The following is a 50182-nucleotide window of genomic DNA, read 5'->3' as shown; positions in this document are numbered from 1 at the left end:
TCGTTGACCGATGGCGCCCGATTAATTGAGCAATGCGATTAATTTTATAGCCTTCTTGATAGAGTATTTCTATTTTTGAACGTTCCTCTATGGTAAGATGTGTGTAGCTCATAACAGACCTCCGTGTTTATGTTTTTGTCATTACTAACATTTTACACGAACCTGTTATGGGTTTCTTTATTTGTCGCACTTAATTTTACAATTCATCTTTACAAAAAAACACGAGTGAACCGTAGACCACTCGCATTGTGTATATTATTCAAAATAATAAACAATTAAATCATTCGTTTGATGCAATACTTTGTAATCAGTTAACTGATACTTCTCTAAGACTGATTGGATTAACTCTTCTTGCTTAAGTTGCGTACTATTAGTATAAATCGCTAAAGGCTCACCTAGGTCATGCGCCTCCATCACAGGCATGTAACTAGCGTCTGTCGACTCCAGTATCATAGGATAGACCTCATCATGTAAGGCGAGTTGGGGTGAGTATTCTGCGATTTGCCAGCGTGAAGCACTGAAGACCATCGCCGAATTGGTGGGATTTTCAAGAATACTTTGTGTTAAAGCCCCTTGATCTGAATATTGAAAGTAAACTGTCTCACGCTTGAAACCAAGTAAGACGATTAAACTTAAACCAAGAATGGTCATGGCAGTACTCCAAGGCTTACTTAAAATCGCCCGCAGGGAAAAGTAAATCACTAACACAACCGCCACAGCGACGACTGAATAAATTGGGTAAATGTAGCGGGCGGTATGATAATGAGATAAATCTTGAACGAGAAAGATATATAAGCCCATAGGCAGAATAATCATTGCAATTTGTAAGAAAGTCACTCGATTAATTAAGGTCTTGCTTTGCACACAAAGTAGAATAATACAGCCAATTAACACACCGATAAAGATTGGTAGCGACACATCAGCAAGTAAATCCTTTTGCACAAAACTTAAATATAATTTCAAATTCTCTGTGAAATTCGCATTATTGGCATTATTTAATACTTCAACACCTTGATTCGAAGCGAAAATATGTGAAAAGACCGCTGGGAAAATACCCCAAGCAACCCCAATTGCGCCTACTTCTATAACGCCCAGTATAATTGCTTTTTTAAATTCCTTAATCATTAGAAGGCCAATACATGCGACCGCCACAATAAAGAAGGCATACAAATAGAAATAATAATGAGTCAAAGCGCCCAATAAAGTAGCGATAAATATAGGTATCAAAAGAATTGTCGTATATGATTTATTAGAACGGCTATACCGTAAAAGTAGATATAACAAACTAATGACGAAAAAGCCCATCAGATGATACATCCGAATAAATAACATCGAACTTAACCCACCGATACTCAACCCCCAGAACAAGCCAGCAAAGATACTTAAATAAAAATTCTTCGTTAAGTAATAGATTGAGAAAAATAATACAATCATTGTCGCTATATGCGCCCCTAGATTAAGCGTTAAGCCCACCATCGGTGAAAAGCCACCTTGCCAAAAAGAGGCAATCGTGTGGAATAATAAATAATATAGCGGTGGATGCACGTCATTGACTTGATTAGACATTACCGACCCATATTCGAACGCTGTTGCGTGGTTAGGCATCAAGTAGTTTTGATAATACGTACTTGGCGTCCATTCATTGATTGCAGTTGGAAAGGGATTGTAGTAACTGTTGCTGAGACCATAAGAGTATATTTCATCAATATGAAAGCCTTGTTTAGCAAAAGCAAAGTGAAGCATTACGTAGACTAAAAGACCTAAAGATACGAGGACAGTCCCCCAGCGGAATAAATAATGTGTTCGTTTAATAGGTTGACCCTCCTTTCAAGCGTGTTTTCAAATGCAGTCATTATAAAATATTTAAAAACCTTATGCAATAAAATATTTTATCCAACAAAAAAGCGTAGAACAAAGGGGCTATCCCTTATATTCTACGCTCAATGTTTATTCAGAAACTAATTCAACAATCACACCTAAACCAGAGGCATCATTAAAGCTCAGTGAATTATCCTCTAGAGTATAATCAGCTCCTAAAGAATCTAAGTTACTGATCACTTCATTAAAGAAATCTTCGGATTGAGTTTCCCAAATCGTTGCACGAAGTCCTTGTTGGCCTTCTTCTGGTTGTGTAATCCCTTGATCGGCGAACCAATTATTATTTGCGATATGGTGGTGATATCTTCCAGAAGCTTGGAAGAATGAGTCACCTTCAACATAACTTTGCGTATTTAAACCAAAGACATCACTGTAAAACTCACCTGCAGCGTCAAAGTCATCAGAGACTAAATGGAAGTGACCAATTTTAGTACGTTCATCTAATTGAGTGAATTCCTCAGTCGCCGATTCCATTACTTCAACATAATCAAGTGGCTCGTTTAACATGTCAACAGAGTTGTCGCCTTCGCCTTGAGGCCATTCTTCTTCAGGATAGTCCCAATATAATTCAATCCCGTTACCTTCAATATCAGCGGCATAAATCGCATCACTGACACCGTGATAAGTAAAGCCTTCAATGGGTGACTGAGTTTCCATGAGATGGTTTAATGCACTTCCCAAATATTTGCGGTCATTGAATAGGAAAGCAGTGTGGTATAGCCCTGTTGATAAGCTTTCCCCACGAGGGATATCTGTCGGGAATATCTCAAGTAACGTACGTTCATCCGAAGTTCCTAAACGGTAATACCCATCTGCTTCTTCTAGAATCGTCATCCCCATGTTATATTCATAAAATTCAGCTAAGTTAACAGAATCGATTGAGTTAAGTTGGTAACGAGCTGGATAAATAACAGCGTCAGAAGTGGCACCTTCTTGCGCCATGGCTGTGAGTGGACTAGCGATAAGGGCAAGTAGGAATAGAGCGATAATTGTTTTCAGTGTGTTCTTTTTCAAAGTAGTCATCCTTTCGATTATATGTAAATTAATAAACATCTATAATAGGCGTACAAGCCATAGCAAGTACACCTTTCAATGTTTTACTATTTTATGACTTTTAGGATAATACCTGTTCCGGCCGGATCTTTAAAGTAAAGAGTCTCGCCATCTTTAGTAAATTCATGTCCAATGTCAGTTAATTTTGCTTGAATCGCTTTTAAATCTTCCGCAGAACCTGACCAAACAGAGTTACGTAAACCTTGTGTTGCGTCTTGAGCAGCAGGGATATTATGACCATTCCAAAGGTTGGCACCTAAATGATGGTGGTAGTCTTGTGTAGCCATAAATAAAGCTGCTTCATTCATAATGAATTTAAGACCTAAGCCCATCACTTCATGATAGAAACTTAAAGTTGATTCAATATCATTTACGTGTAAATGAATATGCCCCATCGTTGTTCCATTTGGTATACCGGTGAAAGGCACCTCTTGTGATGAAAGTACGCCTTCAGCGTCCAATGCGATAACGATACCACCAATTAGGCCATTATCTTTAATGTCCCATTCACTTCTATCTTTATCAGCGTATATTTCAATACCGTTTCCTTCTGGGTCAGGTAAGTATAATGCCTCACTGTACCCGTGATCTGATGCACCTTCAACATTGACTTGGTTTTCTAGTAAGTGACGTAACATACCACCTAAGTCACCGCGTGTTGGTAATAATAAAGCTAAGTGATATAAACCAGTCGTTCTTTGTGATTTTTCAGTTGTCGCTGGGTAAATTGAGATAAGTACAGTTCCGTCTGGTGTTCCTAAGTGATAGATTTTCCCAGCGTCATCTTTGCTTAGTAAAGTTAAGCCGATTTTTTCCTCATAAAAACTTGCTAATTCAGTTGGTTTTAACGCGTTTAATTCAATTCCAGTTGTTTGGATGGTTGTTGCTGATTGTGTAATTGCTTCGGTTGTCATATATGTATCTTCCTTTCAGTTGTTGCTTTTCTTTAATATCATTCAAACGTCAACTTGATGATATCATGATAAAAAGCAGACATCAATACGAATTCGAGATAAACAACACTTAAGAACACATTGACGATTAAGTCTATTTTTTAAGAGGGAAAACGAGCTATAGGGGATAATTTTCGACAATGAATCAATTATTTAATATAATGTATAGTAGAAACTATTAAATGTCTTGGAAGGAGAATATATATATGAATATCATGTGGATAATTATCGCCGTTATCGTGGTCATCGCGATTATCTGGGTACTTATTTATAATAATTTAATTAAACGTCGTAACTGGGTAGATGAATCATTTAGCCAAATCGATGTACAGCTACAACGTCGTAACGATTTAATTCCAAACTTAGTGAACACGGTAAAAGGTTATGCGAGTCACGAAAGAGAAACTTTAGAATCAGTCACTCAAGCAAGACAACAATTGATTAACTTGCCAAGTGATGCGGATCCAGCTGAAATTAATGCTAAGTCTAATGAATTATCAGGAGCTCTATCAAGACTATTAGTTGTCGCAGAGCAATATCCAGATTTAAAAGCGAATACGAACTTTACACAATTGCAATCAACCCTTGAGAAAACGGAGCAACAAATTGCGACGGCACGTCAACTGTACAACTCAACTGCAACCCAATATAACACAACCGTTGAAACAGTGCCGACGAATATTGTGGCAAATGTTCATGGCTTTAATCGCCGAAGCTTACTAGAAACTCCAGAGGAAGCACGCCAAGTACCAGAAGTTCAATTTTAATAATCATTATAAATGATGCGACTTACCTAATAAGGTAGGTCGTTTCTTTGTTATTAAATAATTCATACAAACATGCTAAGATGGATATACGAAGGTCAGTAGGCGTATCTCTAGCAATTGCTTGTTAACTATTATAGAATATTTTTATGGAGAGATGTCAATGAGATACTCATTTGATACTATTAAATTCGGATAGTAAATAAATAATTGCATAATAATGCTTAGTTATTATTGTGCTGATTCATATAACTGCCATGGAATATAAGGGGAGTTTAATAAAGGAAATATGTAACATAAATGTCACATAAACTCGTGTTTTAACACTATTAATTTATGAATAAAATGGGTAGAATGTAGTATATTATGTTAAGAAATTAAATTGGAAGAAAGGAGGATGCGAGTGTGAGTCGTGTAAATTTATATGTTCATTATGATTCTGTTACTAACCATATTATGACTCGAGGTATTGATCTAGTCCTTGAGGATTTTGAATTCCAGTATATGCCGAATAATATAATACTTGCTCAAGCACCTCCTGAAGTTGGACGTTTTGACGCGCAAACAAATTTCAAAGTTTTACGAAATAAAACAGAAGTAGCGAACTACTTCGAAGCTAGCAGCAACGCAGAGTTGCGAATGTCAAATTGGATTGATTTTGAAAATATGGAATCCATGCACCAATTAACAGCCAATGAGATAGCTGAGATTTTATATTTGTTCCACGCAAATAAAGGCTTAAAGTCAGCATTTTTCTATAAACTTCAAAACAACTACGTATTTTTAAGGTTACCTAATGGCCTACTGAAAGTCTTTTACCGCTTTGTTTCACACTTCTATTCACGTTTTCAAAGAGTTATCCAAGCTAGAATGGTTGCGTTAGTGAATGAATCCCGTTCACTCTTTTTTATGCGAAAAGAAAAAGTAAATCCTTTACCCTTGAATGTTGTGGAGCAAATCGCTCCGCTATTCTCTCGTGGATTAAAAATTAACTTTGTTCAAGCAATTCAAACGGGTACGTATTGGAAAGTGCCATTAAATATTATCGAAGACGAATTGACCTTATTAACGCAAGATCAAGTACCAAAAGAACACATTGGCTTTCTAGTTTATGATACGAACGCACAGCGCTGGACGTTAGAATTAGAAGTTATTGAAGACATCGATGATTTTGAATTACGAAGTCAAGGGGTTCCATCAAGCAGTGTGGATGCTTAGTAAGCTTAGATAGTAACTTGCTTTATTCCATTATATAAATTAATATATAGTATTATGAATTGAATAGAAAAAAATATTATTTTTACAGTGGAAATATGGTATATTTACTATTGTTAAAATTAAAAAAATTTTATCTATTAGACGAGTTTACTATTGGAGGTTTAGACAATGAAAATCACAATGCTTTATGGCGGACAAAGCGCAGAGCATGATATTTCGATATTATCAGCACATAATATCGTGCAACAAATTATGTTCGATGTATATACAGTTCAACCTATCTATATTACCCGCCAAGGGAAGTGGATTAAGGGACCTTTATTGGAAGAGCCAAGCGCGTTCTCGGAACAGTTACGCTTAAGTTCCGCACAAGTAGAATCCTGGTGTGATAATGAAAAAGGTTCTTCGACCGGTATTAACATTAATCCTGGTGATATTGCGGAAGAGGATACAGTTGTCTTCCCAATTCTTCATGGACCAAATGGAGAAGATGGAACAATTCAAGGATTCTTAGAAATTCTAAATCTTCCATATGTAGGAGCAGGCGTAGCTGCAAGTGCTGCTGGAATGGATAAAATTATCAGTAAAAACTTATTTGAACGTGCAGGACTACCGCAAGTTCCTTACATCGCTTTCGATCAAAGAGAATGGCAATCAGATAAAGAAGACTTAATTGCGCGTTCAGAAGGTAGCTTGTTATATCCATTATTTGTTAAACCAGCGAATTTAGGTTCTAGTGTCGGGATATCAAGAGTGACTGACAGCAGTGAATTAGTTGAAGCTGTGGAATTGGCTTTACAATTTGATCGTCGTATCGTTGTTGAGCAAGGAATTCGCGCAGAAGAGTGTGAAGTGGCTGTCTTAGGGAATGATGATGCGCACGTCAGTGTGATTGGACAATTGGTGAAGCAATCTGATTTTTACAATTATGATGAGAAATACCTCAATAATACCGTTGAGATGCAAATTCCAGCTGAAATTCCTAACCACATCGCTAGCCAAGTTCAAGAATACGCGCTTGCAGCCTATCGTGCGATTGATTGTTCGGGCTTAGCTCGAGTAGATTTCTTCTTAACAAACAATGGAGACATCTATATTAATGAAATCAATACTATGCCAGGCTTTACCCAATACAGTATGTATCCGAACTTATGGTTAGGTACTGGCTTAAGTCAACGTGATTTAATTGATGAATTAATCCAGTTAGCCTTACGTCGCCATGAAAGAAATAGCCAATTAAAAGTCGATTTTTAGTCGAATACGAATCATTATTTTGCTTTGCAATAGTGATTCGTATTTTATTTTGGACAAAATATGATATATTTAACTAGATATGATAAATAACGAGAAATGTGTGGTAGGTGAAACATGAAGAGTATTAAATTAATGGATGTAGTTAAAGCAGTACATGCGATTGACTACACCGCAGAAAATAGAGACATTGAAATTAATAACGTAGAATTCGATTCCCGCCAAATAACTTCAGGAAGCTTATTCGTTCCGCTAACTAGTGGAAAGACAGACGGCCATGACTATATCCAAAAAGCGATTGAGAATGGTGCTATCGCAACTTTTTGGTCTAAAGACCAAGCTGAGGCTCCTTCGGAACAGATTACCTGCATCTTTGTAGACGATACTTTAGAAGCGATGCAAGCCTTAGCGAAATACTACCGTGACATTCTAGACCCAATCGTGATTGGAATTACAGGAAGTAACGGAAAGACAACGACCAAAGATATGACAGCCAACGCGCTCATGGCAAAATACCAAGTGCATAAAACTCAAGGGAACTATAATAATGAGATTGGTTTACCTTATACGTTACTGCAAATGCCAGAAACAACTGAAGTTGTAGTGTGTGAAATGGGTATGAGTGGTTTCGGAGAAATTAAAGCTTTGAGTGAAATTGCCCAACCGGATATTGCAGTCATCACGTTGATTGGCGAAAGTCATTTAGAGTTCTTAGGATCACGTGCAGGAATTGCTCAAGCCAAATTAGAAATTTTATCTGGCTTAAAAGAATCTGGTCTATTTATTTATCCAGGTGACGAGCCTTTAATACAAAGTGAGATGCCAGAATTAAATAAATCCATTGATACGCTAAGTATCGGCTTTGACGAGACCAGTGATGTTTATGCGAAAGAATTAATTGAAGAACAAAGTAAAACTTACTTTAAAACAAACTTAGACGAAAATGTTCTATGTATGATTCCGGTTATGGGAGCGTATAACGTATCAAACGCCTTAATTGCTTTAAGTATTGCTAAAAGCATTAATGTTCCAATTGAGCAAGCGATCTTCCAATTGTCTCAGTTTAAATTAACGGCGAACCGTTTAGAATGGCTAGAGATGAAGAATGGCGCTCAACTATTAAATGACGCCTATAATGCGAGCCCAACATCGATGCGAGCAGTATTACAAGCTTATTCAACACTTCAAACAAAACAGAACGGTCGTAAAATTGCTGTCCTAGGAGATATTCGCGAATTAGGTCCTCACAGTGAACAATTCCACCGTGAGATTGCGAAAGATATTGACCTGCAAAATATCGATGTCGTTTACTTGTTTGGTGAGCAAATGCAATATTTATACGAAGAATTAAAAGAAGTTTATGATGACACACATCTCATCTATGAACCAGAAAGCCATCAAATACTCATTGAACAACTTGAAAATACGGTTACTTCAGAGGATATGGTCTTAGTTAAATCAAGTTTCGGCGTTGATTTATTAAAAATCGTGACACACTTAACAAGTAAGGAAACGCAATCATAAACAAAATAGTTGTGACGTAAGGATTAACATGTTACACTAACAAAGGTTAAAGTGAAAATTTACATAGCATCGCCTAATGACACATGCCCATTGCTTGATACTGAGTTGTGTCTAGGCGTTTTTTCTTTTTAAACAAACATATAACAAACAGGCAAAACAGAAAGAGGTAATACCTTAGTGAAATTTAATGAATTTAATTTAAAACCCGAACTAATCCATACTTTAGATGATATGGGGTTCGAGGAACCAACACCTATTCAACAACAAGCAATCCCACATGCACTAGAAGGACGCGACGTTATTGGTCAAGCTCAAACTGGTACTGGTAAAACAGCTGCATTTGGTCTTCCAATGTTGAATAAAATCCACAATAATAATAAAGGAATTCAAGGAATTGTTATTGCACCAACTCGTGAACTTGCAATCCAAGTTCAAGAAGAAATTTTCCGCTTAGGAAAAGATGTTCGCGCACGCGTATTCACTGTATACGGTGGAACATCCATTCAAAAACAAATCGAACGTATCAAACGTAATCACCCACAAATCATCGTTGGGACACCAGGACGTGTTCTAGATTTAATTAACCGTCGTGTCTTAAACTTAAAAGACATCGAGACAGTCATCTTAGACGAAGCAGATGAGATGTTAAATATGGGATTCATCGATGATATTAAATCGATTATCGAAAAAACTCCTGCAACACGTCAAACATTATTATTCTCAGCAACAATGCCAGCTGCAATTAAAAAATTAGGAGAGCAATTCTTAACTGACGCAATTCACGTGAAGATTGAAGCGAAAGAAATGACAGCTGATTTAATTGAACAATACTTTGTTAAATTAAAAGACAACGAAAAATTCGATGTCTTAACACGCTTCATGGACGTACAAAATCCAGAGCAAGCCATCATCTTCTGTCGTACAAAAAAACGTGTTGATGAAGTAGGACGCGGTTTAACATTACGTGGTTACAACTCAGAATTAATTCACGGTGACGTAACACAACAAAAACGTTCAAGCGTAATTAACGAATTCCGTCAAGGACGCATTGAAATCTTAGTGGCAACTGACGTTGCAGCTCGTGGTTTAGATATCTCAGGTGTGACACACGTTTATAACTATGATATTCCACAAGACCCAGAAAGTTACGTTCACCGTATCGGACGTACAGGACGAGCTGGTAAAGATGGCATGTCATTATCATTCGTTACACACAACGAAATGTCTTACTTAAAAACAATCGAGAACTTAACTCGTAAACAAATGAAACCATTAAGCCCGCCAACATCAGAAGAAGTAGAGCACGGACAAGTTCAACAATTAGTTGACCAAATTAATGAGATTTTAGAATCGAGTGAAGCAAACAAACACCGCAACACTGCGAAAATGTTATTAGCGCACTACGAAGCAAATGATTTAGTTTCGGCTTTATTAAAAGAAGTTTTATCAGAAAATAACGATGTTGAGGTTGTTATTTCTCCACAAAGACCATTACCAAATGCTGGTGGAAAGAAATCTAAAAACAACAAAAAATACAACAGACGCCGTAGTAACAACCGTAATGACCGTGGTGGAAACAACCGTGGAAAACAAGGTTACAAAGGCAAACAAGGTAACAAAGGGAAACAACAAGGAAATAATTCTGATCGTAAAAGCAAAAACTTTAAAATCAAGTCCAAAAACGACTAATTAGCACATTCTATGAAATGTTTGTTAAAAAAGCACCAAATTCATTTTAACGGAATAAACTAAACACAGTTTATCCTTTTATTCAGCTTTTCTAATATAGTAAAAGCTGACTTTTAACCAAAAAATACATATATAAATAATATAAGTAAAGCAATGGCGGAAGCTAACGCATTTTGCTGCAGAAGCCGTATGACACTATGTTCATACGGCTTTTAATGTATAATGAGATAAATATATAAATTCCAAAGGGAGAACTAGAATGCAATTAGGGACAGATATAATAGAAATAGAACGCATTGTAGAAGCTTCGGTGCGACAGCCTCGTTTTGCGGCAAAGATTCTGACGGAACTTGAGTTGGAAATCTACAATAATTACTCGCAAGTCAGGCAAGCCAGCTTTTTAGCGGGACGATTTAGTGCTAAAGAAGCCTATGGAAAAGCGTTAGGAACGGGTGTAGGGAGTAAATTAAAGTTCACTGATATTACCATATTGCCTGACGAACGCGGTGTGCCGGTGATTACGAACGCACCCTTTACTCACCCAGAAGCGAAAGTTTCCATCAGTCATTCACGCTTTCATGCGACAGCAACCGTGATTGTTGAATTGGATGAACATACATTAAGAGACAGATTAAAAGAGTATTTTTCTAATAAGAAGGAGATAAATTAATGATAGATTATAGCGACCATAGACCCACACAAGCAATCGTCGATTTAACTGCGATTCGCCACAATATTCAATTAGTTGAAAGTCAGTTAAAAGACAATCAACAAATTTATGCCACTGTCAAAGCTAATGGTTACGGACACGGAGCTGTGCCAATAGCTCGAGCAGCACTTCAGGCTGGAGCAACTGGATTAGCTGTTGCGACAGTTGATGAAGGTATTGAATTACGTAGCCAAGGATTCTCACAAGTGCCCATTCTTATATTAGGCCTAACAGATCCGCGTGGTATCGCAGAAATTTTACATTATAATTTGACCATTACTGTGAGTCATTTAGATTTCTTCAAACTGGCTTATGAGCAATTAGAAGAGACAAACCAACTTGGTTTATTAAATCTATCTAAATTAACGTTCCATCTGGCTTTAGATACAGGTATGGGACGGATTGGATTGCGCTCTGTTGAGGAAATTGAAGCATTTAAAGCTGGCATTAAAGCCTATCCTTGGACAAATTGGGAAGGTGTCTTTACCCACTTCTCAACAGCCGGTGGTGGACCAGAAGAATATATTGAAGAGCAATATAATAAGTGGGTGGAATTAACTGAGGCCATTCCCGAAGAAGTTAAAGTGCGTCATATAGCGAACTCTGGTATGGGTATGTGGCATTTGAATTATCCAACCGATATTGTGCGTTTAGGGATTGCGATGTACGGTATTGATCCTAAAGATGATTTAGATAATCCAATCACTAAAGAATTGCGCCCAGCTTTACAATTAGTGTCAGAATTAATCTATGTGAAGAAAGTAGAGAAAGGCTCTAAAGTAAGCTATGGCGCTACGTATGAAGCAAGTGAAGATGAGTGGATTGGAACAATTCCAATTGGTTATGCGGATGGTTGGTTACGTCACTATAAAGGGATTTCTTTAAATGTTGACGGCCATGCTTGCCCAATTGTTGGGACAATTAATATGGATCAATTAATGATTCGCTTACCACGTGAATATCCTATTGGAACAAACGTTACTTTGATCGGAACGGATTATAAAGGGACAAACCATGCGTCAACAATCGCAAAAGAAGTTGGAACGATTGGTTATGAAATCCTAACGTCTATCGGTCCTCGAGTGACAAGAGTTTATTTAGACGATTCTTATTAAAATTTTCTAGGAGGCAAAATTATGTTAAAAGTAGCAAAATTAGTTGTCGGTCAAATTCAGGAAAATACGTATGTCGTCTATAATGAAGTCAACAAAGCATTGGTTATTGATCCAGGTGATGATGCAGACCGTATTATCGCTTGGATAAAGGAAAATGGTTGGGAGCCCGAAGCGATTCTGATTACTCATACACATTTTGACCATGTCTTAGCAGTGGATTCAGTGCGAGACGAATTCGGTATTGAAGTATATGTCCACGAAATTGAATCGGAGACATTCCAAACTCCGAACCGTAATATGCAACCAAGTACAGTTGTAGTGAACCGTCCAGCGGATCATCTATGGTCAGAACTTGGAGAATATACAGTCGGATCATTTACCTTTGACATTGCGTTGATTCCAGGTCATAGTCCCGGACATGTCGTGTACACATTCAAAGAAGATGGCTTTGTGATTTGTGGCGACACTGTATTTAACGGCTCGATTGGTCGAACAGATACACCTGGTGGCGATTTACAAACGTTATTAGTTGGAATTGCCCGTGATATCTTAACTTTACCTGGAGACTTTGTCTTGTTCCCAGGGCATGGTGGACCAACGACTGTGTCACAAGAAATCCAATCGAATCCTTTCTTACAAGGCTTTAAAGCTTAGAACAATTAAATATGCGTAAGCAAAAAGTGTCCAAAAATCTGAGAAGATTTTTGGACACTTTTTAATTTGTGATGAGTGAATGAGTTGGGGTGGAACTAGAGCCAAATGGGGGATCCATTTGACTTGAGTTCGTGCAACTAGAGTCGAACGGAAAACTCATTTGTCTTGAGTTGGTGCAATTAGAATCGAACGGCTAATCCATTTGTCTTGAGTTGCCGAAAATCGTGCCAAACAGCACAGCCACCTAACTCAAGTGCTCTCTCAAATTTTCACTATCCTACAACGTAACCACATTGACATCGTATTTGCGGCGAGTCAAGTCATTAACTAGTGCACGGACTGACGATACATCCAAGTACTCTGGTAGCGTTACCATTAAGTAAGTGGACGTATCATAGGTCGTTTTCTCAAAGGTAACGGCAGATTGAATATCTGCCTTACGATTCACAAGTCGAGCTAACTTTTTCAGCTCGCCTTTTTCCCCACGTGTTTGAATAGCAAGAACGTAACCTGACTTGTCTGCGACCCAAGCTTGAGCTAAGTAATTAATCATAACATCGTGTTGGATGACTCCTGTAAAGACATTTTCCTTATCTAATACGGCAATAAAAGGTAAATCACGAATCTCAAAAATTAATTGGTAAAAGGTATCATTCTCGTGAACAACTCGCGTCGTGTTTTTAAGAAATTGAGTCACTTTTACTTGCGCAAGATCAGCATCTGGGTGATGAAATTTGTATTTATAAATATGATAACGGTAAATATTACCGCGGTATAATGTATTAGTAGCATCGACGACCGGCGCATTTCTTAAAGAATGCTGCTCTAAAATTTCGATCGCGTCGAGACAATTCATTGTTTCATTAATCGTCACAATATTGTCTTTATGATGCACGAGGTTTTTTATCATAAAGCGAAACTCCTTGTAGTAAAATTCACTGTAGTTTGATAGATTCATATTAGCAAAATGTGATTCAGAATGCAAAGATTTCTAATTGTTTTTTAATATTAAATTAATGTTAAATCTGCGTTTCTCATTAGCACAACATATAATATTAACATATATGCATAAAATTATCTAGTTTTTATTAGAATTATTATGCAATAGAAATATGTTAAAAATCATTCATATTTCATTCAGGAAAAAATAGAAAAGAACACTGATTTTACAAGAAGATGAAGGTTAAACTTGATAAAAATTGCTTACATAAAAAAAGGGGGGAAAGACAGGATAAATTCATCGTTTATTTCTTGCAATTTGTTCGTTTTTTTCTTATATTTATAAGTAAAGAAAAAAATTGAATTATTAAAAGGAGAGAAAATAATGGGTTCCTCGGGGTCCTTGTGGACACAAGTCATAGTAATTATAGTCTTGACGGCAATTAACGCGTTTTTCGCAGCAAGTGAAATTGCCTTCGTATCAGTCAACCAGTCAAAAATGAAAGCATTAGCAGAAGAAGGTAATAAGAAAGCTCAAAGGGTTTTGGAATTATTAGAGAATTCTGATGATTTCTTAGCAACTATTCAAGTTGCGATCACTTTAGCGGGATTCTTATCCAGTGCCTCTGCAGCGACTTCATTTGCTGACAGATTCTCAGCTTTGCTACCGACATTTCCTGGAGCAGTAACAGTTGCGATTGTTGTCGTTACGTTAATTTTGTCATATATTACTTTAGTGTTCGGTGAATTGTTTCCAAAACAAGTGGCATTACAAATGCCAGAAAAAATCGCCATGGGTACAAGTGGTATTATTGGAACGATTCAGAAAATTTTCCGTCCCTTTATTGCATTATTATCAGCTTCAACTGGATTATTACAGCGACTAACACCTCTTGATTTCTCGGAGAATGATGAAAAATTCACTCGTGATGAGATGAAAGTGTTAATGGCTGAAAGTCGAAAAGAAGGTTCTATTGATTTAGCTGAATTTTCAATGCTTCAAGGTGTTCTATCTTTAGATGATAAGATGGCTAGAGAAATCATGGTGCCACGTACGGATACAATCATGGTTGATATTGAAGATGACTACGATGAGAATATTGAAGCGTTGCTAGATACACCTTACTCACGAATTCCTATCTATGAAGGTGAAAAAGATAATGTTGTGGGTGTTGTTCATATGAAGAATTTATTGAAACACGCACGAACAGTTGGTTTTGATAATATTGATATTCTTGATATATCAAGTGAGCCACTATTTGTACCATCCACAGTCTTTGTTGATGATTTATTAGTTGAATTCCGACGTGAAGAAACTCACTTGGCTATACTGCGAGATGAGTATGGTGGGGTTGAAGGGATTGTTACATTAGAAGACGTGTTAGAAGAGATTGTTGGGGATATCGAAGATGAGACAGATATCTCAACAGCAGGTGACATACGTAAAATCGATGATAACAATTATTATGTGAATGGTATTTTACCAATTGATAAATTTAATCAGTATTTTGATGTTGAATTAGAAAATGATGAAGTAGATACAATTGCTGGTCTGATTATTTATCATCTAGGCTATGTGCCAGACGATGACGAGCGAATTGTTCTAAGAGCAAGTGATTATGTGATTACGACAAGTCATATTGATAACGGTCGAATTCGTGGAATCCACGTGGAATATGATGACGATCACAAAATTTCGAGTGATTATAACTTATACCATGACGTCACTGCAGATGCGAGTGATATAACAGTAGAAGAATTATTGGACTTAGACTCTGTAGAGAGTGACCAATAATCAAGTATGTCTAACGAACTTTCGGTACTCTTTGAGTCGGCCAGCTAGGACTGATCAAGCGCCAAAGTTCGTTTTTTTCTGGAGAATATTGAATAGAGGAGTAATAACATGTTAAACGAAATGATGCACCGCCCAATCGTGATGCAAAAAGTTGTTGACTTTATGCGTGAAGGCCAACTTGACTTTGAGGGAGGACTTGGTGAGATTGAAGCTTATGCGAATGAATTAGGCATTCCGATTGTACCGCACGAAACAGCGAAGTTTCTTGATTTCTTTACTGCAACCATGCAACCAAGTCAAGTTCTAGAAATCGGAACAGCCATCGGCTTCTCAGCAAGTTTAATGGCACAGCATTTACAAGCAGATGGGCATTTAACGACCATTGACCGCTATGAAAAAATGTATGAACGTGCCAAAGAAAACTTTAAAAAGTTGGGTCTAGAAGATCGCATTACTTTAATTGAAGGGGACGCAGCGGATGTCTTACCGACCTTAGAAGGTTCATATGATTTAATCTTTATGGATAGTGCCAAAGCGAAATATATCGAATTTTATCCTGAATGTATGCGTCTACTTCGTCAAGGTGGCGTATTAATTATTGACGATGTATTTCAAGGTGGCACAGTATTAGATGATGAAGCAGAAATTCCAAAACGCGTTAGAAAAATTCATCGTAAATTAAATGAATTGTTTGATACTATATTAAATGATAAATCAAACCGTTCAACACTTGTTCCACTTGGCGATGGCCTTTTAATGGTCAGAAAGGAAGCAGCATAAATGACACGTGATATTCAACTCGTAGCAATTGATTTAGATGGGACTTTACTAAGAGATGACAAATCTTTGTCGCAAGAAAATGTAGACGCGATTAAAGAGGCGATTGAACAAGGTGTTCAAGTCGTTATTTGTACAGGACGTACGCTACCGAGTATTCAATATTTGTCTAAACAATTGCCACAAGGGGATGGCGATGAATATTTAATCTTACAAAATGGGGCAGTTATCCATCAGTTACCTGACTTAAATATTGTTCATGAAACAATCTTAACTGAAGGAGACCGTCAAGCAATTTATGATATCTTTAAAGAGTACCGAAGTGAAGAAGTTCAAATGGTTGCCTTTGATCCAGATAAGCTGTATTTAGTTGATGATGAGACAGCGAATCCAACGGTTGTACAAGACGCTAAAACGCTAAGTACTGATATTACATTGGCAAAATTCGAAGAAGTTCTAAACTTAGAGACACTCTATAAAATTGTTGTCTTTGGTGGAGTTGAATTTATCGATGATTATTTAGAAAAAATTCCTAATGAATTATATGAACAAGTTCATATTGTCCGCTCTTTACCCGTTGCAATTGAATTTATTCCTAAATTAGCGAATAAAGCTAATGGTCTAAATGCTTTAATCCAACTATTAGATATTAAAGCTGAAGACATTATGACCATAGGAGATGAATTAAATGATTACGAAATGGTTAAAATGGCTGGTTTAGGAGTCGCAATGGAAAATGGCCATCCAGAAGTAAAAAGAGTGGCCGATGAGCTGACTTTAACGAATAATGAGAATGGAGTCGCACACGCGATTAGAAAATTTGTCACACAACCGCCACACAATAGTTAAGTAATATTTATACTTTATTCACATTTACATGCTAAAATATATATTTGAATGAGGTCTTGTTATTTAAAAGAACGAATATTAAATTTTTTGAGGTGAACAAATGAAAAAACTAATTATCTCTGTGGTATCGGTACTAGTCATCATAATTGTGGCATATAGTGCAGGTATCGGATATTATGCTGAGAAATTCCAAGCAAATACAACTTTTGGAAGTGTTGACATTAGTAATTTAACACTCCCTGAAGCGGAAGAAAAAATTCAAGAGGATATCTACAGCAAAACTTTCCAAATTACTGAGAACGGCCAAGAAGTTGGTTCGATTCAATTAGGTGAATTGGAACCAGAATTACAAACGGGTGAAGTTTTAACAAAAACTTACAATAGCCAAAACCCAAATGAGTGGATTACAGGTTACTTCCAATCTGAAAACCATGATGGTGGCTTAATGGAAACAATGAATTTAGACGAGCAAAAATTAAACAAACAATTAGCGGATCTAGGTTTAAGTAATGAAGACCGTACAGCGGCTCAAGATGCAACGATTGAATATACTGAAGCGCAAGGTTACTACGTTACTGAAGCGGAAGAAGGAAATCAATTAGATATTGATAAAGTTCAAGAATTAATTATGAACGGTGTTCAAAATGGTGAAGAATCAATCGAAATTAATTCAGCTTACTTAGAACCTGAAGTATCAAGCCATGACGAAAAAATTGATTCAGTCATGGAACAAATTGAAACAGCTAAAAACACTGAAATTAATCTAGAAATTGCTGGAAACAATGTCACAATTCCTCAAGAAACAATTGAAGAGTGGATTTACTTTGATTCAAATAACGAGATTGTTTATGACCAAGAATTAATTTACGAATATCTTGGAACATTAAACGATGAATACGCAACTTATGACAAACCGCGTCAATTCCAAAGTACTTCAGAAGGTGAAGTAACGGTTGAACCCGGAACATTAGGTTGGTCCATTGACCGTGAATCAGAAACGCAAAACATTTTAGCTGATTTACAAGCTGGCGAGAATGTATCACGTCAACCAACTATTGTGGGGACGGGTTACAATACTGGAGGCAATGATATTGGGGATAGCTACGTTGAAGTCAGTGTTGACCACCAGACAATGTGGGTTTATGTTGATGGACAAATCGTAGTTGAAACACCAATTGTAACAGGGCAAATCGGAACAGATACTGTGCCAGGTGCTTACTCAATCTGGGATAAAGAAGAAGACTCAGAATTAAAAGGATATAACCCTCGTACAGAGCGTGATTATGTACAACCCGTAAATTACTGGTTACCATTTGATGATACTGGTCAAGGTATCCATGATGCTGGTTGGCAAAGTAACTTTGGTGGAAACACTTATCAAGTATCAGGATCACTTGGATGTATTAATACACCACCTGATGTGATGGCAGATGTTTTTGCTCATGCATACGAAGGTATGCCCATCCTTATCCATTAATCTTAAGGGCTTAAAAATGACTTTTTGAAAAAATTAGGTTAATATGCAAAGTAGGGGAATGAAATATTCGACTACTTTGCATTTCTTATTTAATCATAAATAATTAAGAAAACCTTAATTTATTGTGGCAATTTTGACTATATTTAATAAAACTGTATAATTAATACGATATATATTTAATTAATATTTGACTATCCTAAATATTAATCCTTTATGTAAGGAGGAAGAAAACTATATGAAGAAGATACTTGTTGTCGACGATGAGAAGCCAATCTCGGATATCATTACATTTAATTTATCAAACGAAGGTTATGAAATTGTCACAAGTTTTGATGGCGAAGATGCAATCGAAAAATTTAAAGAAACAAAACCTGACCTCGTTATTTTAGATTTAATGTTACCTAAAAAAGATGGCTTGGAAGTGTGTCGAGAAATTAGAAAAGAAAGTGCTGTGCCGATTATTATGTTAACGGCAAAAGATTCTGAGATTGATAAAGTACTCGGTCTGGAATTAGGTGCTGACGACTATGTAACGAAACCATTCTCTAACCGCGAACTAATGGCTCGTGTAAAAGCGAACCTACGTCGTAACGCATTAAAAGAAGTTGATGAAGATGAAAATAATGCCAATGAAATCAAAGTAGGCGAATTAATTGTTCACCAAGATGCTTACATTGCATCAAAATTAGGTAGAGAAATAGAACTGACACATCGTGAGTTTGAATTACTTCACTACTTAGCGAAACATATTGGACAAGTCATGACCCGTGAACATTTACTAGAAACAGTCTGGGGCTATGATTATTTTGGGGATGTCCGTACAGTAGACGTAACAATTAGACGATTACGTGAGAAAATCGAAGATCAACCGAGTCACCCGACGTATATTATTACCCGTCGTGGTGTTGGATACTTTTTAAAAAATCCAGAACAAGAATAATTAAATACATGATAAAGTGCCTGCTATATGCAGAAGGATTCCTTCGCGTAGCAGGCACTTCTTGTATATATAGTAAGAACACAATGTTCTTGATTCAAAGCAAATTAAATGAGATTCTAGCTTGTAATTATAGTTAAAAATCAATAAACTGAGTCTATATGTTTTTTAGAATTAAAATGTTTGAATTAAGGAGACACCAACATGTTATTATTGTGTTCAGGACTTAAAAATTTAGAAAGATTGGAGCAGATACGACGATGAAGCAAAGACCTTTTCGCTTTTTCCAATCAATATACTTTAAAATACCCTTACTATTTGTATTTATCTTAGTGATTACTTTCCAATTTATCGGAGTTATCTTTATTGATCAGTTAGAGACACAAACAGTAGATAATTTTAAAGTACAAATCAATACGCAAGCGGACTTTTTAGCGAATAATATTACACCGATATTATCGAATTCGGACCAAGAGTCACAAAGTGTACTCAACCAATTGCGTCAAACTTTAGAAACCTTTAGCTCAACGGCGCCTGCGCGTCTTGAGGTGATTAATAATGCGCAAACGATCATTGCGACGAATCAGGGTTTAGATCAAAGTTCGATTGGGAACCAAACAACAGATGCTGATGCGCGCAATGTCTTACTCTATCAGAATGAATTACGCAGTGAGTATACAGATCCAGAAACAGATGCACCGATTTACAAATTAATTAAACCTATCTTTGGAACAACGCAAACGACGTTACTCGGAGTGTTAGTCATTGAGGCTAATATGGAGCAAATTTATAGTCAGAATAATAATATTATTGACCTATTTCTCCAGTCCTCGATTTTAGCCGTAGGAGTCGCTTTATTGATTTCCTTTGTCTTAAGTCAAGGTTTAACTCGTCCGATAGAGAATATGCGACAACAAGCCTTGCGTATTTCGGAAGGAGTCTATAATTACCCGGCCGAAGTGTACGGTTATGACGAGTTGGGTGAGTTAACGATGACCATTAATGAGTTAGCCGTCAAAGTAAAAGATGCCCAAGAATCGACCGAGTCAGAAAGACAACGTTTAGACGGAATTCTTCGTCACATGACCGATGGTGTGATTGGGACAGATCAACGAGGACGCGTCCTATTAGTAAATGACCGTGCCTTGCAATTGTTAAATATTCGTCAAGAACAAGCGATTGGTCATTCGATTTTAAGATTATTAAATATCGAATCGCAAATTGCTTTAAAAGGATTACTACAAAAAGATACTGAAGTCATGATTAAACACACTGATAAAGGTGTGGATTCGATTTTAAAAGGTGAATTCTCGATTATTCGTCGAGAAACCGGCTTTGTTACTGGAGTTGTGTGTGTGTTAACAGACGTCACAGAACAAGAGAAGACCGAACAAGAACAACGCGATTTCGTATCAAATGTGTCGCACGAATTGCGTACACCTTTAACCAGTATTAAAAGTTATAGTGAAGCCCTATCTGATGGTGCTTGGCGTGACGAGAAGATTGCGCCGCAATTTTTAGAAGTCATTCAATCAGAAAGTAATCGTATGATTCGGATGATCGCAAACTTACTGGATTTATCTAAGATGGATGGTGGCCAAATTACACTTCAGACCGACTACGTTGATTTGAAACGGATTATTAACCATATCATAGACCGGTTAGTTTTCACTTTAGAATCGGATTCAAATGCAGGGAACTATAATTTTGTGCGTGAATTTACAACACGGGATATCTATGTCGATGTTGACCAGGACCGAATGACTCAGGTGATTGATAATATCTTAAATAATGCCGTGAAATATTCACCCGATGGGGGAACCATTACAGTTAAAATTGAAGATAACCACCGCAGTGTCATTGTACGTATCACCGATGAAGGGTTAGGAATTTCTAAGCAAGACGCTGAGAAATTATTTGATCGTTTCTACCGCGTTGATAAGGCGCGGTCTCGTGAACAAGGTGGTAGTGGACTCGGCCTTGCGATTTCTAAAGAGGTTATCGAATTACATGGCGGTTCAATTTGGGTAGATAGTGTTGAAGGTGAAGGCTCAACCTTTATCTTTGAATTACCTTATACCGAATTCACCGAGCTAGATGGGGAGTGGGATTAATTGATGAGAAAACAAAATACGGGGATCACAGTCGTGCTCGTTATATTAGTTGCGATTAGTTTCTTATTCTCATACTTTATTCTTTATGATATCAACACATTTGAAAGTATTATTGGTAATGAATCAGCTCCGACAGACGAAGAGATAGCGACTGAAACCATTCAACCAACTGCTAATTACTACTCACCCACGCGATTAAGTTTTCAAGATGTTGTCTCTTCAGATGAGTATATTATTCGATTAGGCCAACAGTCTTACTTCATTCGTGATGAAGCAACTATCAACACATTGCGTTCTTTAATTGAAAGTAGACCCATCTCAGTTGATAATGTGTCATATATGGAAGATCCGCAGTTACTTAATAATTTATTAGATGTTGATCATCTGCAGATGGAATTACCGACGCGTATTCCCTTAGGAGCATACACGCGAGTATTATCCATTGAAGACGAGATACCGACAGATATTTTAATTGATCGAATTATTATTCCGCTGACTTCGCAAGAAGAGCGTGGAGTTTACTTAATTGATTCTAAGACAGAACGTGTGATTGAAGCAGAATTATCATCGAATTTAAGAAAAGATGAATTGCGTAATGCTATTACTTTAGAGAACTCAGATTTGCTTGAAGTGGTTCGTTATCAAGGCGCATATAAGCCAATTTACCTGCCAGTCAATAATGTAAACTTACAGTCGCAACTCTTTACCCTGGATGTATTGCCAGAAAATCTTCATGTCAGTGATTTGTTTGATAATACTGGCTTTAATACGACTGAAGTAGCAAATAGTGATGATGACGAAGTATTCCGTTATCAAAACTATATTAATACACTAGATGTGAACCGAACGACTCAGCAGTTTGACTTAACAATCAGCCGGGCAGATCCGGGTGAGCCAAGAACGACTGTTGAGAAATTCCGTAATGCCTTTAGTATGGTGCAACAATTTGAGTATTGGGAAGGCGATATTCGTCTATTCCATCAAGAGAATAACTTCATTACTTTTAGACGTTACTACAATGATTTACCCATCTTAACAAGCTCAAACATGCCTGATTATGGAGCGAACTCCGTTCAGATGCGTGGCGATTTGAGTGGGGATATCTTCCGATACCACCAACCGATGTTGACTTTTTATACGCATATCGACACGGCTTCACAAGAGTATGAATTGATGAATCATGAAGAAATTTTAGCAGTGCTTCAAGAACGAGGTTATACAGTGAATGGCTTTGAAGATATCTTTATGGCTTATGAATGGCAAGAAGATATGGAAATGTTTAGAAAAGCAGAGCTCATTCCGACTTGGTTCTTCCAATTAAACGGTGAGCACTATACTTTAGAAGAAATTCAAAGCGACGACTTTGTGGATATTTGGAATACTCAAGTACTTGGTGAAGGGGGAGCTGACTAGTGGACTTTAAACGCATTCAAATCGTATTAGTGTTTTTCTTTCTAGTATTCGATATTTACTTACTATTCATGTTGTTTAATCGAGCTGAAGTAACCAGTTTACCAACTGAACAGATTGAGTTATCCATTGAAGAAAATCTATCAAATCGTGGCGTTACTTTTGATGAATTATCGACTGAAAAATATCAACTCCCATTCGTCGTATCAGAGACTAATAATCATCTTGCTGAAAATATTTCACAACTTGAAATCGAAGATGTATCTGTGAATCAAGAAGGCATGCTGACTGGGACTTTATCAGAACCGATGGATTTAGGACTCGGCTTAACAGCTGAAACAACGGGTTTTTCAAATGAACAACGGCAAGCCCTTCAAGACTTTTTGGAGAACCCAGCCTTATTTATCTCTGGAGATGTTTACCGAAATATTTGGTATGTTAATTCAGAACAAGTCATCTATGCTCGAATGACCGCCTTTGACGGGCGTCCGATTGTGGATGGTACAGCAGAAATCCGAATTAATTTGGATGAAAACTTTATGATGACTGGTTATACGCAAACTTTCCAAAGCAATGTTACAGAGCTTGACCGAGACCGGACCATCTTATCCGAACGTGAAGCTTTAGAAATTATTGATCGTCGTGTGGAAACTTTAATCCCAGACGGTTCGGTAATTCATTATTCGATATTAGTTTATTACCGCCAGACGCAATTAGACGGCTTAAACGTCTATTCACCTGCCTGGCAAATCGTGTATGACAATCCGAATGGCCGCTTTACTTTATTAGTCGATAGTATTCGAGGAAATACAGTTAACCGGAAGCAATTTAATTAGTAAGAGCCGTTCGCCACTATTGTGGTGGAGCGGTTTTTTTGGGGATCGTGATTTAAAATGCAACTCGCGCCAAATGGCTGTTCGGTTTGTCTTGAGTTGACGCAACTCAGGTCAAATGGGTGATCGGTTTGTCTTGAATTGACGTAACTCGCGCCAAATGGGAGTTCGGTTTGTCTTGAGTAGACGTAACTCGCGCCAAATGGGTGATTGGTTTGTCTTGAGTAGATAAACTTTTTAAATAATTACCCGTAACACATGTTCAAAAAGAAGTCTTTAAAAAGTAATTCATGCTTTAGTGTGCGAATGCATCCTATACATGGTAAAATGCTATTATAATGAATGGAAAGTTAGGTGAGCCAAATGAATTTAAATCGTTTGAGCCGAAATATATTGAGCTTGTTACTCTCGCTCTTTATTCTTGTGCCGCTGATGACAATTTCAACCGTGAGTGCCCAGGATATTAGTTTTGATATAACAGAAGCAGATATTACAGGACAAATTTCGTCGGATGGCGATGTGTCTTTTAAAGAAATCTACACATTCGATGTCGATTATATGAATGGAGCTTACCACAATATCGATTATGGGGGTTACAATCTAACTGAATATCGTGTTGGGATTTTAGATGAAGAAACCGGCGATATTAATTACCTCAATGAAAGTTTTAACGAAGCACCTGGAACGTTTAAAGTATCCGATAATGGTCAGATTTTTAGACTACAAGTATTTAATCCAGCAGAGGACGAGACGGTGCATTTTGTATTCGAATACACACTAGAAGAATTAATTACTAACTATAATGACACTGCCGAGATTAACCGCAAGATCGTTCCGGAAAATACAGACGATGACTTTGCGGTCGATGCAAGAATTTACTTACCCGGAAGTGTCTCAAACCCAGATGATTTCCGAGCGTGGGGTTATGGACCTTATAACGGAGAAATTCAGCCGGTCACTGAAGGCGATCAAAGTTACATCGATATCACAGTGCCAGACAATCCACCAAATCAATTCGTGGAAGTTAATGCAATCTTCCCAATCGCATTAACACCAAATAACCAAAATATCGTTCAAGCAAATATGAAAGATGAGATTATTGAGCAATCTGAAGCAACCGTCGAAGCAGATAGAGAGGCGCATGAAAGTTCACAACAACGCCGTTGGTTGTGGGTCATCTTAGCTTTAATTGGCTTCCCACTCGTGACTATCTTTGCTTGGGTGTATTACTTCCGTAATCATCGTAAACTAAATCCAAAGCCAGCGCATATCCCAGAACATGTCTATTCTTTACCAGAAGAGTTAACGCCAGCGATTATGGCAACAGCGGTTTTACGTGATAAGCCAATTGCGGATGACTTCTCGGCAACAATTATTGATTTAGCCCGTAAAGGATATATCAAAGTAGAAGAAGTCAGTCGAGAAAAACGCGGTCTTTTAAAACGCAAAAGCGCGTCAACCATTCGTGTATCGCCGGCTGAAGAAGAAGCTGACTTATTTGATTTACAAAAGCATGAACGCTATGTTTATGAATACTTACTTCCAAACAATGAACCGACAACACTCAGTCAAATCGAAGAAGATATTCAAAGTAATCGTAATGCGAAAAAGCAAAAATACCGTAAATGGACACAGTTTGCTAATTACGTTGAAGTCAAAGGTGAACAAGTTAGAAATCAACCCAAAGAATATAATAATTCCGTTGGTTACGCTGTTCTAGCTGTTATTGCAAGTGTGATTATGTTATTTGTTTTACTATTTTTAACTTTAGATTCACCACTACAAGAACATATTATGCCGATTTTACTAGCTTTCGCAGTGAATTTGATCTTAGCCATTGTCATCTTATTATTGACGACACTTCGACCTATTCGCACTTACGAACAAGATAAGATGATTAAAGAATGGAAAGGCTTTGCGAATATGTTAGATGATATAGGGAATTTCAATATGCGTGAAGTTGCTTCACTGCCTCTCTGGGAAGAGTTTTTAGTTTATGCGATTTCCTTAGATGTGGCAGATAAAGTGATTGAAGCCATGAATAAAGAATATGGTATGGAAGAATTAAGTCAGATGGCAATGCCAATGGTTATCTACAGTAACCCTTACTGGATTAACCAAGTTGTCAGACCATCGATTAGCCAATCCGTGACAAGTAGCGCTCCAGCACAAAGCAAATACTCTGGGTCGAATACGGGAGGTTTTGGTGGTGGCTTCTCTAGTGGGTCATCTGGAGGATCAGGTGGCGGTGGGGGAACCGGTGGTTTCTAAACCAAACTAGCCAAACATCTATCAGGCACATTTTGCTTGATAGATGTTTTTTTGTGAGCAATAAGCATTGCCAATCTCGAGTTGTAATGATAAGCTATCTAGTACGTTAAAATGAAAGTAAAGAGTGATTAAATGACTGAAATAATTATACCTGGATCGACGCCAGGTAAAGAAGAAAAGAAAAGTGTCCAAGACGCATTTGATACATTGCAATACTCCATTTTAGCAAGTGGAAGTAGTGGGAACTGCACTTATGTCGAATCGATGAATCATCGAATTATGATTGATGCCGGACTCAGTGGCAAGCGAATCGAAGCCCTATTTGCTCAAATTGACCGTCAGGTGAGCGATATTGATGCGATTCTCGTGACGCATGAGCACAAAGATCATATTCACGGTGTCGGCGTCCTATCGCGTAAATACAATATTCCAATCTATGCCAATGCTAAGACATGGAGCGCCATGGAAAATATGATCGGAAAAATCGCACCCGAGAACCGTCAATATATCGAACCAGATACACTTGTATCGATTGGTGATATTGATGTGTTAAGTTATGGTGTCAGCCATGATGCGATTCAACCACAATTTTATGCTTTTCAAAAAGGCAAAAAACATTTCGCGATGCTAACAGATACAGGTTACGTCAGCGACCGCTTACGCAGCCAATTAAAGAATCTTTCGGCTTACTTAATCGAGAGTAATCATGAGATTGAACTGCTACGCTACGGAAAATATCCTTGGTCTGTTAAACAAAGAATCTTAAGCGACAAAGGGCATTTAAGTAACGAAGACGGTGCCTTAGCGATGAAAGACTTAATCGGTAACAACACGACCGATATTTACCTAGGTCACTTAAGCCGTGACAACAATACAAAAGAATTTGCGATGGCTTCAATGGAAGATATCTTACGTTACAACAACTTTGCAGTAAACGAAGATTTCTTACTACACATGACCGATCCCGGCGAAGCAACCCCCTTAAAACGCCTATAAACGTATAAGCAACCCGTCTGAGTTAGCCAGAGCTAACAAAGACGGTTTTTTGTATGGAAAATGTGCGCTGCTCTGGCTCACGCGAAATGAACTGTAGTTTGATTTAAGTTGCCTCATCTCAAGCCAAACCAATCACCCATTTGGCTTAAGATACACCTAAAAAGTGTCACAGCAATCTTATATTAACGCGATGTCATAAAGATTAAGACGACTTAAGATTATAATCCAAATTTTATTGATAAATTTTCATAAATGCTTCATAAATGGTTGCTAAAATATATTATGTAATAAATATTAGAAAGGAAGATGCTAGTGAAAAAGAAAAACCAACAAACCGAAACTCAATCATCAAGCTTTTGGCGTAGTGTGTTCGGCGGAATTATGGGAACTGTCCTTGTATTATCATTAGTCAGTGTCCTAGGATTCGGCTTATTGAGTGATGATCAACCAACCGCATACTCGCAAGAAGACTTAATTGAATTCGAATCAACAATTACCCAAACAGTGCAAGATACACAGGAAGCTGTCGTATCAGTCGGAAACTACCAATCAGTTCAAACTAGTCCATTTGGCCAAAGAGGCTATGTTGAAGGGCAAGGATTACAACTGGAAGATATCCAACAAGAACCAATTCTAGTGGGAACAGGTAGTGGTGTTATTTATAAAGTTGATGGAGAGATAGCTTACATTGTTACAAATAACCATGTTATTGATGGACATGACTCTTTAGAAGTCACTTTAAATGACGGAACTCAAATTGAAGCAACCGAAGTAGGATCAGATGCGCTAAGTGACTTAGCAGTTTTACAAATCTCATCTGAAAGTGTTACTGATGTGATTGAATTTGCGAACTCTGATGAAATCCAAGTTGGTAGCATAGCAATTGCTATCGGATCACCTTTAGATTCAGCAACATTCGCCTCAACAGTAACGCAAGGGATTGTCTCAGGACTTAACCGTTCATTACCAATCGATACAGATGGTGATGGGGCAGAAGACTGGGAAATGACTTTACTACAAACGGATGCAGCGATTAACCCAGGTAACTCTGGTGGGGCTTTAGTTAATTCAAGTGGTCAGCTGATCGGAATTAACTCAAGTAAAATTGCTACATCGACCGTCGAAGGAATGGGCTTTGCTATCCCAAGTAACGATGTGACTCAAATCATCGAGCAACTTGAAGCCAATGGTGAAGTCATCCGTCCAGTACTCGGAACAACAACTGTTAACTTGAACTACTTTGCCCTTGAAACACGTGTTCAAGATTTAGGTTTAGCTGAAGACATGACTGACGGAGCTGTTGTTATTGATGTAGCAGCCAACTCATCAGCCGAAGCAGCAGGTATTGAACAATTCGATGTCATTACCGCAATCAATGACGAACCTGTTACTGATGGCCAAGTATTACGTCAATTACTCTATGAATACCAAGTTGGCGACACAATTACCCTAACACTTATCCGTGGTGGGGAAGAGCAACAAATTGATGTGACATTAGAAGCATCATCCACTACAAACTCTCAACCAGTACAATAAAAACTCACAACGTTAAGTGAAATAAATTGAATAAACCTACCCATTATTTCAATTTTTCTCCTCAAGAACACTTTTCCTAAGCGTCAGTGAAACAAAGAAACGGTTTAGCGTCATGCTAGACCGTTTTTTTTTGTAAAAACGAAGTTAAAGGATTCTGCTTGTGAATAAAATCTATGTGTATAAACATGCAAAGCTAAGTTATCAACAAATAAACAAGTTATCAACAGAAAACACCCCGATAATTGTGCATAACTCTTGAAAAGTGTGGATAAGTACACAAAATGAAATAAAATTACATCTATCAGTGTGAAAAAATAATAAACAGATGATAATTATGGGGTTTTCAACAGAAAAATGACTTATGCACAGACTTATGCACAATCTGTTAGTGGATAAGTCGCAAAAACGACTCTTATTTACATAAAATCCGAAATAAATACACAAAATTCAAAATAATACCAACCATGAATTGTGGATAACTTTCTATAAAAACAAAAAACTCACTTCACAAAGTATGAAGTGAGTTTTAATCATATTTACAGTTGACCAAGATAGTCAAATTTTTCAAACGTATGCGTATTCGCAATCCCAACTAAGATAACATCTTCTGGCAAAGGCTCAGCGATATTAATCCCAGTTAAATTCTCTCCACGCTCAGATCGTTGTCCAATCAGGTTAATCTCGTATTTACGACGCAAATCAAGATTAGTCAACAGCTTACCAATCCAAGCTTCAGGAATTTCAAATTCTATAATCGATGTATCATCATCCAAACGCAAGACTTCATCAATTTTATTTCGTAATATTTTCGATGCTAAGCGGTGACCAGAATCACGTTCCGGAGCCACAACCGCACTCACACCCACTTCATACAAGACATCTTCAAACATCAAACTACGAGCCTTCGCAACAATTTGAGGAACGCCTAATTTCTTACAATGCATCACTGCAAGAACGGCACTTTCTAAGTGAGTCCCCGTTGCGATCACTACAACGTCACAGTTATTAATCCCGACATTTCGAAGTAATTCAATGTCTGTAAAGTCACCAATCGTCGCATTTGTCACTTGTTCTGAAATCTTTTGAACTTTAGTCGCGTCAGTATCAATGGCGATGACTTCACACCCATACTCACTTAACTCTGTTGCGACGCGCTCGCCGAAGATACCTAAACCAAGCACACCTACAATTTTTTTCTTCATTTTGAACCCCTCTCATATTAACCAAGGAAAATATTCGTCTCTGCGTAATGTATTTCACGATTACGTCTTTGTAAAATACCTAACAGTAAGGTAATAGGCCCAACACGCCCGGCAATCATCAGAACAACCATGATAGATACCCCAAAAGGATTTAAATAATCAATCGTATTAAAAGAAATTCCGGCTGAACCTAGGGCATTTGCTGTCTCAAATAAAATATCCAAAGAATCAAGGTGAGGATGAGTTAATAAAATCGCCCCATACCCAACAAATAATAAAATGACAAAGAATAAAACAATAATCACTGCTTGTTTCACTATACGTGATGGAATAATTCGTTTAAAAGCCACGACATGGTCATAACTTTGAACCTCAGATTTAAATAATAAGACCAAAATCGCAAACGATGTGACCTTAATCCCGCCAGCTGTCCCACCCGGTGCACCACCAATAATTGTCTGCACCATAGAACTTAATTTTGTAAAAGGATTTAACTCAAAGTAATTCACCGAAGTATAGCCAGCCGTACGCGTATTTGTAGTATTAAAGAATGCGTTCAAGAGCTTCAAGCCCGGAGACATGTCCCCAATCGAATTAGGATTCGACCATTCAGCAGCTAGAAACAAGACTGTTCCTAAAGCGATAATCGCGCCTGAAAAGACCAAGACTATACGAGTATGAACGGATAAATGTTGAAAAGCGAGCTTCAATGACCGTGGACGACTTTTAATATAATTGCCGACACGTTCAGATAATTCAAACCAAACAGAAAAACCAATTCCACCAGAAATCACTAAAAACGAAACAGTTAATAGAATCAATGGGTTGTTGTAAAAGCCTTCTAAACTATCTGTGTATAAATTATGAAAACCCGAATTACTAAAAGAAGAGATGGATAAGAATAAAGCATTAAAAGCCCCTCTAGCAAAGCCAAAACGAGGTACAAAATCATACATAATAATTAAAGCCCCAATAATCTCAGCAGAAATCGTAAATTTATAAATTGATAATAGAAAATCCACTAAATTACGGTTAGTATCCCGACTTAGAGACTGTTGAAGTAAATACTGGTCCTGCAATGACAGTCGTCGGTTAAGATAGAAAATCCCTACGTTTAAGATCGTAATCACACCAAGCCCACCGACCTGGATAAGTAAGAGAGCAATCACTTGCCCAGCTAAATTATACGTCTCAGCAATGGGTAAAGCCGCCATACCTGATACACAAACAAGCGAAATCGCTGTTAATAAATGATCAAAATAACCTACATCTGTAGAAGGCTGGTGAAAAATCGGAAGTGATAAAACCAAACTCCCAATGAATGCCACAAGCACAAAACTTAATGTTAATTGAAGAGAAGTCGAAATTTTTCGGTTCCCAATCGTAATGGCCAAACCTTATCGCTCCTTTCGATAATTAATTCAATGTAAATATCATACAAAATATATCTGATAAATGCTATGATAATTCAGACAAAGGAGTGAAGCAATGAATATCGAAGTGATTGTTGTTGGTAAACTGAAAGAAAAGTACTTAAAGATGGGTATTGCAGAATACTTAAAACGACTCGATGCTTACGCAAATGTAAAGGTTATTGAACTAGCCGATGAGCCCACGAAAGAGAATATGAGTCAAGCAGAGGAAGAGGTTGTCTTAGCGAAAGAAGCCGACCGAATTAAGGCCAAATTAGACCCAAGTCGTAAAGTCATTGTCTTAGCGATTGAAGGAAAACTTATCTCATCAGAAGAACTAGCTAGCCAATTAGACGATTACGCCACTTACGGGCAGAGTAAAGTAACCTTTATTATCGGAGGATCACTAGGCTTACATAAATCATTAAAACAATCGGCAGACTTATCCATTAGCTTCGGCCGAATAACATTACCTCATCAGTTAATGCGATTAGTGTTAGTAGAGCAAATCTACCGAGCGTTTCGGATTATGAAGGGGCATGCGTATCATAAATGATGATAAAAATTACATCTGTTTGGTAGATGAGAGTGCTTACTCAATGCATCTCTACCCTCTAAAATCATCGGGGTTTCGGGGGATTACTAGATAGTCCTTAGTTGAAGTAAGTAAGAGCCCATAGATAGGAAAACCCAACTTGATCATCTATCTAATCAAAAAAAATAAAGCAGAGTTTACAGGAAAACCTGTGAGCTCTGCTTTGGTGTGTTTGCCGAAGAGGAAATAAGGTCCTCACTCAAACTCTTATCCTTCTAAAATCGTCGGGAAATCGGGAAGTCTCCTATTATTTGTAATATTTATCATTATATTGAATTTTAATATTCTAACATGCTAACTCAGAATCTGAGTCGACACATTGGGTGACTTAATGTGTCAACTCAATTTAATAGTCGATACATTAAAAGCAACTTATAACTTTTATTAGAACTACCTCACCTAGTTATCTATTGAGGTTTTTAAAGAAGTAAAAAGCAATCCATCGCTACTAATAGAATAGTTTGCTGTAACTATGAGCAACGCGATTTCATCCTTAGAGTCTATCCGATTAAACTTGAGAAGCACGAACTTAGGAAAGGCTTTGAAAGCAATCATCACCTTGTAAAATAACAAGCAGATCGAAATATTAAGCTTGGTAAATCAATACAAAACTTTTACGTTCACAAAAAAACGAACATTAACTCAACATCACTAATCAATGTTTATTTTTTATTTTGTTTATAGCGCTCTTTTACTTTATAGTATTTATATAAAATATTTTAATTGGAGTGAATAAATTGCATTATATTCAAGATATATTGGCAGCAATCGGAGTAGTTATTAACGGAATCCCACAAGGCATCCTTGCCTTATCGTTCGGGTTTGCAGCTTTTCCAACTGGTTTAGGTTTTGCCTTCTCAGCCATTGCAAATGCGGTAACAGGATCTGTTGCACCCGTTTCTTTTCAAGTCGAAACAATTACTGTGGCCGGCACAATGGGTGATAACAAAAGAGAACGAGTTTCCTTAATTTTTTATGCAGCAATTATTATGACTATTATTGGTCTTTTTGGTTTAATGGATAAACTTGTTAGCTTTGTCGGAGTAGAAATCACCTCTGGTATGATGGCTGGTGTGGGGCTCATCTTAGCTAAAGCGGCAATTGATATGGCTCGAAGCAATCGCGGTGTTGGTATTATCTCGTTTTTTACCGCTCTTATTGTCTATATTTTCACCCATGATTTAGTTTATACAATCGTTGCTTCTGTTGGGCTAGCAACTTTCTATTCTTCGTTTTATAAAAAGCAAACATTTGACTTAGTAGGAGATGTTGCAGAAAACAAATTGAGCTTTGTTAAACCGCTTGGACTTAATTGGAAAATTATACGTGGCGCTTTAGCGCTAGCATGTTTAAATATCGGTTCAAATATTTCTTTCGGAATGATTACTGGGAGCATGACCGGTTCCGATACAAACCCTGTAGATGTGGATGTATTGACTGTCGTTAGTTCAGTCGCTGATTTTATTACAAGTTTATTTGGAGGCGCACCTTTAGAGTCGATTATTTCAGCAACAGGTAGTGCCCCTAATCCAGTGTTCTCTGGTGTCTTGATGATGACTTTGATGGCTTTACTACTATTCTTCGGTGTTTTACCTAAATTAGGTAAATTCGTCCCTATGGAATCAATCGCAGGCTTCTTATTTGTTTTAGGAGCAATCGTAACGGTTCCGTCAAACTTTTCTTCTGGATCAGAAATTGACCCTATGACAACCGGTATTACAATGATTGTTAGCTATTTCTTTGATCCATTTTTCGGAATGTTAGCTGGCGTTGTCGTGAAATTTTTATTACCATTATTAGGAGTGAGTTTATAAATGAAAACATTCGACTTAACGATTGCAGGTCTAAAGCGTTCTCTACCGATTGTTCGCTTGTCTGAAAATTTAGCCATCGCATCATTTGTGCTACTAGGTGACACTGAATTAGCAGTTTTAGGTGCTGAAGCATTAGCAGACAAAATTAATACGGAGTTTGATTACTTTTTAACCGCAGAAGCAAAAGGTATTCCACTCGTTCAATGTATTGCCCAAGAATTTAACCATCCTAAGTTTTATGTCGCAAGAAAATCAGTTAAAGCTTATATGGATAATCCACTCATTACCGAAGTGTTGAGTATTACAACTCAAGCATCTCAACAATTAGTATTGGACGGTAAAGATGCAGCAGAATTAAAAGGCAAAAAAGTTATTTTAATTGATGATGTCATCAGTACTGGCGATTCACTTGCTGCCTTAAAACAATTAGCTGAAGAAGCTGGTGCCATTGTTGTAGATCAGCTTGCACTCCTCGCTGAAGGTGATGCAGCTAAACGAACTGATATTCAATTTTTAGAAGAACTCCCTTTGTTTGATTAATCGCTTAACCCCCACAAAAGCTCTTTTTAGAGTAATTTGTGGGGTTTAATATTTTGTCTGTTAATTTAATTGGCTCAATGTTTTTGCAAGACGCTCAATAAATACATCTGGCGGATTTTATAATGAAGTTAGCCACTTCTAAAAGTCCATAAAAAAACGCCACGTGAAATTCATGTTAATATTGAAGTTACCACAACTCTCAATAGAAAAGGATGAATTCACATGACGCAAGAACAGTTTAACACGAACTCACGAAATTGGAGATGCAATTATTGTGGAGCAAGTCGTACTCTATCATATCGTCCTATGGCCGGTGAATGCGGTGCTAGACCAAAAAAAAGTAACGGAACTCGTCCCCCACATGTTTGGTCACGCAGCTAGAATTAAGAACAAGATTCGATTAATGAATCTTGTTCTTTTTCTTATAATACTGTAGCTAGTGCCGATTTACAATTCCTGTTATGTTATGGGTATCATGAATGTAGCGATTAATAAACCGCAGTGACCAGTGATACGTACATGCGTACCATAAATGATGATAGAAATCTCACTTGTGAGTTCGGCATGCGTACCATAAATGATGATAAAAATATCATCTAAGAGATAGCCAGGTAGATTTTAATTGACAATAATGATAGGTGTATAAGGGGAATAAAAATGAATAATGAACAAATATTAAAGTTAATCTCAAAAAGAGAAGACGAATTTCATGATTTTAAACAAGAATGGTATAAACCTTCCGAACAGTCAGAATTTATTAAAGATATCTTTAGCTTTGTTAATACTTCACATCATCAGGACTGTTACATTATAATTGGTGTTGATGATAATCAGAATATTATTGGATTAGATGAGAATGATGAGAACAGAAGAACTCAACAACAATTAATAGACTGGGTTAGAACTTGGCCAACAGCAAACTATATGCTTCCTCCCATTGAAATTAATTCTCTAACTATTGATAGTAAACTAATCGATGTTATCACTATTAAGGATACAAAAATTTTCCTCTCTATCTTAATAAAAGATACAAAGGTGTAGATGCGTGGCAAATTTTTACGCGTAATAAAGACGTTAATACTCCTCGTAATGATACTTCCAATTTTTGGGATATTGAGGAATTATGGAGAAAAAGATTTTCGTTAAATCAAACAATACAAAACAGGTATATCGAAGTGCTCAAAGATACGAAAAATTGGAGCTATTTTGTAAATAATGACCAATCAGGGTTCCTTTACAATCTCAATCCAGATTTCCATATTATTATGGAAGAAGATACTCAAGATAGACATGAGATATTAGCTTATAGCCTAGATTGTATTAGGAAAAACTTATCATGGATAAATTTAAATTTTAATTATAGGAATATAACTATTGATTATACTTTAGGCAATCATTTAGATGGAGCTAGAGCACTAATTGTTGCTCCTCATTTAAGTTCATTATATGATATTGACCCTAAGAATAGAACAGGTAGATTGACATATTATTCTTTTAAAAAAGATTCACTAGACTACCATTTAAATCGTTTAATAGTGGATTCGGACTTATATCTTCCAAGAGAAACCACACAATACCTAACTTCTAGAATCGAAGAAAGTATCGTTTTTTTTGATAACCCCAATGAAGAAAAGATAATATCTGATAATATCTTTACCTTGTTTCCCGATATACATGAAGTGGTTATTCCTAGCGAGGAAGAGATTGAAAACTATATTTCTATAGTATCTATGGATATAAAGGACCAATCAAGTAATAACAGTCATTATCTAAAATTAATATTAACGGAAAATAAGTTGGGAAAATTTATCAATAAACATAAAAAGGAATTACTATCTTATAATACAGATTGACAATATCATAGTTTAAAAATATTAGAATTATGAGTAACTCGTTCTTCTGATTGATAAGATAAATAAAGTTCATATGACAATTGCACGGTATCCTAAATGATGATAAAAATTACAACTATATGCTTCATAAGAGTGTGTATTGAATGTCTTCCTCCCTTCTAAAATCATCAGGGAATCTGGAAAACCTATCTTTGAATAGAGGTTCACCGATAAGAAGCCCCCAAAGCCTAGTTTATAGACATTGTTGGTAACTAACATGGTAGTGGTATCGGTGATGACCAGTTCTGAGCTAGAGGGGTAGAGCGTAATGACAGCCACAATCGGCTGTTTGTCATACCAAATCCGCTCTAACACATAGCGGTGAGCACCTGAATCTTCTTCGATCACTTTGGTGACCATCTCTTTGCTTAACTCTTTAACCATCTTACTTGCCACCTCCTTTTCTTCGTTCAAGTTCTTTTGCGACTGTAGAGGCGATAAGGACGATGGCTTCTAGTATCATGATAGTTATCTGCATCTTAAACACCTCCATTTAGTAATCAATAGCGAATGAGCTCATAATCATCGAGTAAGCCCATTAGTGTCATGGCTGGTAACTCACTCCCAAGGGGTTCTAGCAAGTAAACCATCGTGTCACCATAAGCATACAGATACGTCAGGACTTGTTGATCCGGTTTAAAATAAGAAACATAATTAGGAGGGATGAGAGAGGTATCTAACTCATCTCCCTCGAACACATAGGACTCATAGCCCACGTCATCTATGCTTATAGGACGACCTAAGTGTTCGCTTAGCCATTCAAGGGCAAGTGCTTCCTTACTCATAGATAATCCCTCCATTATCTAAGAACCCTTCACCAAGGAAGGAGAAATAGTCGGTCGGTGTCACGATGAGGTGGTCCACCAGTTCAATCCCTATTAAAGCGCCCGCCTGTTGAATGCGACGTGTGAAATCAAAATCAGATTTTGAAGGCGTCGTATCATAGGATGGGTGGTTATGAGCGATAAATAAGCGAGCACAGTTTGACAAAATAGCATGCTTAAAGACTTCTCCTGGTGTCGCAATCGTTGAATTCAGCGAACCCACTGAAACGGTAGAGATAAAGTTCATGGCTGATTTTGTGTTGATCCCAACGACAATCAAGGTTTCTCGGTCATTACTCCCAATGTAATCCCGGGCAAAGTTCGCGACCGTTCCCGTAGAATTCAAGTTCAAACCTGCAAACTGAGGCTCTGCAACCACGATTTGTTTCAATTGGACAAATGATATAGTTTCCATAGTATTTCCTCCTAAATAGCAAATAAGGACAAAGAACCCCCATCGATTGGTATCGATGGGGGTGTTTAACGTCCTGTAAATGAATGATTGTCTATAATTAAGCCAGCCATTCAAATGTATAATATATACTCAACTTCTTAACAGATTACGCTAAGTAAGATAGGGAGAGGGACTCATAAATTGGTAAGGGTTATCAGTGAAGGATATGCTATAATTGCTATGATGTGTAAAAAGGATTTTTTTTAGTAACACTATACAAAGATAAGTAATTAAAATCACAAGGGCAACTATCATAAAAAATGGAGCTATATTAAGGCGTGTAAACTACGGATAAAAAATGGTTAGTAGAAAGGAAGTTTAAATTGAATAGAGATTGGACTAAGCTCAAACTATCTTCGAATGGGATTCCTACATATGATTCATTACTCCCATTTGTATTAGAGGTAACAAAAAATGAAGAAGAGACAACAAATAAAGTAATCAAGCAAAGGTTATTCGACTTTCTACAAGTTCCAAAAGAAGTAAGAGAGAAAACCTACCCCGACTATCCAGACACCGAGCCTATTCTACCGAATAGAGTGAGTTTTACGATAAGTGATTTATTTAAAGCGGGGGCACTAAAGCGTGTTAAAAGAGGCGTATATCAAATAACCGATTCAGGGCTAAAGTTATTAGAAAAATATGGAGGGAATTTAAGTAAAAAACATTTAGAAGCTCAACCCGAGTATATTCAGTATATGTCTGAACTCCAATTAAGAAATCAAAGGACAGACGGTGATTCTGAAGCACCAAATACTGAACAACCTGAATTAAATATTACAAAAATAATTAATACTAAGAATAACGAAACAGCCATCGAATTATTAGACAAGATTAGAGACAGTGATCCTTTTTTCTTTGAGCGTTTGGTAGTAAACTTGTTAGATAAAATGGGTTACAGTGGCGAAAACGGAGATGCAAAAGTTACGAGTCGTTCAAACGATGGTGGAATTGATGGCATAATAAACCAAGACCCACTCGGAACGAGCACAGTATATTTGCAAGCCAAGAGGTATAAAGAGGAGAATGTTATTGGTAGGGCAGCTATCCAAGGGTTTTATGGGGCTTTAGCTGGTGTAAATGCAGACAGAGGTGTTTTCATCACAACCTCAAGCTTCAGTAAAGGATCAAAAGAGTTTGCTAAGGGTCAAGGGATAGTTCTGATTGATGGAATTCAATTAACTGAACTCATGCTGAGGTATGAAGTAGGTGTGGAGAAAGCAAATGAATATATTATTTATAGAATTGATAATGACTTTTTTGAATTGGAAGAGTAATTGCTAAATGTTTGAATGAAAGTAGTAAGAAAATACAAAGGTAAATTCATAGTAGTTAAGTAAAAGGTGGAATGAAAAGTGAAAACAAAATTATCATCATTAGAAGAACTGTTAGAAGAAATAGATAAGAAAGACGGTATCCAAAGAGACCGAGGAACCATGTTTGAAAATGTTTCATTAGTTTACTTTAAGAATGAACCAATGTACAAGCAACGTTTCAGTGACGTTTGGCTTTTGAAGGATGTTCCTGATGAATATGGTATACCCAAAAGTGATGTGGGTGTAGACCTTGTCGCAAGAGAGCGTATCACTGGAGACTTAGTAGCTATCCAATGTAAGTACTATGACCCAACAACGACCATTCAAAAAGGGCACATCGATTCATTTTTAAATGAGTTAGGGAAGAAGTACTATGCGAGTGGAATCATCGTAGCGTCTTCTCCCCTTTGGTCAAATAATGCAGAGAATGCTCTGAAAGATAGAGATAAAAAGATTGCTCGCATTGGTTTTGAAGATTTAATTAATAGTCACATTGATTGGTCCGAGTACTCACCAAGTAAAGCACAAGCTTTTGCACCGTTAAAGCCTGCAAAAAAACCAAGACCCCATCAAGAGGAAGCGATTGATGCAGTCTTGGAAGGATTTAAAGAACAAGATCGGGGTAAATTAATCATGGCACCCGGGACAGGTAAAACTTACACCTCTCTTCAAATTGCAGAAAGGTTAGCTAAAGAAAAAGCAGAACAATTTCGAGTGTTGTATCTAGTGCCTAGTATCCAATTGCTGTCCCAATCCTTAAGAGGATGGACAGGAGATAGTATCTATGCGAACGATATGAATACCATTGCTGTTTGTTCAGACCGCAATGCTTGCTTGTTCACAACGAGGTTTAGGGGAATATTATATTAAACAAAATAATCGAGATGAAGCAATAAGGCATTTAGAAGAAAGTATCCAAAACTTTAACGCAGCTGTAGATTTTATAGGAGCTTATGAAGTTAAGCAAATCATTGAAGCGATAGATGATAATTAAATTATTGGAATAAAATATGGAATCCAAAGGTTTCAAATAAGTGTCAGAGTCATAAAAGTACGCATCTAGCTTAATGACCTTAAAATTAAAAAAATACACACTTTAACAATATCGGCTAATTGTTGAAGTGTGTATTACTTGAATGAATGTAAACTAATTAATATTTCAAGTGAGCTAATGGTACTCGACTGTATATTCATCCGTATCATAAAAACTATTAACGGTTGAATTGAGAATTGTAATGGCGTTTTCTCTTGCTGCATCAAGTAAGCCGTTTTTAACAGCATCCTTTTTAGCGGTATCTTTCAAATCTGCTACAGATAAATTCATATCACTAAAGGTAAAAGTGTTGAAAGGGCTATAAGATTCGTCATAAACAATTAAGCTATCCTGAAAGACTTCTTCACTTAAAATTTCTGTTTCAGGCAATTCAACGAACACCGTTTTATCTGTCTCATTGACGTGAATGGTAATCTCACCAAACTGAATACCTGCTTTAATCACACCTTGATAGCTGTAGAGGACATGACTGCTAGTAAAGGGAATTGAGATGCCTATAAGTTTAACGTCATCTTTCTTAGCGGTTTGAGAAATAGTATAGCGGTATTCGGAAGTAGCGAGTTCTCCAATATCTGAGATGGTTGCTTCAATATCATTCGTGACGAATTGTGGTGTGATATCTGGCTTTGGTCTTAAGAAAAAGATAGCGCCTCCAATGACTAATAGAAACACCAGAAACTTCAATATACTAGCAATATTCTTCATAAACTATTCTCCTTTAGATACTATTTAATCTCTTTTATAAAATCATAGAGTTCTTTTTTCATTATTTCTAATTCTTCATCAATAGTAATGGAAAGTAGAGGATTATTGGCTGCGATAATCCCTAAATTATCAACGCTTGAATAATTTAAGTCGATCACTGGGATTGAATATTCTTCAAGCTTTTCTCGATTGAAATTGGTGTTCAATAAGCCCTTTTTATCTGAATAAACGACATAATCTCCTAATTTCTTATATTCACCAAAAATCGTTAATGTATCACCAACAGAAAGGATGGGTTCTTTAACTTCTCGTTGATCTGATATGTGATAAAGATCTTGCTGATTTGCACGGTCTTTAACTATAAAATAATCCGCGGTAATGATATTTCCTTTATGTATTTCTAAAATTTCAATCTCCAGTGCAACTTTTTGATCTTTGTAGGATTCTGGAAATTTCAATAAATCAGTATAAGGAATTGTTGTGCTCAATTTTATAAAGTTTTGTCTTTTATATAGGCGGTCCTTTTTCTCACGATCATTGAAATACTCTTTATATTCTTTAATTGTGTCATCAAATTGTTTTTTATTTACTAAAGACTTTGTCTCATTCTGGCTGAGGTCGTTATAAGATTTAACCATAGCAAAAATCCGTTCAACTTGGCTTTCACTTGGCTCACCCGAAGTGTAATTAACAGAACTAATTTGTTTGTCTAAAAGATTAATTTTAAACGTACTAATCAATTCATCCGGACTCTGAATATCATCGGATAATTCAATGATTTGTTTTTCGGATAATTTGTTATAGACAGTTTGGAATTCATCAACTACAGAATAGTCATTGACGGTTAAGTTTTTCATACTAGCAACTAGCTTCTGGGCTGTGTCCGTCAGTGTTTGTGTATATTTACTTTCTGCATCTAGTAAAGTTTTTAGATTAGGAACATGTTTTTGTTGCTCACGACTTAATGCTTCAAAAGCTGTTCTAGCTTTGGCAATCAGTTCATCACTATTGACATTAATCGGTCCGATATTATTAATTTCAACAACCACTTCATCAATCATTTGCTTATCCAACAAGTCTTCTGCAGCGAGTAATTCTTTGTAGTTAGTCACTAGTTTTTGATCAGACTCTCCTAATTCATCAAAAGCAAGACGTGCTTCCCTTATTTTTTCAGTATCGCTCTCACTATCTAGAGTAACTTGATTGATTTGTTCTTCTACAATAGCAACTTGGTCACTTTGACAGGCTGCTAATAAGAATAAGGAACTAGTTAAAATAATAAATTTTAAAAACATTTGCCTCCCCCTAGATATAAATATTATAAACTTATTATACACCTTTGAATCCGCATTATTCAATTTGATTTTATATACTTTACTATAATATATTTATCATTTAAAGCTATGACAGTTTAGTTGAAAAGGTACAGTAGTAAAGTGTATATAGATTAAAAATAAAAAACCAACAGAATATGACTGTTGGTTTCAAGGTTATAGCTCCTCTTTTAACGGAATAATTTTTTCATCTAATACTTGTTTCCAGTATCTTCTCAACATTGGGCCAAATTTTAGAGGTTTTGCTTCAGGATGGTCTAACTTGAATTTTTCAAAGTTTTGGTGGATTATATAATGAACTTAGCCACCCTTAAAAAGGCATAAAAAAAATACGCCCTGTGAATTTTCATGTTATATTGAAGTTACCACAACTCTCAATAGACAAGGATGAATTCACATGACGCAAACTAATTCTAACACAAATGCCCGTAAAGGAAAACACTTGACCGACGGCGAACGTTATCAAATCCAGATTCTCTTAAAGGAAGGCTACTCCCATCGTCATATCGGCCGTGTTTTAGGCCGCAATCACCAAACTATTAATAATGAAGTCAAGCGAGGCACTGTGACCCAAATTGATCGCGTGACGTCTAATGGTAAGCTTTATACTTACTCGAAAGACATTTATTTTGCCGATGTCGGGCAAACTCATTATGATGAACAGCGTTTGAAGAGTGGATGTCAGCCTAAATGGATCCAAGCCACACAATTTATGGAATGGGCTGATCAAAAGATGCTGGAAGAGAAATGGTCCCCCGACACCGTCGTTCAAAGAGCGCGCAAAGATGGCCTCTTTGAGGACGCCCTCATTCCGTGTACAACCACCCTCTATGACTGGATTGATCGCGGGGTGATGCGGACTAAAAATATGGATTTACTTGAAAAATTGTCTCGCAAATCAAAGTCCCAATCTCAAGGCCATCGTCAGAACAAGCGTATACTGGGTCCTTCCATTGACCTGCGTCCGGAGGCAATTAATGACCGGTCCGAATTTGGTCATTGGTAAATTGACACGGTGATTGGCCAAAAAACCAAATTAGACCCTGTCTTACTCACCCTGGTCGAACGCCAAACCCGCTTTGAAATCATCCTGAAGTTGAAGGGGAAAGATGCCCAATCGGTCAACTAAGCTATCACAGACTTAAAGGAACGTGCGGGGGATGCCTTTCCTCAGCTCTTCAAAAGCTTTACGGCGGATAACGGATCGGAATTCTCGGATTTATATGACCTGCTCAAAGAAAACATCGATGTCTACTTTGCCCACCCTTATGCCTCTTGGGAAAGAGGGTCCAGTGAGAACCAACATAAGTTGATTCGGCGATTCCTTCCAAAAGGCTGTTCATTGAGGGATATCACAGAAGAGCAATGCTTAAGAATACAACAGTGGATGAATGCTTATCCACGCCGCATCTTGGGTTATGACACACCCTATGAACGCTTTATTCGCGCCTTCCATCAGGAACGTGAGGCAAGATAAGCAAGTAGAGGTCAGAAAGTGTAAAGTTAAAACAAAATAAGAACAATCATAAATTATTTGAGGCTAAGTGGCTAACTTGAACTTGAAATTTACAAAAAATTATAAAATTAAATATTTTATATTTAATGGAAGAAAACTATTTTTGTTTTTAAATTGTGCTAGAATTAGGGGATGGTTTTAATTTTATTTGAAAAGAGTGGTCGGAGTGAAAAAAAGAAGTAAAATATTGCTAGGCTTAATTATACTGTTAAGTCTTGGTTTAGCGCAGGGTAAGATTGGCTATGCTCAAGCTTTAGATGAACAGCGTGAGCTTGTGATTCAAAACTTAATGACGGGTACCACTGAAAATTTTTCCTATGAGGAAGTGGAGGCTTATCTGGCTTCGGAAGAAGTAGCACTCTTGGAGAGCGGAGAATTTAAAAGTTATGTAAGTTATGGCATGAATCATCAACATTCCACGGTGCAAGGGATGCTGGTTGAAGCGTATTTACGAGATTACTTAGAGGTTAACAGTGATATCGAATCGCTTTATCCTTATGCGGTGGACTTCGAAGCTTTACCGGATACTTTAAACTTTTATGGGGTCAACGATGATGATTACAGCTTTGAGGATTTTATAGTATACAATCGTTCCGACCAATTGGAAATTCATCACAATTATTGGAATGCGCATCAAACCCATTTAAGGGGAGATGTCTATCATGGCAGTCCAACTTTAAATGGAACGCAAGAAGTGTTGGTATTTGTTCCCGATGCCATGGATGACAAGTATGTTAAGGTTAATTCCCAAGTGATTATTCAAGAAGAGATTGTTCACCGCAAAGATTACATTTTCTATTTCTTTTATAACGACCAGGGCGGTATTAGTTTACTGAAATGGGATGCATTAAATAGTCCTAGAGTGTTGAAAGAATATGTCACTTTAGAAACGCGTGCTGAATTAGAAGCGATGGTTGTTGGCTGGAGTGAGTGGAGTTTACCAGAGGATTGGCGTATGTTATCTCCTCGACGTCTAGATGTACCGCCGGTGACTTGGGTACTTACCTCTGTGGGGAATGGAGAAGATATTGCGATTGAACCCATTTTTGGTCAAGAAGGGATTGTGTCCGGTTATATTAATCCTAACTATACAGTAGAAGTTAAAACAGTTAACGTTTATGGTGATAATGCCACTTCTTTTTATACAGGCCAGCCGAATCAAGACGGCTATTTCTCGATTGATCCGGATGTGACGTTTGGGATGGAACCTAGTATAAAGATATTTGATGGAAATGGTAGAGTGGTTTATGAATCGGATTTAGAAGTTTATCAATACCGTCCAACTGCATTAGAACACGAATCTGGATATCTGACCCTGGAACGTTACTTTATCGGTCAAGATTATATGGAAGGTTATACTTATCCAGGAGCGGAAGTTTCTTTCTTTTATTTAGACGGTTACGCCAGTACAGGACGACCTTCCGTAACAGCAGATTCTACCGGCTATTTCTATGCGGAAGTGCCTGGTCATCAAACAGCTAAAAAAACCACTCTTGTTTCGGTTATGCATCCTGAAACAGGAGAAGAAATTACAGTAGCTCCTTACCCGTGGACACAGGAAGAATTGGATAATGCTCAGTGGTAAGATTGAAGAAATTATATAGATGCTTAACTAATTAATAATATTTGATTTGTCTAGCTTAATTTGACAAATCAAAAGATTAAATGGATAGTTTATTGATTATGTGTAAGTTCATGGTTCCCATGGCTTTCTTCACTAACCGCTATAATTGGTAAAAGCCCCGTAACGCGATGTATGATATTAATAAACCGCAGTGGCGAGTGATACGGACATGCGTATCATAAATGATGATAAAATTGAAAACAATTTACAGACAAATGTTAGCGAGACCTTTACGAATCTAGCTTTTTTGTCTTCCGGTTAGGAGCAGACAAGATAGTTGCCTGGAACACAAAATTAACGTCATGTTTAGTAACAAAACTAAACAGAAAAAGTGAAATGGATCGACATGAGGGGGGGTAACATGGCCTTTGATTATGAACTGGATTTCGCTCAGATAAACTTCCGGGACCAGCCTGAATTGTATCGAGTGGGCCGAGGAGAACAAGGGGTGCTTCTGGTAGAACCTTATAAAAGCGAGATACTACCACATTGGCGTTTTAAGACTCCAGAAATTGCTAAAGTATCTTCTGACAAAATCTACCAGCTGTTTTTGGATTACCAGGCAGCCGGTGATTTTGTGGGTATGGATATGAGTCGGAAGTTTCTTCAAATGGGCTACACTAGATCTAGACGTTACGCCAATTACAAAGGTGGTCGCAAATATGATGAAAATGGCGACATAAAAGAAAGAATAATAGACGAAGAAAAAGCAAAGTCAGCTACCATTTTTGAAGAGAAGTGGAAAATTGTGAGGGAAAATGAAGCGTATTTAAAGTTGAAGAAAGAACATCAGAAAAAGTACGGCTGAAAAGAAGACATTCCTAAGGAGCGAGTGGTATAATAGAGAAAATAATTCTATCAAAGGAGGGGTTATAGAACATGGTCAAGGCATTTGGCTTATTTTTTGAAGATAAACGTATTTGGCTTATTCTAGGAGGGAGCGTGCTCTTTTCTTTCATTTTAGCGATTGGTGTTATCTTGCTCGACACCAGAATGATAAATGTGGTGGACTATTTCCCGACTGTTTTTCTAACGAGCGTCAATCTGGCCAAATCAATCTTGAGCCTGCTAGCGGGTTCCCTTTTTTCAGTGGCAACCTTCACGTTTGGGACGATGTTATCGGTCATTTCGTTCTACTCATCTAATTTCAGTCCCCGGACTGTTGAGAATTTTCTCTTACAGAAAACATCTATGCAAACTTTGGGGATTTTTCTTGGTGGTTTTATTTATTGTCTTTCCTCTTTGTTTTTTATGCGCAATTCAGAAGATGAATATTTGGTTGTTTCGGCCTCCATTGCCTTATTGTACGCCCTTGCCTGCGTTTTTTATTTTACGAAGTTCGTTTATAATGTGGCAATATCCGTACAATTGAACCATCTTGTGACTAAATTGTACAAGGAGGCCGAGTCAGTTGCGGATGAAACGATTGAATACTTTCAAGAAATGCCTTTGTTGGATCATCTTCCTCAAATAGACACGCTACACATCTTCACAGTAAAGGCTAACGAGAGTGGTTATGTTGAATATATTAATTTTAATCGACTAGTTGAACTGAGCAAGGAATTCAAAGGCACCATAGTGCTACATCTAAGAATAGGAGAGTTTATTTCCGCAAATCAGCCGCTAGTCGATTTATACACTAACCGAAAAGTTAAAGATGAATCACAGCTCCAAGCGGCAATAAACCGCACCCTAACTTATGAAGAAAAACCTTCTTCTATGTACGATCCAAATTTTGCTCGAGCTAAATTGATTGAAGTAGCTCTGAGGGCGGTTTCGCCAGGTATAAATGATCCTAATACCGCCATTTATATCTTAAACTACAAGGCTTTGTTGGATTCAAAATTTGCCAGTATACCAGGAAGGTTTGTGGTGATGGGCGAAGACACTGATGAGACATTTTCTTCGGGAGGTAACGTGATTTATGATTTCAATAATTTTCCAAAAGACTTATATGAAAGTTATTGGCAATTAATTCACTATATGAAGCAAGATATTTCTGGAGTGGTGGCACTGTTTGACTCTTTGTTGACAGTTGCTTATTCTGCACATCCGAAGAAGCTAAACTATATTAAGGATTACAGTAATTATCTGTTTAATCTAACGAGTCCCAATTTTACGGAAAGACTAGATATTCAAAATATCGAGGAACGCCAACAACGTATTCTAGGGATTAACCATCCTGAGCTAGAGGAATGAGCTTGAAACTGAAAACTATCTGTGTTATTTTTCGCTGAAAGGTTTATAATATTCTCTTTAGTTCAAAACACAAAGAATGCCGGTTTAGTTCAGTTGGTAGAGCATCGCACTCGTAACGCGGGGGCCGTAGGTTCGATCCCTATAGCCGGTATCACATTAATTTAGAAAGTACATCAAGGTTTAACCCCTGAGATGTACTTTTTTTCTGGCTAATATTTCCCAAAACCAAACCGTCACACATCCGTCGGTAAACTTGCTGGAAAAGAAGGTGTCGCATTATAATGGAACATGCGTACCATAAGTAATGCTAAAAATTACAGCTAACCTAAAAGGCAAAGATGCTTGATCAATGTATCCATCATCGAAGTGCAATTGTATATCGAACGTCTTAGTGTTTTTATCCTAGAGAATCACTTTTATGAAGGCTGGATAGAAATCTTTTAACTGAGTTTTACCCTTTCAACCGAAAATTATTCTTAAGTTCATATTGTAGTTGTAATATAAATTTAAAAAAGAGGTCCTAAATGCTAAATAAAATTAAAGTTAAATTAGCCCAATTCATGCAAGGGCGTTATGGGATGGATTATCTTTACGTTGCAGGTATTATCCTTTACTTTGTGCTTTCTATTGTCCAGATTTTTGCGCAAATCCGACTATTAAATATATTGTTATCTATTTTTATCATATGGATATTTTACCGTGTGTTTTCTAAAAATATATCATCACGAAGAGCAGAAAATCAAAAGTTTATGAAGTGGATAAGTAAGCTTCAAAGGAAAGTAAAGCCAATATGGCAAAGAATTCGTCATATGGGAACGCACCGTTACAGAAAATGTCCTGAATGCGGTGTTACTCTACGGTTACCTCTTAAGAGGGGAAGAAGGCAAGTAGTCTGTCCCAAGTGCCAGAATCGCTTTGAGGTAACGATTAGACTATAGTGTCACTTGTTAGATTGCCTATTTTAAACTGAAATTAAAAAACCCCATGATAGAAGTCTGCTAACATAGACCTTTATCATGGGGTTGAGTTTTACCGAAATACTTAGAAATGAGTTATTTAATGTGAATCGTGACTCTCTTCTTCGTGACCCTGTTCGAATAGATGAGTAAACTCAACATAAGCCTCTACAAATGAGCGACCAGCTTCTGTATCCTCTACATCGAATTCTTTACGTTCAAGTAAGCTACTAAAAACCTCTTCAACATGGGCTTTATTATCCTCTGTGATGTACCCAGCGTCTTCCAATGGTTGTAGTGATTCTTCAGCGATACTCTGGTCAGCTAATGCAATACCTTCTTCTGTAGGCTCATCTGATATTCCTGTATAAGGTGCCCCTTCACCAGCGCGGTGTAAGCGAACAAAGTTTTCGAATAGATAATCGTGAGCAAGTTGGTCAGTCTCTTCGTCATCTGATTTGTCCATAACACTCATAGATTTGTCGAAAGTTTCTTTTAATTCTGCTTCGCTTTCTGGAAGAACCCAGTACGATATGTGATTAAAGTCATTTTTTTCGATGGCTGTCTGAAGTGCATCGTAAGTAGGACCTGAGGGAGTGTCACAGTGTGCTTCCGCAGTAATAGGAGCAATTAAACTAAAACCGAGACCAGCAATAACTAATGGGATATACATTTTTTTCTTTTGTAGCATTTCAATCCTTCTTTCTCTATTTGATAGCTTAATACTATCCAAAGAAAAGAAAATTACACTTGATGACAATCAAGTTTAAACAAAATCCCTGTGTAATAAAAAAGGACAACGTCCTGTGATATACTCCCCCTAAAGTAGTTTGCTTTTAAAAGTGTCTACTTTAAGGGGGACATATCAGGATTATCCTGAGCGATCTATTATTGTGTTTTGATTTTTTTATAAAAAATCCTTCAAATACTTTTCTCTTATTTCTGTATATTCATCTTCACTAACAATACCTAAGTCAAATAACTCTTTTGTTTTCTTCAGTTTTTCAAAAGCTTCATCTTCTTCGCTATTAGTAACTTGAGTGAAAGTTACATCTTTAATGATATCCTCTTGGACGATTGGTGCATAAGTCCCTTCATGCAAAGCTTTTTGTAATTTATAGCCCATGGGTCTTAAGGTAGCTAAAGTCAGTCCACCAGAAACAACTCCACCAACGACTGGAATGACCTTTGATACAGATTTTGCAAAGGAATTCTTAGTCACTTTTACGGCAAAATTAGCTAAAGTTTTTTTGATAATTGGATAATAAACAGTTTTTGTGAGTGCTTGTTGTGGGAGCTTCTTAGCTGCTTGACCAGCTAGAGCTGATGAGATCCCTTTAACAGCTGTTCCAGCCCCACTGACTCCTAACATCACACCAAGAAAAACGATTAATGAGTTTTTCCCTTCTTGGGTTAGCTTATCATCATTGTACATATCAGGATAACCATATAAATACATCAGTTTTTGAGCTAAATTAATCGACATGCCGTAAAACTGTAGAATATCAGCAGGTATTGAAGCAACTACTGCGACACCTCCAGGCAGTCCTGAAACGAAGGATGCAGCAGATGATTTCATTGTCGTATTGTTAATGGCTTTTTTAGCTATGGAAGCAATTTGTTTCTCATCAATAATTTCAATGGGGCCATTTTCAAGTATTTTTTCAATTTCTGGTTCCTCCTTGAATAATTGATATAGGAACTCTTTACGGTCTATTTTTAAGATGCGATTTGATAAGAGAGTAGTGACAAGTTCGTTTCCTCTGTTTATATCTTTGTTATCAATTTTATCTGACATGTCATCATTCCTTTTTGTTATTTGGTAATACAGGCAGGTGCTTATAATTGATGTTAAATTTATATTTAGTAAATATATCCTGAATAATTCATACTTCTAAATTTTTCGATTAAAAATACATTTTTTGTCGTAATTTTGCTTTGGTTCTAAAATTTATATGTTTTTTGAGATTTTACAGAACATTTTTATCGAGATTCGATTTTTA

The 50182-nt window shown here is 37.1% G+C and carries 44 protein-coding genes, 1 tRNA gene and 1 pseudogene; 32 read left to right on the top strand and 14 right to left on the bottom strand.

What is annotated here, in order from left to right; translation table 11 throughout:
- From FEZ33_RS12980 to FEZ33_RS05950, 4 genes are all read right to left on the bottom strand, one after another.
- On the bottom strand, nucleotides 1-112 hold a 112-nt coding region (locus FEZ33_RS12980), incomplete at its 3' end, for a helix-turn-helix domain-containing protein (RefSeq protein ID WP_138404493.1).
- A 143-nt stretch (nucleotides 113-255) separates the two neighbouring features.
- Nucleotides 256-1743, bottom strand: coding sequence for a hypothetical protein (locus FEZ33_RS05960; protein ID WP_138404492.1), 1488 nt, complete (start codon nucleotides 1741-1743; stop codon nucleotides 256-258).
- A gap of 204 nt (nucleotides 1744-1947) precedes the next feature.
- A complete protein-coding gene (locus tag FEZ33_RS05955; RefSeq protein WP_138404491.1) occupies nucleotides 1948-2892 on the bottom strand; it encodes a VOC family protein in 945 nt (314 codons plus the stop codon).
- Between the two features lie 86 nt (nucleotides 2893-2978).
- Nucleotides 2979-3845: a VOC family protein gene (locus tag FEZ33_RS05950; protein ID WP_138404490.1), complete on the bottom strand. Its 867-nt coding sequence runs from the start codon at nucleotides 3843-3845 to the stop codon at nucleotides 2979-2981.
- Between the two features lie 245 nt (nucleotides 3846-4090).
- Between FEZ33_RS05950 and FEZ33_RS05945 the strand changes: the two genes are divergently transcribed.
- The 8 genes from FEZ33_RS05945 (at nucleotide 4091) to FEZ33_RS05910 (ending at nucleotide 12808) form a co-directional block, all read left to right on the top strand.
- Nucleotides 4091-4651, top strand: coding sequence for a LemA family protein (locus FEZ33_RS05945; protein WP_171031299.1), 561 nt, complete (start codon nucleotides 4091-4093; stop codon nucleotides 4649-4651).
- A 402-nt stretch (nucleotides 4652-5053) separates the two neighbouring features.
- Nucleotides 5054-5866, top strand: coding sequence for a hypothetical protein (locus FEZ33_RS05940; RefSeq protein WP_138404489.1), 813 nt, complete (start codon nucleotides 5054-5056; stop codon nucleotides 5864-5866).
- A 168-nt stretch (nucleotides 5867-6034) separates the two neighbouring features.
- The gene (locus FEZ33_RS05935; RefSeq protein ID WP_138404488.1) at nucleotides 6035-7120 is read left to right on the top strand and encodes a D-alanine--D-alanine ligase; all 1086 of its coding nucleotides are present in this window, start codon (nucleotides 6035-6037) and stop codon (nucleotides 7118-7120) included.
- Between the two features lie 114 nt (nucleotides 7121-7234).
- Nucleotides 7235-8641: a UDP-N-acetylmuramoyl-tripeptide--D-alanyl-D-alanine ligase gene (locus FEZ33_RS05930; RefSeq protein ID WP_138404487.1), complete on the top strand. Its 1407-nt coding sequence runs from the start codon at nucleotides 7235-7237 to the stop codon at nucleotides 8639-8641.
- 177 nt (nucleotides 8642-8818) lie between these two features.
- Nucleotides 8819-10330 carry a degradosome RNA helicase CshA gene (cshA, locus tag FEZ33_RS05925; RefSeq protein ID WP_138404486.1) on the top strand — a complete coding sequence of 504 codons (1512 nt, stop codon included), beginning with the start codon at nucleotides 8819-8821 and terminating at the stop codon, nucleotides 10328-10330.
- A 259-nt stretch (nucleotides 10331-10589) separates the two neighbouring features.
- The gene (gene acpS / locus FEZ33_RS05920) at nucleotides 10590-11000 is read left to right on the top strand and encodes a holo-ACP synthase (protein WP_138404485.1); all 411 of its coding nucleotides are present in this window, start codon (nucleotides 10590-10592) and stop codon (nucleotides 10998-11000) included.
- Complete coding sequence (alr, locus tag FEZ33_RS05915; RefSeq protein WP_138404484.1) at nucleotides 11000-12154, top strand: alanine racemase; 1155 nt, start codon at nucleotides 11000-11002, stop codon at nucleotides 12152-12154. The genes acpS and alr overlap by 1 nt, the downstream gene beginning before the upstream one ends.
- 21 nt (nucleotides 12155-12175) lie before the next feature.
- Complete coding sequence (locus FEZ33_RS05910; RefSeq protein WP_138404483.1) at nucleotides 12176-12808, top strand: MBL fold metallo-hydrolase; 633 nt, start codon at nucleotides 12176-12178, stop codon at nucleotides 12806-12808.
- A 277-nt stretch (nucleotides 12809-13085) separates the two neighbouring features.
- Here FEZ33_RS05910 and cbpA read toward each other — a convergent pair whose 3' ends face one another.
- On the bottom strand, nucleotides 13086-13718 hold the full coding sequence (cbpA, locus tag FEZ33_RS05905) for a cyclic di-AMP binding protein CbpA (protein WP_171031298.1): 633 nt from the start codon (nucleotides 13716-13718) through the stop codon (nucleotides 13086-13088).
- Nucleotides 13719-14132: 414 nt separating this feature from the next.
- Between cbpA and FEZ33_RS05900 the strand changes: the two genes are divergently transcribed.
- The 11 genes from FEZ33_RS05900 (at nucleotide 14133) to FEZ33_RS05850 (ending at nucleotide 28742) form a co-directional block, all read left to right on the top strand.
- Nucleotides 14133-15542: a hemolysin family protein gene (locus FEZ33_RS05900; RefSeq protein WP_138404481.1), complete on the top strand. Its 1410-nt coding sequence runs from the start codon at nucleotides 14133-14135 to the stop codon at nucleotides 15540-15542.
- Between the two features lie 108 nt (nucleotides 15543-15650).
- Nucleotides 15651-16322, top strand: a complete 672-nt coding sequence (locus tag FEZ33_RS05895; RefSeq protein WP_138404480.1) for an O-methyltransferase — start codon at nucleotides 15651-15653, stop codon at nucleotides 16320-16322.
- The gene (locus FEZ33_RS05890) at nucleotides 16323-17168 is read left to right on the top strand and encodes a Cof-type HAD-IIB family hydrolase (protein WP_138404479.1); all 846 of its coding nucleotides are present in this window, start codon (nucleotides 16323-16325) and stop codon (nucleotides 17166-17168) included.
- A 100-nt stretch (nucleotides 17169-17268) separates the two neighbouring features.
- Complete coding sequence (locus tag FEZ33_RS05885; protein WP_138404478.1) at nucleotides 17269-18645, top strand: L,D-transpeptidase family protein; 1377 nt, start codon at nucleotides 17269-17271, stop codon at nucleotides 18643-18645.
- A 235-nt stretch (nucleotides 18646-18880) separates the two neighbouring features.
- Entirely contained in the window at nucleotides 18881-19585 is a 705-nt protein-coding gene (gene yycF / locus FEZ33_RS05880) for a response regulator YycF (protein WP_138404477.1), read from the top strand.
- A 257-nt stretch (nucleotides 19586-19842) separates the two neighbouring features.
- A complete protein-coding gene (gene walK, locus FEZ33_RS05875) occupies nucleotides 19843-21696 on the top strand; it encodes a cell wall metabolism sensor histidine kinase WalK (RefSeq protein ID WP_138404476.1) in 1854 nt (617 codons plus the stop codon).
- Between the two features lie 3 nt (nucleotides 21697-21699).
- On the top strand, nucleotides 21700-23109 hold the full coding sequence (gene yycH, locus FEZ33_RS05870) for a two-component system activity regulator YycH (protein ID WP_235888779.1): 1410 nt from the start codon (nucleotides 21700-21702) through the stop codon (nucleotides 23107-23109).
- Entirely contained in the window at nucleotides 23109-23942 is an 834-nt protein-coding gene (locus tag FEZ33_RS05865; protein WP_138404474.1) for a two-component system regulatory protein YycI, read from the top strand. Before yycH ends, FEZ33_RS05865 begins: the two co-directional genes overlap by 1 nt.
- A 360-nt stretch (nucleotides 23943-24302) precedes the next feature.
- Nucleotides 24303-26210 carry a DUF2207 domain-containing protein gene (locus FEZ33_RS05860; protein WP_138404473.1) on the top strand — a complete coding sequence of 636 codons (1908 nt, stop codon included), beginning with the start codon at nucleotides 24303-24305 and terminating at the stop codon, nucleotides 26208-26210.
- Nucleotides 26211-26342: 132 nt separating this feature from the next.
- Nucleotides 26343-27206 carry an MBL fold metallo-hydrolase gene (locus FEZ33_RS05855; RefSeq protein WP_138404472.1) on the top strand — a complete coding sequence of 288 codons (864 nt, stop codon included), beginning with the start codon at nucleotides 26343-26345 and terminating at the stop codon, nucleotides 27204-27206.
- A 312-nt stretch (nucleotides 27207-27518) separates the two neighbouring features.
- Nucleotides 27519-28742: a S1C family serine protease gene (locus FEZ33_RS05850; protein WP_235888778.1), complete on the top strand. Its 1224-nt coding sequence runs from the start codon at nucleotides 27519-27521 to the stop codon at nucleotides 28740-28742.
- 536 nt (nucleotides 28743-29278) lie between these two features.
- On the opposite strand, the gene FEZ33_RS05845 is transcribed toward FEZ33_RS05850, so the two are convergent.
- Both FEZ33_RS05845 and FEZ33_RS05840 read right to left on the bottom strand, forming a co-directional pair.
- Nucleotides 29279-29944 carry a potassium channel family protein gene (locus tag FEZ33_RS05845; protein ID WP_138404470.1) on the bottom strand — a complete coding sequence of 222 codons (666 nt, stop codon included), beginning with the start codon at nucleotides 29942-29944 and terminating at the stop codon, nucleotides 29279-29281.
- 17 nt (nucleotides 29945-29961) lie between these two features.
- Entirely contained in the window at nucleotides 29962-31338 is a 1377-nt protein-coding gene (locus FEZ33_RS05840) for a TrkH family potassium uptake protein (RefSeq protein WP_138404469.1), read from the bottom strand.
- 94 nt (nucleotides 31339-31432) lie between these two features.
- Here FEZ33_RS05840 and rlmH point away from each other — a divergent pair, with 94 nt between their 5' ends.
- From rlmH to FEZ33_RS05815, 5 genes are all read left to right on the top strand, one after another.
- On the top strand, nucleotides 31433-31912 hold the full coding sequence (gene rlmH, locus FEZ33_RS05835) for a 23S rRNA (pseudouridine(1915)-N(3))-methyltransferase RlmH (RefSeq protein ID WP_138404468.1): 480 nt from the start codon (nucleotides 31433-31435) through the stop codon (nucleotides 31910-31912).
- 776 nt (nucleotides 31913-32688) lie between these two features.
- Complete coding sequence (locus FEZ33_RS05830; RefSeq protein WP_138404467.1) at nucleotides 32689-33765, top strand: NCS2 family permease; 1077 nt, start codon at nucleotides 32689-32691, stop codon at nucleotides 33763-33765.
- On the top strand, nucleotides 33766-34305 hold the full coding sequence (locus FEZ33_RS05825; RefSeq protein WP_138404466.1) for a phosphoribosyltransferase family protein: 540 nt from the start codon (nucleotides 33766-33768) through the stop codon (nucleotides 34303-34305).
- A 657-nt stretch (nucleotides 34306-34962) separates the two neighbouring features.
- The gene (locus FEZ33_RS05820) at nucleotides 34963-35346 is read left to right on the top strand and encodes an AlbA family DNA-binding domain-containing protein (protein ID WP_138404465.1); all 384 of its coding nucleotides are present in this window, start codon (nucleotides 34963-34965) and stop codon (nucleotides 35344-35346) included.
- A gap of 224 nt (nucleotides 35347-35570) precedes the next feature.
- Complete coding sequence (locus tag FEZ33_RS05815; protein WP_171031297.1) at nucleotides 35571-36158, top strand: hypothetical protein; 588 nt, start codon at nucleotides 35571-35573, stop codon at nucleotides 36156-36158.
- Nucleotides 36159-36227: 69 nt separating this feature from the next.
- Here FEZ33_RS05815 and FEZ33_RS05810 read toward each other — a convergent pair whose 3' ends face one another.
- The 3 genes from FEZ33_RS05810 to FEZ33_RS05800 form a co-directional block, all read right to left on the bottom strand.
- Nucleotides 36228-36581: a DUF1643 domain-containing protein gene (locus FEZ33_RS05810; RefSeq protein ID WP_138404463.1), complete on the bottom strand. Its 354-nt coding sequence runs from the start codon at nucleotides 36579-36581 to the stop codon at nucleotides 36228-36230.
- 116 nt (nucleotides 36582-36697) lie between these two features.
- The gene (locus FEZ33_RS05805) at nucleotides 36698-36982 is read right to left on the bottom strand and encodes a hypothetical protein (RefSeq protein WP_138404462.1); all 285 of its coding nucleotides are present in this window, start codon (nucleotides 36980-36982) and stop codon (nucleotides 36698-36700) included.
- Complete coding sequence (locus FEZ33_RS05800) at nucleotides 36975-37436, bottom strand: JAB domain-containing protein (RefSeq protein WP_138404461.1); 462 nt, start codon at nucleotides 37434-37436, stop codon at nucleotides 36975-36977. The genes FEZ33_RS05805 and FEZ33_RS05800 overlap by 8 nt, the downstream gene beginning before the upstream one ends.
- 362 nt (nucleotides 37437-37798) lie before the next feature.
- On the opposite strand from FEZ33_RS05800, the gene FEZ33_RS05795 reads away from it, so the two are divergent.
- From FEZ33_RS05795 to FEZ33_RS12410, 3 genes are all read left to right on the top strand, one after another.
- Entirely contained in the window at nucleotides 37799-38752 is a 954-nt protein-coding gene (locus tag FEZ33_RS05795; protein ID WP_138404460.1) for a restriction endonuclease, read from the top strand.
- 78 nt (nucleotides 38753-38830) lie between these two features.
- The gene (locus FEZ33_RS05790) at nucleotides 38831-39661 is read left to right on the top strand and encodes a restriction endonuclease (protein ID WP_212746671.1); all 831 of its coding nucleotides are present in this window, start codon (nucleotides 38831-38833) and stop codon (nucleotides 39659-39661) included.
- Nucleotides 39618-39785 (top strand): hypothetical protein, encoded by a 168-nt coding sequence (locus FEZ33_RS12410; protein ID WP_171031296.1) that lies wholly within the window; start codon nucleotides 39618-39620, stop codon nucleotides 39783-39785. The genes FEZ33_RS05790 and FEZ33_RS12410 overlap by 44 nt, the downstream gene beginning before the upstream one ends.
- A gap of 174 nt (nucleotides 39786-39959) precedes the next feature.
- On the opposite strand, the gene FEZ33_RS05785 is transcribed toward FEZ33_RS12410, so the two are convergent.
- Both FEZ33_RS05785 and FEZ33_RS05780 read right to left on the bottom strand, forming a co-directional pair.
- Nucleotides 39960-40550, bottom strand: coding sequence for a DUF4230 domain-containing protein (locus tag FEZ33_RS05785; RefSeq protein ID WP_138404459.1), 591 nt, complete (start codon nucleotides 40548-40550; stop codon nucleotides 39960-39962).
- 20 nt (nucleotides 40551-40570) lie between these two features.
- Nucleotides 40571-41845: a hypothetical protein gene (locus tag FEZ33_RS05780; RefSeq protein ID WP_138404458.1), complete on the bottom strand. Its 1275-nt coding sequence runs from the start codon at nucleotides 41843-41845 to the stop codon at nucleotides 40571-40573.
- A gap of 436 nt (nucleotides 41846-42281) precedes the next feature.
- Between FEZ33_RS05780 and FEZ33_RS05775 the strand changes: the two are divergent.
- From FEZ33_RS05775 to FEZ33_RS05755, 5 genes and pseudogenes are all read left to right on the top strand, one after another.
- A pseudogene (locus FEZ33_RS05775) lies at nucleotides 42282-43361 on the top strand (IS30 family transposase).
- A gap of 205 nt (nucleotides 43362-43566) precedes the next feature.
- Nucleotides 43567-44985 carry a hypothetical protein gene (locus tag FEZ33_RS05770; protein ID WP_138404457.1) on the top strand — a complete coding sequence of 473 codons (1419 nt, stop codon included), beginning with the start codon at nucleotides 43567-43569 and terminating at the stop codon, nucleotides 44983-44985.
- A gap of 400 nt (nucleotides 44986-45385) precedes the next feature.
- Nucleotides 45386-45832: a DUF4385 domain-containing protein gene (locus tag FEZ33_RS05765; protein WP_138404456.1), complete on the top strand. Its 447-nt coding sequence runs from the start codon at nucleotides 45386-45388 to the stop codon at nucleotides 45830-45832.
- Between the two features lie 71 nt (nucleotides 45833-45903).
- Nucleotides 45904-47223 carry a DUF2254 domain-containing protein gene (locus FEZ33_RS05760; protein WP_022796604.1) on the top strand — a complete coding sequence of 440 codons (1320 nt, stop codon included), beginning with the start codon at nucleotides 45904-45906 and terminating at the stop codon, nucleotides 47221-47223.
- Between the two features lie 78 nt (nucleotides 47224-47301).
- Nucleotides 47302-47374 (top strand) — tRNA-Thr (locus tag FEZ33_RS05755).
- A 905-nt stretch (nucleotides 47375-48279) separates the two neighbouring features.
- On the opposite strand, the gene FEZ33_RS05745 is transcribed toward FEZ33_RS05755, so the two are convergent.
- Nucleotides 48280-48870, bottom strand: coding sequence for a DUF6448 family protein (locus FEZ33_RS05745; protein WP_138404454.1), 591 nt, complete (start codon nucleotides 48868-48870; stop codon nucleotides 48280-48282).
- Between the two features lie 216 nt (nucleotides 48871-49086).
- Complete coding sequence (locus FEZ33_RS05740; RefSeq protein ID WP_138404453.1) at nucleotides 49087-49977, bottom strand: bacteriochlorophyll 4-vinyl reductase; 891 nt, start codon at nucleotides 49975-49977, stop codon at nucleotides 49087-49089.
- Nucleotides 49978-50182: the final 205 nt, after the last annotated feature.

Source organism: Ruoffia tabacinasalis (assembly GCF_005864045.1).
GTDB lineage: Bacteria > Bacillota > Bacilli > Lactobacillales > Aerococcaceae > Ruoffia > Ruoffia tabacinasalis.
This window is presented reverse-complemented; position numbering and strand designations above follow the sequence as displayed.

What these genes read in the sequence shown, in the direction of transcription:
- FEZ33_RS05960 (WP_138404492.1), bottom strand. Translation starts at nt 1,743, where the DNA reads ATGCTTCACTTTGCTTTTGCTAAACAAGGCTTTCATATTGATGAAATA.
- FEZ33_RS05950 (WP_138404490.1), bottom strand. Translation starts at nt 3,845, where the DNA reads ATGACAACCGAAGCAATTACACAATCAGCAACAACCATCCAAACAACT.
- FEZ33_RS05945 (WP_171031299.1), top strand. Translation starts at nt 4,091, where the DNA reads ATGAATATCATGTGGATAATTATCGCCGTTATCGTGGTCATCGCGATT.
- FEZ33_RS05935 (WP_138404488.1), top strand. Translation starts at nt 6,035, where the DNA reads ATGAAAATCACAATGCTTTATGGCGGACAAAGCGCAGAGCATGATATT.
- FEZ33_RS05930 (WP_138404487.1), top strand. Translation starts at nt 7,235, where the DNA reads ATGAAGAGTATTAAATTAATGGATGTAGTTAAAGCAGTACATGCGATT.
- acpS (WP_138404485.1), top strand. Translation starts at nt 10,590, where the DNA reads ATGCAATTAGGGACAGATATAATAGAAATAGAACGCATTGTAGAAGCT.
- alr (WP_138404484.1), top strand. Translation starts at nt 11,000, where the DNA reads ATGATAGATTATAGCGACCATAGACCCACACAAGCAATCGTCGATTTA.
- FEZ33_RS05910 (WP_138404483.1), top strand. Translation starts at nt 12,176, where the DNA reads ATGTTAAAAGTAGCAAAATTAGTTGTCGGTCAAATTCAGGAAAATACG.
- cbpA (WP_171031298.1), bottom strand. Translation starts at nt 13,718, where the DNA reads ATGATAAAAAACCTCGTGCATCATAAAGACAATATTGTGACGATTAAT.
- FEZ33_RS05900 (WP_138404481.1), top strand. Translation starts at nt 14,133, where the DNA reads ATGGGTTCCTCGGGGTCCTTGTGGACACAAGTCATAGTAATTATAGTC.
- FEZ33_RS05895 (WP_138404480.1), top strand. Translation starts at nt 15,651, where the DNA reads ATGTTAAACGAAATGATGCACCGCCCAATCGTGATGCAAAAAGTTGTT.
- FEZ33_RS05890 (WP_138404479.1), top strand. Translation starts at nt 16,323, where the DNA reads ATGACACGTGATATTCAACTCGTAGCAATTGATTTAGATGGGACTTTA.
- FEZ33_RS05885 (WP_138404478.1), top strand. Translation starts at nt 17,269, where the DNA reads ATGAAAAAACTAATTATCTCTGTGGTATCGGTACTAGTCATCATAATT.
- yycF (WP_138404477.1), top strand. Translation starts at nt 18,881, where the DNA reads ATGAAGAAGATACTTGTTGTCGACGATGAGAAGCCAATCTCGGATATC.
- walK (WP_138404476.1), top strand. Translation starts at nt 19,843, where the DNA reads ATGAAGCAAAGACCTTTTCGCTTTTTCCAATCAATATACTTTAAAATA.
- yycH (WP_235888779.1), top strand. Translation starts at nt 21,700, where the DNA reads ATGAGAAAACAAAATACGGGGATCACAGTCGTGCTCGTTATATTAGTT.
- FEZ33_RS05860 (WP_138404473.1), top strand. Translation starts at nt 24,303, where the DNA reads ATGAATTTAAATCGTTTGAGCCGAAATATATTGAGCTTGTTACTCTCG.
- FEZ33_RS05855 (WP_138404472.1), top strand. Translation starts at nt 26,343, where the DNA reads ATGACTGAAATAATTATACCTGGATCGACGCCAGGTAAAGAAGAAAAG.
- FEZ33_RS05845 (WP_138404470.1), bottom strand. Translation starts at nt 29,944, where the DNA reads ATGAAGAAAAAAATTGTAGGTGTGCTTGGTTTAGGTATCTTCGGCGAG.
- rlmH (WP_138404468.1), top strand. Translation starts at nt 31,433, where the DNA reads ATGAATATCGAAGTGATTGTTGTTGGTAAACTGAAAGAAAAGTACTTA.
- FEZ33_RS05825 (WP_138404466.1), top strand. Translation starts at nt 33,766, where the DNA reads ATGAAAACATTCGACTTAACGATTGCAGGTCTAAAGCGTTCTCTACCG.
- FEZ33_RS05820 (WP_138404465.1), top strand. Translation starts at nt 34,963, where the DNA reads ATGAATAATGAACAAATATTAAAGTTAATCTCAAAAAGAGAAGACGAA.
- FEZ33_RS05815 (WP_171031297.1), top strand. Translation starts at nt 35,571, where the DNA reads ATGGAAGAAGATACTCAAGATAGACATGAGATATTAGCTTATAGCCTA.
- FEZ33_RS05810 (WP_138404463.1), bottom strand. Translation starts at nt 36,581, where the DNA reads ATGGTTAAAGAGTTAAGCAAAGAGATGGTCACCAAAGTGATCGAAGAA.
- FEZ33_RS05805 (WP_138404462.1), bottom strand. Translation starts at nt 36,982, where the DNA reads ATGAGTAAGGAAGCACTTGCCCTTGAATGGCTAAGCGAACACTTAGGT.
- FEZ33_RS05800 (WP_138404461.1), bottom strand. Translation starts at nt 37,436, where the DNA reads ATGGAAACTATATCATTTGTCCAATTGAAACAAATCGTGGTTGCAGAG.
- FEZ33_RS12410 (WP_171031296.1), top strand. Translation starts at nt 39,618, where the DNA reads ATGCTTGCTTGTTCACAACGAGGTTTAGGGGAATATTATATTAAACAA.
- FEZ33_RS05785 (WP_138404459.1), bottom strand. Translation starts at nt 40,550, where the DNA reads ATGAAGAATATTGCTAGTATATTGAAGTTTCTGGTGTTTCTATTAGTC.
- FEZ33_RS05780 (WP_138404458.1), bottom strand. Translation starts at nt 41,845, where the DNA reads ATGTTTTTAAAATTTATTATTTTAACTAGTTCCTTATTCTTATTAGCA.
- FEZ33_RS05765 (WP_138404456.1), top strand. Translation starts at nt 45,386, where the DNA reads ATGGCCTTTGATTATGAACTGGATTTCGCTCAGATAAACTTCCGGGAC.
- FEZ33_RS05760 (WP_022796604.1), top strand. Translation starts at nt 45,904, where the DNA reads ATGGTCAAGGCATTTGGCTTATTTTTTGAAGATAAACGTATTTGGCTT.
- FEZ33_RS05745 (WP_138404454.1), bottom strand. Translation starts at nt 48,870, where the DNA reads ATGCTACAAAAGAAAAAAATGTATATCCCATTAGTTATTGCTGGTCTC.
- FEZ33_RS05740 (WP_138404453.1), bottom strand. Translation starts at nt 49,977, where the DNA reads ATGTCAGATAAAATTGATAACAAAGATATAAACAGAGGAAACGAACTT.